54 protein-coding genes and 1 tRNA gene (2 of these 55 running past the window's edge) are annotated in these 55,763 nt (G+C 67.3%); 29 read left to right on the top strand and 26 right to left on the bottom strand.

What is annotated here, in order from left to right:
• The 4 genes in view from fba to JX613_RS05945 are tightly spaced (at most 12 nt apart) and all read right to left on the bottom strand, a layout consistent with a single transcriptional unit that may run on beyond the window.
• Positions 1-972, bottom strand: the 5' portion of a protein-coding gene (fba, locus tag JX613_RS05960; RefSeq protein ID WP_207100549.1) for a class II fructose-bisphosphate aldolase. Its footprint begins 108 nt before the window's first position; only the first 972 of its 1,080 coding nucleotides appear in the window; it begins with the start codon at positions 970-972; its stop codon lies beyond the left edge, outside the window.
• Positions 963-2,966, bottom strand: coding sequence for a transketolase (tkt, locus tag JX613_RS05955; RefSeq protein ID WP_237168385.1), 2,004 nt, complete (start codon positions 2,964-2,966; stop codon positions 963-965). Before tkt ends, fba begins: the two co-directional genes overlap by 10 nt.
• A gap of 12 nt (positions 2,967-2,978) precedes the next feature.
• Entirely contained in the window at positions 2,979-3,851 is an 873-nt protein-coding gene (locus tag JX613_RS05950) for a phosphoribulokinase (RefSeq protein ID WP_207100548.1), read from the bottom strand.
• A 7-nt stretch (positions 3,852-3,858) separates the two neighbouring features.
• Positions 3,859-4,854, bottom strand: a complete 996-nt coding sequence (locus JX613_RS05945; protein ID WP_207100547.1) for a class 1 fructose-bisphosphatase — start codon at positions 4,852-4,854, stop codon at positions 3,859-3,861.
• Between the two features lie 96 nt (positions 4,855-4,950).
• Here JX613_RS05945 and cbbR point away from each other — a divergent pair, with 96 nt between their 5' ends.
• On the top strand, positions 4,951-5,871 hold the full coding sequence (gene cbbR / locus JX613_RS05940; RefSeq protein ID WP_207100587.1) for a LysR family regulator CbbR: 921 nt from the start codon (positions 4,951-4,953) through the stop codon (positions 5,869-5,871).
• Here the strand turns inward: cbbR and JX613_RS05935 are convergent.
• Positions 5,868-6,527 (bottom strand): flagellar hook capping FlgD N-terminal domain-containing protein, encoded by a 660-nt coding sequence (locus JX613_RS05935; protein WP_336512277.1) that lies wholly within the window; start codon positions 6,525-6,527, stop codon positions 5,868-5,870. The genes cbbR and JX613_RS05935 overlap by 4 nt on opposite strands.
• A gap of 12 nt (positions 6,528-6,539) precedes the next feature.
• Positions 6,540-7,454, bottom strand: coding sequence for a flagellar hook-length control protein FliK (fliK, locus tag JX613_RS20260; RefSeq protein WP_207100546.1), 915 nt, complete (start codon positions 7,452-7,454; stop codon positions 6,540-6,542).
• A 149-nt stretch (positions 7,455-7,603) separates the two neighbouring features.
• Between fliK and JX613_RS05925 the strand changes: the two genes are divergently transcribed.
• The 6 genes from JX613_RS05925 (at position 7,604) to JX613_RS05900 (ending at position 10,797) form a co-directional block, all read left to right on the top strand.
• A complete protein-coding gene (locus JX613_RS05925; RefSeq protein ID WP_207100545.1) occupies positions 7,604-7,849 on the top strand; it encodes a rod-binding protein in 246 nt (81 codons plus the stop codon).
• Positions 7,846-8,163 carry a hypothetical protein gene (locus tag JX613_RS05920; protein WP_207100544.1) on the top strand — a complete coding sequence of 106 codons (318 nt, stop codon included), beginning with the start codon at positions 7,846-7,848 and terminating at the stop codon, positions 8,161-8,163. Before JX613_RS05925 ends, JX613_RS05920 begins: the two co-directional genes overlap by 4 nt.
• Before the next feature lie 173 nt (positions 8,164-8,336).
• A complete protein-coding gene (locus JX613_RS05915) occupies positions 8,337-9,179 on the top strand; it encodes a flagellin N-terminal helical domain-containing protein (protein WP_207100543.1) in 843 nt (280 codons plus the stop codon).
• Positions 9,180-9,252: 73 nt separating this feature from the next.
• Complete coding sequence (flaF, locus tag JX613_RS05910; RefSeq protein ID WP_237168384.1) at positions 9,253-9,618, top strand: flagellar biosynthesis regulator FlaF; 366 nt, start codon at positions 9,253-9,255, stop codon at positions 9,616-9,618.
• Positions 9,615-10,019, top strand: a complete 405-nt coding sequence (gene flbT, locus JX613_RS05905; protein ID WP_207100542.1) for a flagellar biosynthesis repressor FlbT — start codon at positions 9,615-9,617, stop codon at positions 10,017-10,019. Before flaF ends, flbT begins: the two co-directional genes overlap by 4 nt.
• A gap of 7 nt (positions 10,020-10,026) precedes the next feature.
• Positions 10,027-10,797 (top strand): DUF1217 domain-containing protein, encoded by a 771-nt coding sequence (locus JX613_RS05900; RefSeq protein ID WP_207100541.1) that lies wholly within the window; start codon positions 10,027-10,029, stop codon positions 10,795-10,797.
• Between the two features lie 232 nt (positions 10,798-11,029).
• Here JX613_RS05900 and carB read toward each other — a convergent pair whose 3' ends face one another.
• Positions 11,030-14,368 carry a carbamoyl-phosphate synthase large subunit gene (gene carB, locus JX613_RS05895; RefSeq protein ID WP_207100540.1) on the bottom strand — a complete coding sequence of 1,113 codons (3,339 nt, stop codon included), beginning with the start codon at positions 14,366-14,368 and terminating at the stop codon, positions 11,030-11,032.
• Positions 14,369-14,542: 174 nt separating this feature from the next.
• On the opposite strand from carB, the gene JX613_RS05890 reads away from it, so the two are divergent.
• Positions 14,543-15,241: a hypothetical protein gene (locus JX613_RS05890; RefSeq protein ID WP_207100539.1), complete on the top strand. Its 699-nt coding sequence runs from the start codon at positions 14,543-14,545 to the stop codon at positions 15,239-15,241.
• On the opposite strand, the gene JX613_RS05885 is transcribed toward JX613_RS05890, so the two are convergent.
• Positions 15,238-15,696 carry a YaiI/YqxD family protein gene (locus JX613_RS05885; protein ID WP_207100538.1) on the bottom strand — a complete coding sequence of 153 codons (459 nt, stop codon included), beginning with the start codon at positions 15,694-15,696 and terminating at the stop codon, positions 15,238-15,240. The genes JX613_RS05890 and JX613_RS05885 overlap by 4 nt on opposite strands.
• The gene (gene dapD, locus JX613_RS05880) at positions 15,693-16,514 is read right to left on the bottom strand and encodes a 2,3,4,5-tetrahydropyridine-2,6-dicarboxylate N-succinyltransferase (protein ID WP_207100537.1); all 822 of its coding nucleotides are present in this window, start codon (positions 16,512-16,514) and stop codon (positions 15,693-15,695) included. Before dapD ends, JX613_RS05885 begins: the two co-directional genes overlap by 4 nt.
• Before the next feature lie 89 nt (positions 16,515-16,603).
• On the opposite strand from dapD, the gene JX613_RS05875 reads away from it, so the two are divergent.
• Positions 16,604-17,437: an LOG family protein gene (locus JX613_RS05875; RefSeq protein ID WP_207100536.1), complete on the top strand. Its 834-nt coding sequence runs from the start codon at positions 16,604-16,606 to the stop codon at positions 17,435-17,437.
• Positions 17,438-17,595: 158 nt separating this feature from the next.
• On the top strand, positions 17,596-18,246 hold the full coding sequence (locus JX613_RS19800; RefSeq protein WP_237168383.1) for a type I restriction endonuclease: 651 nt from the start codon (positions 17,596-17,598) through the stop codon (positions 18,244-18,246).
• A 404-nt stretch (positions 18,247-18,650) separates the two neighbouring features.
• Here JX613_RS19800 and rlmN read toward each other — a convergent pair whose 3' ends face one another.
• Both rlmN and JX613_RS05860 read right to left on the bottom strand, forming a co-directional pair.
• Positions 18,651-19,820 carry a dual-specificity RNA methyltransferase RlmN gene (gene rlmN / locus JX613_RS05865; protein ID WP_207100535.1) on the bottom strand — a complete coding sequence of 390 codons (1,170 nt, stop codon included), beginning with the start codon at positions 19,818-19,820 and terminating at the stop codon, positions 18,651-18,653.
• Between the two features lie 188 nt (positions 19,821-20,008).
• Positions 20,009-20,533, bottom strand: coding sequence for an invasion associated locus B family protein (locus JX613_RS05860; protein ID WP_207100534.1), 525 nt, complete (start codon positions 20,531-20,533; stop codon positions 20,009-20,011).
• Between the two features lie 153 nt (positions 20,534-20,686).
• Between JX613_RS05860 and JX613_RS05855 the strand changes: the two genes are divergently transcribed.
• Positions 20,687-21,673: an asparaginase gene (locus JX613_RS05855; RefSeq protein WP_207100533.1), complete on the top strand. Its 987-nt coding sequence runs from the start codon at positions 20,687-20,689 to the stop codon at positions 21,671-21,673.
• Here JX613_RS05855 and JX613_RS05850 read toward each other — a convergent pair.
• The gene (locus JX613_RS05850; RefSeq protein WP_207100532.1) at positions 21,670-22,428 is read right to left on the bottom strand and encodes a TSUP family transporter; all 759 of its coding nucleotides are present in this window, start codon (positions 22,426-22,428) and stop codon (positions 21,670-21,672) included. The two genes, JX613_RS05855 and JX613_RS05850, sit on opposite strands and share 4 nt — an antisense overlap.
• Positions 22,429-22,590: 162 nt before the next feature.
• On the opposite strand from JX613_RS05850, the gene JX613_RS05845 reads away from it, so the two are divergent.
• Complete coding sequence (locus tag JX613_RS05845; RefSeq protein ID WP_207100531.1) at positions 22,591-23,592, top strand: NAD(P)H-dependent flavin oxidoreductase; 1,002 nt, start codon at positions 22,591-22,593, stop codon at positions 23,590-23,592.
• Here the strand turns inward: JX613_RS05845 and serB are convergent.
• The 4 genes from serB to JX613_RS05825 are packed head-to-tail and all read right to left on the bottom strand — an operon-like array spanning position 23,582 to position 27,125.
• Entirely contained in the window at positions 23,582-24,460 is an 879-nt protein-coding gene (serB, locus tag JX613_RS05840) for a phosphoserine phosphatase SerB (RefSeq protein ID WP_207100530.1), read from the bottom strand. The genes JX613_RS05845 and serB overlap by 11 nt on opposite strands.
• A 26-nt stretch (positions 24,461-24,486) precedes the next feature.
• Entirely contained in the window at positions 24,487-25,329 is an 843-nt protein-coding gene (locus JX613_RS05835; RefSeq protein WP_207100529.1) for a C40 family peptidase, read from the bottom strand.
• Positions 25,326-26,690: a leucyl aminopeptidase family protein gene (locus tag JX613_RS05830; protein ID WP_207100528.1), complete on the bottom strand. Its 1,365-nt coding sequence runs from the start codon at positions 26,688-26,690 to the stop codon at positions 25,326-25,328. The genes JX613_RS05835 and JX613_RS05830 overlap by 4 nt, the downstream gene beginning before the upstream one ends.
• Positions 26,691-26,747: 57 nt before the next feature.
• Positions 26,748-27,125: a hypothetical protein gene (locus tag JX613_RS05825; protein WP_207100527.1), complete on the bottom strand. Its 378-nt coding sequence runs from the start codon at positions 27,123-27,125 to the stop codon at positions 26,748-26,750.
• Between the two features lie 139 nt (positions 27,126-27,264).
• Here JX613_RS05825 and JX613_RS05820 point away from each other — a divergent pair, with 139 nt between their 5' ends.
• Both JX613_RS05820 and JX613_RS05815 read left to right on the top strand, forming a co-directional pair.
• Positions 27,265-27,912, top strand: a complete 648-nt coding sequence (locus JX613_RS05820; protein ID WP_207100526.1) for a carbonic anhydrase — start codon at positions 27,265-27,267, stop codon at positions 27,910-27,912.
• 183 nt (positions 27,913-28,095) lie between these two features.
• Entirely contained in the window at positions 28,096-28,335 is a 240-nt protein-coding gene (locus tag JX613_RS05815) for a hypothetical protein (protein ID WP_207100525.1), read from the top strand.
• A gap of 6 nt (positions 28,336-28,341) precedes the next feature.
• On the opposite strand, the gene JX613_RS05810 is transcribed toward JX613_RS05815, so the two are convergent.
• The 5 genes from JX613_RS05810 to JX613_RS05790 form a co-directional block, all read right to left on the bottom strand.
• Entirely contained in the window at positions 28,342-28,941 is a 600-nt protein-coding gene (locus tag JX613_RS05810) for a VTT domain-containing protein (protein WP_207100524.1), read from the bottom strand.
• A 3-nt stretch (positions 28,942-28,944) separates the two neighbouring features.
• Positions 28,945-29,967 (bottom strand): aspartate-semialdehyde dehydrogenase, encoded by a 1,023-nt coding sequence (locus JX613_RS05805; protein WP_207100523.1) that lies wholly within the window; start codon positions 29,965-29,967, stop codon positions 28,945-28,947.
• Between the two features lie 73 nt (positions 29,968-30,040).
• Entirely contained in the window at positions 30,041-30,655 is a 615-nt protein-coding gene (locus JX613_RS05800) for a glycosyltransferase family 29 protein (RefSeq protein WP_207100522.1), read from the bottom strand.
• The gene (locus JX613_RS05795) at positions 30,652-31,689 is read right to left on the bottom strand and encodes a glycosyltransferase family 4 protein (protein ID WP_207100521.1); all 1,038 of its coding nucleotides are present in this window, start codon (positions 31,687-31,689) and stop codon (positions 30,652-30,654) included. Before JX613_RS05795 ends, JX613_RS05800 begins: the two co-directional genes overlap by 4 nt.
• Positions 31,682-32,875 (bottom strand): MFS transporter, encoded by a 1,194-nt coding sequence (locus tag JX613_RS05790; protein ID WP_207100520.1) that lies wholly within the window; start codon positions 32,873-32,875, stop codon positions 31,682-31,684. Before JX613_RS05790 ends, JX613_RS05795 begins: the two co-directional genes overlap by 8 nt.
• 143 nt (positions 32,876-33,018) lie before the next feature.
• Between JX613_RS05790 and leuB the strand changes: the two genes are divergently transcribed.
• The 6 genes from leuB (at position 33,019) to JX613_RS05760 (ending at position 43,580) form a co-directional block, all read left to right on the top strand.
• Complete coding sequence (gene leuB / locus JX613_RS05785; RefSeq protein ID WP_207100519.1) at positions 33,019-34,143, top strand: 3-isopropylmalate dehydrogenase; 1,125 nt, start codon at positions 33,019-33,021, stop codon at positions 34,141-34,143.
• Positions 34,143-35,099 carry a DMT family transporter gene (locus JX613_RS05780; RefSeq protein WP_207100518.1) on the top strand — a complete coding sequence of 319 codons (957 nt, stop codon included), beginning with the start codon at positions 34,143-34,145 and terminating at the stop codon, positions 35,097-35,099. Before leuB ends, JX613_RS05780 begins: the two co-directional genes overlap by 1 nt.
• 47 nt (positions 35,100-35,146) lie before the next feature.
• Positions 35,147-35,223, top strand: a tRNA-Pro gene (locus tag JX613_RS05775).
• Positions 35,224-35,691: 468 nt separating this feature from the next.
• Positions 35,692-38,280 (top strand): glycosyltransferase family 2 protein, encoded by a 2,589-nt coding sequence (locus JX613_RS05770; RefSeq protein ID WP_207100517.1) that lies wholly within the window; start codon positions 35,692-35,694, stop codon positions 38,278-38,280.
• 106 nt (positions 38,281-38,386) lie between these two features.
• A complete protein-coding gene (locus tag JX613_RS05765) occupies positions 38,387-40,324 on the top strand; it encodes a Coenzyme F420 hydrogenase/dehydrogenase, beta subunit C-terminal domain (protein ID WP_207100516.1) in 1,938 nt (645 codons plus the stop codon).
• A 331-nt stretch (positions 40,325-40,655) separates the two neighbouring features.
• Positions 40,656-43,580, top strand: coding sequence for a calcium-binding protein (locus tag JX613_RS05760; protein WP_207100515.1), 2,925 nt, complete (start codon positions 40,656-40,658; stop codon positions 43,578-43,580).
• A 95-nt stretch (positions 43,581-43,675) separates the two neighbouring features.
• Here JX613_RS05760 and JX613_RS05755 read toward each other — a convergent pair whose 3' ends face one another.
• Both JX613_RS05755 and JX613_RS05750 read right to left on the bottom strand, forming a co-directional pair.
• Positions 43,676-43,897: a hypothetical protein gene (locus JX613_RS05755; protein ID WP_207100514.1), complete on the bottom strand. Its 222-nt coding sequence runs from the start codon at positions 43,895-43,897 to the stop codon at positions 43,676-43,678.
• A 43-nt stretch (positions 43,898-43,940) separates the two neighbouring features.
• Positions 43,941-44,078, bottom strand: coding sequence for a hypothetical protein (locus tag JX613_RS05750; protein WP_207100513.1), 138 nt, complete (start codon positions 44,076-44,078; stop codon positions 43,941-43,943).
• Between the two features lie 162 nt (positions 44,079-44,240).
• On the opposite strand from JX613_RS05750, the gene ggt reads away from it, so the two are divergent.
• From ggt to JX613_RS05730, 4 genes are all read left to right on the top strand, one after another.
• Complete coding sequence (gene ggt, locus JX613_RS05745; protein ID WP_207100512.1) at positions 44,241-46,046, top strand: gamma-glutamyltransferase; 1,806 nt, start codon at positions 44,241-44,243, stop codon at positions 46,044-46,046.
• Between the two features lie 87 nt (positions 46,047-46,133).
• The gene (locus tag JX613_RS05740) at positions 46,134-46,562 is read left to right on the top strand and encodes a MarR family winged helix-turn-helix transcriptional regulator (protein ID WP_207100511.1); all 429 of its coding nucleotides are present in this window, start codon (positions 46,134-46,136) and stop codon (positions 46,560-46,562) included.
• Positions 46,559-48,187, top strand: coding sequence for an efflux MFS transporter permease (locus JX613_RS05735; RefSeq protein WP_207100510.1), 1,629 nt, complete (start codon positions 46,559-46,561; stop codon positions 48,185-48,187). The genes JX613_RS05740 and JX613_RS05735 overlap by 4 nt, the downstream gene beginning before the upstream one ends.
• Positions 48,184-49,227, top strand: a complete 1,044-nt coding sequence (locus JX613_RS05730; RefSeq protein WP_207100509.1) for an HlyD family secretion protein — start codon at positions 48,184-48,186, stop codon at positions 49,225-49,227. Before JX613_RS05735 ends, JX613_RS05730 begins: the two co-directional genes overlap by 4 nt.
• Positions 49,228-49,231: 4 nt before the next feature.
• Here JX613_RS05730 and uvsE read toward each other — a convergent pair whose 3' ends face one another.
• Both uvsE and JX613_RS05720 read right to left on the bottom strand, forming a co-directional pair.
• Complete coding sequence (gene uvsE / locus JX613_RS05725; RefSeq protein WP_207100508.1) at positions 49,232-50,386, bottom strand: UV DNA damage repair endonuclease UvsE; 1,155 nt, start codon at positions 50,384-50,386, stop codon at positions 49,232-49,234.
• On the bottom strand, positions 50,379-51,452 hold the full coding sequence (locus JX613_RS05720; RefSeq protein ID WP_207100507.1) for a DHH family phosphoesterase: 1,074 nt from the start codon (positions 51,450-51,452) through the stop codon (positions 50,379-50,381). Before JX613_RS05720 ends, uvsE begins: the two co-directional genes overlap by 8 nt.
• 107 nt (positions 51,453-51,559) lie before the next feature.
• Here JX613_RS05720 and JX613_RS05715 point away from each other — a divergent pair, with 107 nt between their 5' ends.
• Positions 51,560-52,306 carry an SHOCT domain-containing protein gene (locus JX613_RS05715; RefSeq protein ID WP_207100506.1) on the top strand — a complete coding sequence of 249 codons (747 nt, stop codon included), beginning with the start codon at positions 51,560-51,562 and terminating at the stop codon, positions 52,304-52,306.
• A gap of 225 nt (positions 52,307-52,531) precedes the next feature.
• Here JX613_RS05715 and JX613_RS05710 read toward each other — a convergent pair whose 3' ends face one another.
• Positions 52,532-52,693 carry a hypothetical protein gene (locus JX613_RS05710; protein ID WP_207100505.1) on the bottom strand — a complete coding sequence of 54 codons (162 nt, stop codon included), beginning with the start codon at positions 52,691-52,693 and terminating at the stop codon, positions 52,532-52,534.
• A gap of 136 nt (positions 52,694-52,829) precedes the next feature.
• On the opposite strand from JX613_RS05710, the gene JX613_RS05705 reads away from it, so the two are divergent.
• From JX613_RS05705 to ugpB, 4 genes are all read left to right on the top strand, one after another.
• Positions 52,830-52,988 carry a hypothetical protein gene (locus tag JX613_RS05705; RefSeq protein ID WP_207100504.1) on the top strand — a complete coding sequence of 53 codons (159 nt, stop codon included), beginning with the start codon at positions 52,830-52,832 and terminating at the stop codon, positions 52,986-52,988.
• 149 nt (positions 52,989-53,137) lie between these two features.
• On the top strand, positions 53,138-53,629 hold the full coding sequence (locus JX613_RS05700) for a DUF1003 domain-containing protein (RefSeq protein WP_207100503.1): 492 nt from the start codon (positions 53,138-53,140) through the stop codon (positions 53,627-53,629).
• Between the two features lie 139 nt (positions 53,630-53,768).
• Positions 53,769-54,362 carry a restriction endonuclease gene (locus JX613_RS05695; RefSeq protein ID WP_207100502.1) on the top strand — a complete coding sequence of 198 codons (594 nt, stop codon included), beginning with the start codon at positions 53,769-53,771 and terminating at the stop codon, positions 54,360-54,362.
• A 183-nt stretch (positions 54,363-54,545) separates the two neighbouring features.
• Positions 54,546-55,763, top strand: the 5' portion of a protein-coding gene (gene ugpB, locus JX613_RS05690; protein ID WP_207100501.1) for a sn-glycerol-3-phosphate ABC transporter substrate-binding protein UgpB. Its footprint extends 96 nt past the window's final position; 1,218 of the gene's 1,314 nt are visible here — the first part of the coding sequence; the start codon lies at positions 54,546-54,548; its stop codon lies beyond the right edge, outside the window.

The following is a 55,763-nucleotide window of genomic DNA, read 5'->3' as shown; positions in this document are numbered from 1 at the left end:
GCCGAAGCGTTCGAACCTGTCGCGGCAAAGCGCGGTCAGCTCGGCCATGGCGGGGATCATGAACTTGCGGGGATCGAATTCGTCCGGGCGGTCGCGCGCGACCTTGCGGAAATGCCCGGTCATCGCCATGCGGCAGTCGGTGTCGATATTGACCTTGCGCACGCCCATGCGGATGCCGCGTTCGATTTCTTCCACGGGGACGCCGTATGTCTGCGGCATCTGCCCGCCCGAGGCGTTGATGAGATCCTGCAAGTGTTGCGGGACCGAGGACGATCCGTGCATGACCAGATGCGTGCCGGGCAGGCGGTCGTGGATCGCCTGGATCACGTGCATCGCCAGGATCTCGCCATCGGGCTTGCGCGTGAACTTGTAGGCGCCGTGCGAGGTGCCGCAGGCGATCGCCAAAGCATCGCAGCGGGTGCGCAGCACGAAATCGACGGCCTGGTCCGGGTCGGTCAGAAGCTGGCTGTGGTCCAGCTTGCCCTCGGCGCCCGAGCCATCTTCGGCGGCGGCCTCTCCGGTTTCCAGCGACCCGAGGACACCCAGCTCGCCCTCGACGCTTGCCCCGACCGCGTGGGCGGCTTCCGCGACCTTGGCGGTGACGGCGACGTTGTAGTCGTAATCCGCAGGCGTCTTCATGTCCTCGTGCAGCGATCCGTCCATCATCACGCTGGTAAAGCCGTGGCGGATCGCGGACATGCAGGTCGCCAGGTTGTTGCCGTGGTCCTGATGCAGGCAGATGGGCACGCCCGGGTTCATCTCGGCCAGGGCCTCGACCATGCGCTTCAGCATGATGTCGCCCGCATAGGACCGCGCCCCGCGCGAGGCTTGCAGGATCACCGGGGCATCAACGGCGGCTGCGGCCTTCAGGATCGCCAAGCCCTGTTCCATGTTGTTGATGTTGAAGGCGGGCACGCCGTAGTCGTGGTCGGCTGCGTGGTCCAGAAGCTGTCTCAGCGTGATCAGCGCCATTCGTCCTCTCCCTTGATGAGCTGCCTGGCCAGGGCCGCGACGGCCTGTGGCGTGATGCCGAAATGGCGGTAAAGCGCAGGGGCCGGGGCGGATGCGCCAAAGCCCGTCATGCCGACGAAGCCGTCTTCGGGGCGCAGGACCAGATCCCATCCCTGGCGGATCGCGGCCTCGATCCCGATGCGGGGGGCGTCGCACAACACACCCTGCCGATAGGCGCGGTCCTGGGCTGCGAACAGCTCGAAGCAGGGGGCGGATACCACGGCGGCGTTGATGCGGTCCGCCCGCAGCAGGTCGGCGGCGGCAAGGGCGATTTCCACCTCGGACCCCGTGGCGATCAGCGTCACGTCGCGGGGCAGGGGCGTGGCGCGCAGCACATAGGCGCCCCGGCGGGTGCGGTTGGTGTCCTCGTCCTCGGTCCTGACGGTGGGGAGGGCCTGCCGCGACAGGGCCAGGACCGAGGGGCCGGGGCTGGTCAGCGCGATCTCCCAGGCCTCGGCGGTTTCCACGGCGTCGGCGGGGCGGAAGACCTGGAGGTTCGGGATGGCGCGGAGCGAGGCCAGATGCTCGACCGGCTGGTGGGTCGGGCCGTCCTCTCCCAACCCGATGGAGTCATGGGTCATCACATGGACGACCGGCACCCCCATCAGCGCGCCCAGCCGGATCGCGGGCCGCGAATAGTCGGCAAAGGCCAGGAACGTCCCGCCATAGGGGATGAACCCGCCATGCAGCGCGATGCCGTTCATCACGGCGGCCATCGCATGTTCGCGGATGCCATAATGGACATAGCGGCCCGCGTAGTCGCCGGGGCGGATGGATCCCATCCCCGTGCTGCGGGTCAGGTTCGATCCGGTCAGGTCCGCGCTTCCGCCGATGGTCTGGGGCAGGGCGGCATTGATCACCTCCAGCGCCATCTCGCTGGCCTTGCGGGTTGCGGCCTTCGGGCGATCCCCGGCAAGCCTTTGGCAATGTTCGGCAATCGCCTTGCGCAGCGCGGGCGCGTCGGGCGCCCCGTGCGCGGCCAGAAAGGCGGCACGGTTGGCGGAGGAGTCCAGCCGTGCCGCCCAGGCCGCGCGGGCCGTGCCGCCGCGCGCGGCGATGGCGGCCCATGCGGTTGTCACGTCGTCAGGCAGCACGAAGGGCTCATGCGGCCAGTCCAGCATCCTGCGGGCGGCGGCGATTTCATCCGCCCCCAGCGGCGCGCCATGGACATCGTGCCCGCCCTGCTTGGTCGGCGCGCCAAAGCCGATGATGGTCCGGCAGGCGATCATGGACGGACGGTCGTCCGCCCGCGCGGCTTCAATCGCCGCCGCCACCGCCTCGCGGTCATGGCCGTCCACCGCCTGAACATGCCAGCCTGCCGCCGCAAACCGCGCCTGCTGGTCGGTGCTGGTGGACAGGTCCGTGCCGCCGTCGATGGTGATGCCGTTGTCGTCCCACAGCACGATCAAGCGGCCAAGCCGCAGGTGGCCCGCAAGGTCGATGGCCTCGTGGCTGATCCCCTCCATCAGGCAGCCGTCGCCCGCGATCACATAGGTCCAGTGGTCGGTCAGATCCGGCCAGCGGGCATGGGCCATGCGTTCCGCCAGGGCCATGCCGACAGCCGTGGCGATGCCCTGGCCCAGGGGGCCGGTCGTGACCTCGATCCCCTGGGCATGGCCGTATTCGGGATGGCCCGCCGTGCGCGATCCCATCTGCCGGAAGGCGCTGATCTGGTCCATGCCCATGTCACCGTAACCCAACAGGTGATGGATGGCATAGACCAGCATCGAGCCATGGCCCGCCGACAGGACAAAACGGTCGCGGTCGGGCCAGCGGGGGTCGCTTGGGTCCACCCGCATGAAGCGGTTGAACAGCACCGTCGCCACATCCGCCATGCCCATCGGCGCGCCGGGATGGCCGGATTTCGCCGCCTCGACCGCGTCCATGGTCAGGGCGCGGATGGCATTGGCCATCCTGGTTTCCAGCGCAGGGTCGATGCGGGTCATCTGGTTCATGGCGGGTTCCCCTCAGGCGCGCTTGGCGTCGTCGATCAGGCGCAGGATCATCGGCGTCAGGATCAGCTGCATCGCAAGGTCGGTCTTCGGCCCCGGGATGACGATGGAATTGGCCCGCGTCATCCAGGATCCGGCGATCATCTGGGTCAGGTAGGCAAAGTCGATGCCGCGCGGATTGCGGAAGCGGATCACCACCAGGCTTTCGTCGGGGGTGGGGATCCAGCGCGCGATGAAGGGGTTCGAGGTATCGACCACCGGCACCCTCTGGAAGTTGATGTCGGTCTGGGTGAACTGCGGGCAGATGCAGTGAACATAGGCGTGCATCCGGCGCAGGATCGTGTCGGTCACCGCCTCGGTCGAATAGCCCCGGCTGGCCTTGTCGCGATGGATCTTCTGGATCCATTCGAGGTTGATGACCGGCACCACGCCGATCTTCAGATCCGCCAGCCTGGCCAGGTTCACCCTGTCGTTGGCGACCGCCCCGTGCAGGCCTTCGTAGAACAGAAGGTCGGATCCCTCCTCGAAGGGCGCCCAGGGCGTGAAGGTGCCGGGGGCGGCGCCCCAGCGTTCGGCCTCGCGGTCGTCATGGACGTAATGGCGCGTCTCGCCCCGGCCGGTCTCGCCATAGACGCGGAAGATGTCCTCAAGTTTTTCCAATTCATTGGCGTCGAAGCTGAAATGGCTGAAGGTCTGGTCGCCCGCGGCCTGGCGGCGGGACAATTCGTCCTTCATGGCCTGGCGGTCGAAGCGGTGGAAGGCGTCGCCCTCGATGCTGACGGCGGTGATGCCCTCGCGGCGGAAGATCTGGTCGAAGGTGGTCTTGACCGTGGTCGTGCCCGCGCCGGAACTGCCGGTGACCGAGATGATGGGGTGCTTCTTGCTCATGGTTCCCTCAGACCCGGAACAGGCCGCGATGGCCGAACAGGGCGGACACCTCGGCCGGGGGCAGGTCGTGATAGGCGGCGACGCGGTCCACCTTTTCGGCGGAGCCAAAAACCAGCGGCGTGCGGCCATGCAGGTCGGTGATGGCCCCGTCCAGGATCGGCAGCGCGCCGTCGGTCGCCCGCCCGCCCGCCTGTTCGATGACAAAGGCAATGGGCGCGCATTCGTAAAGCATCCGCAGCCGGCCCTTTTCATAGCCCTGCCGCGCATCGGACGGATACAGGAAGATGCCGCCCCGCATCAGGATCCGGTGCGCCTCGGCCACCAGGGACGCGATCCAGCGCATGTTGAAGTTCCGCGCGCGCGGGCCGTCGATCCCGGCCAGGCAGTCGTCGATATAGGCGCGGATCGGGCGTGGCCAGTGCCGGTAATTGGAGGCGTTGATGGCGAATTCGGAGAAGCAATCCGGCATGGTCGCGCGCGGATCGGTCAGATCGAAGCTGTCGGTGTCGGGGTTCAGCGTGTAGATCTGCGTGCCCTCGCCAAAGCTGACCACCAGGCAGCAGCGCGGGCCATAGATGATGTAGCCCCCGGCGATCAGGTCGCGGGCGGGGCGAAGGAAGCTGGTCTCGGCCTGATCTTCGGCCGGATAGACCGCGAAGATCGTGCCGATCGAGACATTGGTGTCGATGTTGGACGATCCGTCCAGCGGGTCGATGGCCAGGGCGAAGGCGCCGCCGGGCTGCATGGCGACGGGGGCGGCCTGTTCCTCGCTGGCATACCAGCGCAGGCCGGCCTCGCGCAGCGCGTCGCGGAACAGCGCGTCGGCCTGGACATCCAGCCGCTTCTGCCCGTCGCCGTCGCTGTTGGTGCCGACATTCGCCGACAGGCTGGTATCGCCCCGCCGGATCACGCCCGCCAGGGTCGCCGCCCCCCGCGCCAAGGCCAGCATCAAGGTCCGGAAGGGCGGCGGGACATGCGTGGCGTCGATGCTGGGCGCGGTCATCAGCCCCTCCCTTTGGCGTCTGATGGGGGCAGGTTGACAGGGCAGGCTTTTCAAGGAAATTTAATAATCCTGAAGCAGGATTAGATTTCGGTGAACATGAAGCTGGAAGGGATCAGCCTGCGCCAGTTGCGCTGCCTGCGGGCCGTGGCCGACAGCGGCAGCCTGACGGGGGCGGCCTCCCTTCTGGGCCTGACGGTCCCCGCCATCCACAGCCAGCTTCGGGGGCTGGAGGATCTGGCGGGCTGCGCGCTGATGGTCCGGGCAGACCATGGCGCCTTTCGTCCCACAGCCGAAGGCGTCGCCCTGCTGCTGGCCGAATCGCAGATCGCCACCGCCTTGGCCCGCGCTGGACGCGAGATCGGTGCGCTTCAGCAAGGCCATGTCGGCAATGTGGTGCTGGGGGTGGTGTCCACCGGCAAGTATTTCGCCCCCGGCCTGGTCGCCCGGCTTTTGCGACTTTTGCCCCAGATCGAGGTGACGCTGCGCATCGGCAACCGCGACGCGGTGCTGGCGGCGCTGGCGGGCGACGACCTGGATCTGGCGATCATGGGCCGCCCGCCGCGCGAACCGGCGGTGATCGCCGACCCCATCGGCCCGCACCCCCACATCATCATCGCCGCGCCCGATCACCCGCTGGCAAAGGCCGACCCGGTGATGCCCGGCGACCTGCTGGCCCAGACCTTTCTTTCGCGCGAGGAAGGGTCGGGCACGCGCATCCTGATGACCCGCTTCCTGGACCGCATCGGCGAGGGCGCGACCTGGCGCGCGGTGGAAATGGGCACCAACGAGACGATCAAGCAGGCGGTGATCGCAGGCCTGGGCATCGCGCTGATTTCCCAGCACACCGTGACCGAGGAGTTGCGATCCGGCCGCCTGATCGCGCTGCGCGGCATCGGGTTGCCCATCCAGCGCAGCTGGTACCTGCTGCGCCGCGCCGACCGCCAGATGAGCCCCGCGACCGCCCGGATCCGCGACGAGACCCTGGCGATGCGCGGCGCCTTCCTGCCGCAGCTTTAATCCGCGCCGCGCAGGGCGTCGATCTCGCTGGCCAGGGCCGAGCCGCCGCCCTCGAAGATCAGCTCGATCCCGCGGGGCCCGATCTCGGCCTCGGCCACGCGGACATAGGCGCCCACCGCATCCTTGGAAATCACCTCGCCCGCGCGGCTGCTTTCGATCACGAAGGAATAGCGCCCGTCGGGCAGCTTCTCGCCCGCCTTGTCGCGGCCCAGCCAGTCGATCTGCCCTTCGCCCGTGCCGATCTCCTCGCGCGACACCTCGCGGCCCGATTCGTTCAGCACGACCAGCGTGACGCTGTCGGCGGTGCTGTGGGGCGCGATGTCCAGCGTCAGCGGCTCGTCCCCGAACCAGACCGGCGCGGTCGTCCGCACCTCTTTCCCGATCCAGTCGGCCACCTGCCCCAGGCTGCCGCCCTCTTGCATGATCATCAGCTCCAGCAGCTTGTTCGTCTGCGCCTGCTGTTCCACCCCCGAGAAGGTCGCAAGCTGGACCGCGAAGTCCGTCCCCTCCATCGGGTTCAGCGGATCCTGGTTCTGCAGCTGCGTGGTCAGCATCTTCAGGAAGGTGTCGTAATTCGTCGAATCCGCCGCGCTGGCGGCGGTGGCCGTGGTGGTTGCGGCCGTTGCGGCGGTTGAACTGCCCAGTGCGGAAATCACCTGATTCTCCTGTCAAACACGAATGTCGAGCCGCGCCGGAATCGCCATGGGCGTCCAGGCAACGGGGATGGACCTGACGGGCTCTGCCCCCTCGAAGGCCGAGGAAACGGCGGAGGCGGCGGCCGGATGGTCCTTGCGCGACCCCGAGGGCGTGTCGCCCTGGAACTCGAAGGACGCATCCGCCATTCCCGCATCGCCCAGGCATTCCTGCAGGAAGGCCGCGTTGCGGCGCAGCTGGTCCAGAACCTCGGGCCGCTCGACCCAGACCGTGACATGGGGATTGTGGTCAGGCCCCGTCAGGACCATGCGGATCTTGCCCAGCTCCTCGGGCGCCAGCGCGATCTCGATCACGTCGTCGCGCGCCGTCACCACGGCCTCGGCGATCTGGCGGGCCACCGGCAGCGCCGCGGGCTTGGCCAGGCGCATCTCGGCGGGGACCGCGGCCTCGTCACGCGACAGGGCAGGGGCCGGCCCTGCCGCCGGATCGGCCAGCAGGGCTTCGACCTCGGTGGACATGTCGGCGGGGTTCAGGTCGATAACCGCGCCCTCGGCCTGCATGTCCAGGGCGGTGATGTCCGCCATCCCCTGCGGGGACGACCGGCGCGGTTCCTCGGCTGTCATGCCGGTCAGGGCCGGATCGACGGGCGCCCCCTCCACCCGCGCTTCGGCGGGCAGGACGGGGGACGACGCCGCCCCGGCCAGCAGGGATTCGGCGGCGGTCTTGTCCGGCGCGGGCGAGGGGGCCTCGCGCAGCGCGCCGGTGATGCCGGACAGATCCTCGATCAGCATCTGCAGCGGATCGGCCGCCAGGACATCGGCGGCTTCAGGCTCGGCGGCCTCCGTGCCTTCCTCGGGCAACGCCACCTCGACGGTGAAATCCGCCCCGGATCCCTCTGCCTCCGCCTCTGCCGGTTCGGCCGCGGACACGGGCTGCGCGACGCTTGCGACGGGTAAAACAAAACACTCTGCCATCTGCCGATTCCCAATTCACCAGCCCAAGGCATAAGCGCAAGTCCTTACGATTTATTTACCGCGACCGGCTATTGGTGAAAAAACACCGCAAATGGAAAGCGTCCATGCACGTGAATCAAATCCAGACGCCGTTATCGCCGCCCGCCAAATCGCCCCCCCCGACGGCGGAAAAGCTGGAACAGGCGTTTCTTGAGGAAATGTTGAAATACTGCGGCCCCAAGCCCGAAACCGGCGCCTTCGGCGGCGGCATCGGCGAGGATCAGTTCGCCAGCTTCCTGACCCAGGAATATGCCGCCGTCCTGGCCGCGCAGATCGACCTTGGCTTTGGAAAACGGATGGACTTGCAATGAAGACACGGCACAAGACCCTGCTGGACGCCGTCCAGCAGGCGATCATTTCCGGCGATGCCCCCCTGGCCCTGTCGCGGATCGAGGCGCTGGCGAAGCGATTCGAACGCGACCGCCCCGACCCCGAGGCCAGGGCGGATATCGAGCGCACATTGCAGCATCTGCGCCGCCTGGCCGAGGATTCGGCACGCGGCACGCAACGCGCCATCGACCAGATCAAGGACATCCTGCGCAACGCGCGGACGCTGCAAACCTATGACCACCGGGGGCAGCGGCGCGAGACGCCCACCAATGCCGCGATGCCGCAGCGGTTTTGAGTAAAATCCTTCGCGTTCGATGTTTGAGAAAGGGGGGCGAATTCACTATCCGTAAATCACCGGCTGCTAGGACTGCGGTCATGCCAAAAGCGGCACAGGGATAAACGCCCAAGGTCAGAAGGCCAAAACGCCACAACCACGGATGCAAAGCATCCCATATATCCGAGGATAAGATGTCCAGTATTCTGACCAACAACGGCGCCATCGTTGCCCTGCAGACCCTGAAGAACGTGAACTCCAGCCTGAACAAGGCGCAGTCGGAGATTTCGACTGGCAAGTCGATTGCCAAGGCGTCGGACAACGCTGCCATGTGGGCCATTTCCAAGACCATGGAAACCGACCAATCCGCAGCCAAGACCATCCAGAGCAGCCTGAACGTCGCGAACCAGACCGTCACGACTGCCCTGGCCGGGTCCGACAAGGTCGTTGGGCTGCTTGAAGACATGAAGAAACTGGCAGCCAACGCGGGCACCGATGGCTTTGACTTTGCCACCGTGCAAACCCAGATCACCGAGAAGATGGCGGTCATCGCCGCAGCCGTGTCCGGCTCGCAGTTGAACGGGATCAACCTGCTCAGCACCGACGGCATCAATGGCACTGCGACCTTCACCGCGCTGGCCTCGCTGGACCGGACGGCGGGAACGGGGCCCACGACCGCCAACAAGATCGAAATCACCTCGCTGGACTACCAGGCCAATATTGCCGAGGCGACGGTGACGGAAATCGAGGATGCGGCAACCGCGTTGACCGCCCTTGGCGAGATCGAGGCGCTGCTTGACATCGCCATCGCAGGTTCGGCGACCCTTGGTGCGGCGTCCGAGCGGATTACCGACCAGGCCGATTTCGTGGGCAGCCTCGCGGACTCGCTGAAGCTCGGCGTCAGTTCGCTGGTTGACGCCGACATGGAGGAAGCCTCGGCCCGCCTGCAGGCGCTGCAAACGCAGCAGCAGCTGGGTATCCAGGCCCTGTCCATCGCCAACGAGGCCCCCTCGGCGATCCTGTCGCTGTTCCGCTGATCATAAACAGGCAGGGGCGCCGCACCGGCGCCCCACGCCACCCCGCTGAACCCCTCAGATCAGGAAGATCATCTTGAACGCGGTTCCGTCCTTTGCCGGGCATGGCTACGGCAGCAGCATCCTGCGCACGCCGCGCGATGCCGAATACGAAGTCTTCTCTCGCGTCACCCGGATGCTGCGCCAGGCAGCCCAAGGGGACCATGGCCCCGATGTGATCGCGGCGGTCCACAAGAACAACCAGCTGTGGACGATCCTTGCCGCAGACCTTGCCAGCCCGGGCAACGGGCTGCCGGACGAGGTCCGGGCAGGGCTTTTGTCGCTGGCGGGGTTCTCCCTGCGCCACGGCCACCAGGCGCTGTCGGGCAAGGTGGGCATTGCCCCGCTGATCGACATCAACATGGCGATGATGCGCGGCCTGCGCCAGGAGGCTGCGGCATGAGCGGCCTTGTCCTGAAGCTGGCCCCGAACGAACGCGTGCTGATCAACGGCGCCGTCATCGAAAACGGCGATCGCCGGTCCAAGATCGCCATCCGCACGCCCAATGCCAACGTCCTGCGCCTGAAGGATGCGATCCATCCCGACCGCGCCAACACCCCGGTCGGCCGCGCCTGCTATATCGCGCAGTTGATCCTGTCCGGCGATGCCAGGCCCGACGAAGGCAAGCGCCAGTTGCTGCTGGCCATCGCGCAGCTGTCGCAGGTCTTTGACGACGCAACGGGCCAGGCGGCCCTGCAAGACGCCCGGGCCAGCGTCGAGGACGGCGCGATCTATCCGGCCCTGCGCCGCCTGCGAGAGCTTCTGCCGCAGGAAGACCAGCTTATCCACGCCCGCCGCCAGTGAGGGTGCCGTGACCTCTGCCATCAGCATCGGAATCACCGGCATCGCGGGCTGGCGCGTCCTGCAGCGGATCGAAACGCGGCAGGTCGAGGCCACGGCAAAGGATCCCGTGATCCAGCGCGCCACGACCTATTTCCGCGAAAACCTGACCGAGGACACCACGGCCGAGGATCTAGTCGGCGACTACAAGTTGCTGCAGGTGGCCTTGGGCGCCTTTGGCCTGGAAGACGACATCGCCAACAAGGCCTTCATCCGCAAGGTGCTGGAATCCGATATCGGCGACAGCGCATCCCTGGTCAACCGGCTCAGCGACAAGCGTTACCTGAAGCTTGCGACCGAGTTCCAGAACCGCACCGATCCCGAGGCCATGGCCGACACTGTGACCAAGGCCTATGTCGGGCAGCAGTTCCAGCAGCGCGTGGGCGAGGGAGACGAAACCTATCGCCTGGCCCTGAACGCCCGGGACGAATTGAAGGCCTTCGCCAGCCGGAGTTCCAGCGACAAGACCATGTGGTACGAGGTGCTGGGGAACGAGGCCCTGCGCGAGGTCTTCCAGACCGCCTTCGGCTTTGGCAGCGCGATGGCGAACCTGTCCGTGGACCGGCAGTTGGAGGACTTCATGTCGGCGTCCGAACGCATCCTGGGCAGCAGCAGCTTTGCCCAGATCGGCATGGACGAGGGGATCGACAAGCTGGTCACGCGCTATCTGGCGCTGTCCCAGATCCAATCCACAGCCAGCAGCAACCGCTATAGCGCGGCCCTGACGCTGCTGTCGGGTTGAGCCGAGGCATCCGGCACGGGGGCAGGCCCGGCCGGTTCCAGGGGCCATGCCGCGCCTTTCGGGCACACCGCCTCGAACGGATGTCCGGTGTTCCCTTTGGTCAGCCGCGGACCTCACAGCCTTGGGGCGGCGGGCTGCCTGAGAGCCGGAAGTGACGCGCCCGCCCGGGTTCCATCAGGTGCCGAAGCCACCGCCCCCGTTGCGGCGGCGGTTACCAACGTCAGGCCCGGCTTCAGCCCTGCAGCGACCGCACGCCCACCTCGCCCTCACCCCGCGACTTGATCGCCGCCACGGCCGCGATGCTTCCCGCCGCCGTGGTGAAATAGGGGATCTTGTCATAAAGCGCGACGGCGCGGATCTCGCGCGAATCCGCAATGGCCTGGGCGCCTTCGGTGGTGTTCAGGACCATTGCGATATCGCCGTTCTTCAGGCGATCCACGATGTTGGGGCGGCCTTCATAGACCTTGTTCACGCGGGCCGTTTCGACGCCTGCCGCGGACAGGAAGTCGGCGGTGCCGCTGGTGGCGACCAGCTGGAAGCCCATGGCGGTCAGGTCGCGGGCGGCATCGGCCAGGGCTTCGGTCTTGTCGGCCTCCTTCACGGAAATGAAGACGCGGCCTTCGCTGGGCAGGTGGGTGCCCGCGCCCATCTGCGCCTTCAGGAAGGCGCGGGCGAAGTTGCGGTCCCATCCCATCACCTCGCCGGTGGATCGCATTTCCGGGCCAAGCAGCGTATCGACGCCGGGGAAGCGGGCAAAGGGCAGCACGGCTTCCTTGACCGAGAACCAGGGCGTCAGGGGGTCGGCCAGGGTCAGCGGATCGGCGAAGGGCAGGTCGGTTTCCGGGCCGACGCCTGCGGGATAGGGATCGCGCAGGGGGAAATTCGCCATGGGCTCGCCCGCCATCAGCCGTGCGGCAATACTGGCGATGGCGCTGTCGGTGGCCTTGGCGACGAAGGGCACGGTGCGGGATGCGCGCGGGTTCACTTCCAGCACATAGATCGCGCCGTCCTTGATCGCGAACTGCACGTTCATCAGGCCCTTGACCTTCAGCGCGCGGGCCATGGCGACGGTCTGGCGCTTCAGCTCGTCAATGGTGGCGGCGTCCAGCGTATGCGGGGGCAGGCAGCAGGCCGAATCGCCCGAATGGACGCCGGCTTCCTCGATATGTTCCATGATGCCCGCGACATGGACGGTTTCGCCGTCCGACAGCGCGTCCACATCGACCTCGATCGCGCCGGACAGATAGCTGTCCAGCAGCACCGGGTTCTTGCCCGAGACGCTGACGGCCTCGGTGATGTAGCGCTTCAGATGGTCCATGTCGCGCACGATCTCCATCCCCCGGCCGCCCAGGACGTAGGAGGGGCGGATGACCAGCGGGAAGCCGACCTGCCCGGCGATGTCCAGCGCCTGTTCGGCGCTGCTGGCGATGCCGTTGACGGGCTGTTTCAGACCAAGGTCGTTCAGCAGCTTCTGGAACCGTTCGCGGTCTTCGGCCAGGTCGATGGCGTCGGGGGTGGTGCCCAGGATCGGGATGCCCTCGGCCTCCAGCGCATTGGCCAGCTTCAGGGGCGTCTGGCCGCCGAACTGGACGATGACGCCGTGCAGCGTGCCGTTTTCCTGCTCGACCCGCAGGATTTCCATGACATGTTCCAGGGTCAGGGGTTCGAAATACAGCCGGTCGCTGGTGTCATAGTCGGTGGACACCGTTTCCGGGTTGCAGTTGACCATGATCGTCTCATAGCCCGCATCGGTCAGCGCAAAGCAGGCATGGCAGCAGCAGTAATCGAACTCGATCCCTTGGCCGATCCGGTTCGGGCCGCCGCCCAGGATCACCACCTTTTTCGCGTCAGACGGGCGCGATTCGCATTCCACGTCGCCCATCGCCGGGGCCTCATAGGTGGAATACATGTAGGGGGTCTGGGCCTCGAACTCGGCGGCGCAGGTGTCGATGCGCTTGAAGACGGGCAAAACGCCCGCGCCACGCCGGACGCGGCGGATGTCAGCCTCGTTCCGGCCGGTCAGATGGGCCAGGCGGGCGTCGGTGAAGCCCATCATCTTGACGGCGCGCAGGCCTTCGGCGTCCGTGGGCAGGCCCTCGTGGCGCAGCTTGTGTTCGGCATCGACGATCTCGCGGATGCGGGCCAGGAACCAGGGATCAAAACTGGTGATGCGGCCGATCTCGTCATCGGTCAGGCCAAAGCGCATTGCCTCGGCGATGACGCGGATGCGGTCGGGGGTGGCCTTGGACAAGGCGGCGATCACGGCGGGCTTGCCCTGCTCGGCGGCGCCCTCGATGGCGATCTCGTCAAGGCCGGTCAGGCCGTTTTCCATGGACGCCAGCGCCTTTTGCAGCGATTCGTGGAAGCTGCGGCCGATGGCCATGACCTCGCCCACGGATTTCATCGCCGTGGTCAGTTCGGGCTTGGATCCGGGGAATTTCTCGAAGGCGAAGCGCGGGATCTTGGTCACGACATAGTCGATGGAGGGCTCGAACGACGCGGGCGTGACCTTGGTGATGTCGTTGTCGAGTTCATCCAGCGTATAGCCCACGGCCAGTTTCGCGGCGATCTTTGCAATGGGGAAACCCGTGGCCTTGGACGCCAGCGCCGAGGAGCGCGACACGCGCGGGTTCATCTCGATCACGACCATGCGGCCGTCGGCGGGGTTGATCGCCCATTGCACGTTCGACCCGCCGGTTTCCACGCCGATCTCGCGCAGCACGGCGATGCTTCCGTTGCGCATGATCTGGTATTCGCGGTCGGTCAGGGTCAGCGCCGGGGCCACGGTGATGGAATCGCCGGTATGGACGCCCATCGGATCGACGTTCTCGATCGAGCAGACGATGATGGCGTTGTCGTTGCGATCCCGCACGACCTCCATCTCGTATTCCTTCCAGCCGAGCAGGCTTTCATCGACCAGCACCTGCGCCACCGGGGACGCGTCGAGCCCCGACCGCACGATGCGTTCGTAGTCGTCGCGGTTATAGGCCACGCCGCCGCCGGTGCCGCCCAGGGTGAAGGCGGGGCGGATGATCGCGGGCAGGCCGATCTCCTCCAGCACGTCCATGGCCTGGGCCACGCCCGCGCCGATGTCGTATTTGCCCGAGGCCAGCTTGGGCGCGGCGACGATGGTGGCCTTGGGATTTTCCAGGCCGATCCGGTTCATCGCCTCGCGGAACAGCTTGCGGTCCTCGGCCATCTCGATGGCGGCGCGCTGCGCGCCGATCAGTTCCACGCCGTAGCGGTTCAGGACGCCCATGTCCGCCAGCGCCAGGGCGGTGTTCAGCCCGGTCTGCCCGCCCATCGTGGGCAGCAGCGCGTCGGGGCGTTCCTTGGCGATGATCTTTTCGACGATCTCGGGGGTGATCGGCTCGATATAGGTGGCGTCGGCCATTTCCGGGTCGGTCATGATCGTCGCGGGGTTGGAATTCACCAGGATCACCCGGTAGCCTTCCTCGCGCAGGGCCTTGCAGGCCTGGGCGCCGGAATAGTCGAACTCGCAGGCCTGGCCGATCACGATGGGGCCTGCGCCGATGATCAGGATCGACTTGATATCGGTTCTTTTCGGCATGGGCTTGATCCTTGGGCTTCGGGCGGCGGGCGGCGGCTAAATCGTCCGGGGTTATAGCCATGCGCGGTCGGGGTGCAAGGTGGGAAGGGCGCGATACGTGCTTTTGATGGGCCGGTGGACAACGCCCTCGGTCTGGCGCATGGAGGGCGCCATGATCCGCAACGAGGCCGGCCCATGATCCGCGCGCATCTTGCCACCTTTCCCGCGCGCCGGGCCATTCTGGCAGACACGATCCGCAGCATTGCGCCGCAGGTCGATCGCTTGTTCCTGTGCCTGAACGATTACGACGCGATCCCGGCCTGGCTGGACGGGTTTGCCAACCTGCATCCCATGATCCCGGAAAGCGACCTGAAGGACATCGGCAAGTTCGCCTTCGTTCCGCAGGATGACGACCTGATCTTCACGATCGACGACGACATTCTTTATCCGCCCGACTATGTCGAACGGACGTTGCGGCAGGCCGAGGCCTTTGACCTGTCGCGCAGCGTCGTGGGATACCAGGCAAACCGCTGGACCTTCAAGAAGGCGCAGGGCCGTCACGGCTGGAAGACCTTCATGTTCTTCAAGCCCTGCAGCAGGGCCGAACGGGTCGATATCCTGGGGACCGGCACCGCCTGCATGATGGGCCGCGCCATGCCGCGCTTGGGCGATCTTGCGGGCGCCGAGGGCTTTGTCGATATCCGCTTCGCCAACTGGCAGATGGACCAGGGGCGCGCGTTCTGGGTGCTTCCGCGCGGCGCGGATGACCTGCGCCGCAACCTGCCCGAGGATCTGAAGGCGACATCCCTGTTCCACACCGTCGCGACAAGCGGGCGGGCCGACCTGAGGGCCGAAACCCGCGCGCTGCTGGACCGCATCGGGTCCAGGGACTAGCGCGCCTGGCGCAGGGCCATCGTCAGCGCCCGGTCCAGCGACTGCAGGAACCGCGCCCGGTCGGCACGCCCGAACATCGCGCCGCCCCCCTGGTGAAAGGGATCGGCCGCGCGGATGTCGGCCATCAGGTCGCGCGTGGCCAGGCGCGGGCCGATATTGGCGGGCGTCAGCGCCTCGCCGTCATGGCGCAGCACAAGGGCGCCGGCTTTCAGGCAACGGTCCGCCAGCGGCAGGTCGCCCGTCACCACCACGTCGCCCGGCCCGCAGGTGTCGGCGATCCACTTGTCGGCCTCGTCCGGGCCCTCGGCCACGATCTTCAGCGTGACAAGCGGGTTGGCGGGCATCCGCAGCCCGCCATTGCAGACCAGCACCATCGGCACCCGCAGGCGGGTGGCCACCCGTTCCGCCTCGGCCTTGACGGGGCAGGCGTCGGCGTCGATGAAAAGCGTCGTCAATCGCGCAGCAGTTCGTTGATCGAGGTCTTGGCGCGCGTCTTCGCATCCACCCGCTTGACGATCACCGCGCAATACAGGTTCACGCCGTTCTTCGACGGCATGGACCCCGCGACCACGACCGATCCGGCGGGAACCTCGCCATACATGACCTGGCCCGTCTCGCGGTCCAGGATCTTGGTGGACTGGCCGATGAAGACGCCCATGCCCAGCACGGACCCTTCGCGGACGATGCAGCCCTCGACCACTTCCGACCGGGCGCCGATGAAGCAGTCGTCCTCGATGATCGTCGGCCCGGCCTGCAGCGGTTCCAGCACGCCGCCGATGCCCACGCCGCCCGACAGGTGGACGTTGCGGCCGATCTGCGCGCAGGATCCGACCGTGGCCCAGGTATCGACCATGGTTCCTTCGCCCACATGCGCGCCCAGGTTCACGAAAGACGGCATCAGCACCGCGCCCTTGCCGATGAAGGCCGACCGCCGCACGATGGCGCCGGGCACCGCGCGGAAACCCGCGGCGCGCCATTGGCTGTCACCCCAGCCTTCGAACTTGGTCGGCACCTTGTCCCACCAGGCCGATCCCTGCGGGCCGCCCGACATCTGTTCCATGTCGTTCAGGCGGAACGACAGCAGCACGGCCTTTTTCGCCCACTGGTTCACGTGCCAGTCGTTGCCGCGCCTTTCCGCCACGCGCAGGGCGCCGCTGTCCAGCTGGGCCAAGACCTCGTCCACCGCCTCGCGCACGAAGCCGGTCGTGCTTGCGTCGATATCGGCGCGGGCTTCCCACGCGGCCTCGATGGCGGTCTCAAGTGCTTGGGTCATGGGCCTCTCCCTGGGATCTGCGGCATGGGTGGAAACTGGTTCACCGGGGCTATAAGCCTGGGACAAGGCCCGTGCAATCCGAGGATCCGATGAACGACGCGACCAAGACCACCGATGACCGCGCCCATCCCTTTCCCCACAGCGACGAGGACGCGGCCCGCGCGCAGCAGATCCCCGACACGCCGCAGACGCGCTCGCCCGCCTATCAGCTGGCCTTCACCGACCGCGACTTCCTGCTGAGGGAAGAGCTGCGCCCCGTCCGCCTGCAACTGGAACTGCTGAAGCCGCAGATGCTGCTGGACGAGGCGGGGGTGGAATCCACCGTGGTGATGTTCGGCGGCGCGCGGATCCCCTCGCCCGAACGGGCGGCGGGCGCACGCACCCCGGCGCTGGCCCGGTTGTCGTCCTATTACGAGGAAGCGCGGCTTTTCGCGCAGGAAATGACCCGCCGCAGCCTGGCCTCGGGCGGGCGCGACTTTGTCATCGCCACCGGCGGCGGCCCGGGCGTAATGGAGGCGGGCAACCTGGGCGCGCACGAGGTCGGGGGCAAGTCCATCGGCCTGGGCATCGTGCTGCCGCATGAACAGGCGCCCAACATCTATGTGACGCCGGAACTGTGCTTCAACTTCCATTACTTCGCGATCCGCAAGATGCATTTCCTGATGCGCGCCCGCGCGATCGCCATCTTTCCCGGCGGCTTCGGCACCCTGGACGAAACCTTCGAGGCCCTGACCCTGATCCAGACCCGCCGCATGGCCCGCGTGCCCGTGCTGATGTTCGGCCGCGCGTTCTGGGAGGGGATCATCAACTGGAAGGCCTTGGCCGAGGCCGGGACGATTTCAGAGGAGGATCTGGAGTTGTTCCACTATGTGGAGACGGCCGAGGAGGCGGTGGGGGTGATTGATGGGTGGGGGAAGGCTTAGTGCTGGGAACGGGGGCGTGGCCTTTGTACAAGCCTCCCATCCAAAACACATTTTACTCCATATCCTTACTATACAAGTCGGCGGAAAAGCGCCTAACACTTGGTAAGACGTTTGGGTAACTGCGCTGTTCAGTCGGCGTGCAGCGAGGGACATCAGGAATGACCAATTTTTCAGAAGTTGTTGAGGCGTTATCAGCTCGATCAAAAATGGCAGAGCGTCAGGCTCTAACCGAAGAGGCGACCAAGACGGCTGTAGTGATGCCGTTCCTTCAAGCACTTGGCTTTGATGTTTTCAATCTAGAGGAGGTGGTGCCCGAGTTCATTGCAGATGTGGGAGTCAAGAAAGGGGAGAAAGTCGACTTTGCTCTAAAAATAGACGGAAAAATCGCTATGCTGGTCGAGGTCAAGCCGATCTCCTGCAAGCTTGGGGATACCCAATACAGCCAGCTTTTCCGCTACTTTCATGTAACAGAGGCAAGACTGGCAATCCTGACTAATGGACGAGAAGCGTGGTTCTTTTCGGACACCGACGAACCGAACAAAATGGATAAGAAGCCGTTCTTCACGTTCGACTTCCAAAAGCATGATGCGGCACAGGTCGAAGAGCTTGCAAGGTTTCAAAAGGGTCGCTTCGCTATCGACGCGATCATAGAGGCTGCATCCAACTTGAAGTACACCAGTGCCGCTGCCGCTTACCTGAAGCGTCAGATGGATGAGCCTGATGATGATTTCGTGCGCCTCATCGGTCGCCAAATCCATGAGGGGTCAATAACCAAAGCTGTGGCAGAGCAGCTAAAGCCTGCGATCTAAGCCGCACTAGATGAGTTGGTCCGGGATCGCATACAGGATAGACTAAGCATTACCTTTCGACCCGAAAGTACAACACCTGCTAACTCTCCGGCTGATGAGCCGGCAAACGACAATGAACTTGTCACAACAGAGGAGGAGCGGGAGGGGTTTATGATTGTCCGGGCAATCGGCGCCAAGATTGTGCCAGTTGAAAGAATTACAATACGGGATTCGAAAAGCTACTGCGCCATTCTCATGGATGACAACAACCGCAGGCCAATCTGTCGCCTCTACTTCAACTCTGCGACAACCAAAAATCTTGGTCTTTTTGATGCAGAAAAGAAAGAAACTCGCATCAAAATATCCTCTCCCTCAGATATATATCAGAACGTCGAGGCTATCGAAGCAGCTATCCGTTTGTATGCTTAACCCACCTCCGCCGCGATCTCCGCCCGCGACTTCCTCCCCCGTTCCGTCGCCGACTTCAACTGCCCGCAGGCCGCCATGATGTCCTCGCCCCGGGGCGTGCGGATCGGGCTGGCATAGCCGGCCTTGTAGATGATGTCGGCGAAGGCGTGGATGCGGTTGTTGCTGGACCGTTTATACGGCGCGCCGGGCCATTCGTTGAAGGGGATCAGGTTGATCTTGGCCGGGATGCCCCGGATCAGCTCGACCAGGCGATGCGCGTCGGCGTCGCTGTCGTTCACTCCGGCCAGCATCACGTATTCAAAGGTGATCCGCTCGCTGTTCGACAGCCGCGGATAATCGCGCAGGGCGTCAAGCAGGGTGGCGATGTTCCAGCGCTTGTTGATCGGCACCAGGACGTTGCGCACCTCGTCGGTGGTGGCGTGAAAGCTGACGGCCAGCTGGCAGCCGATCTCCTCGGCCGTGCGGGCGATCTCGGGCACCACGCCGCTGGTGGACAGCGTGATGCGGCGGCGCGACAGCGACAGCCCCTCGCCATCCATGCAGACCTTCATCGCGTCGCGCACCGCGTCGAAGTTATAAAGGGGCTCGCCCATGCCCATCAGCACGATGTTGCTGACCAGGCGCGTCTCGTCCTTGGGCGCGCCGGGCACCGGCCATTCGCCCAGGTCGTCGCGCGCCAGCATCAGCTGCCCGACGATTTCCCCGGCGGTCAGGTTGCGCACCAGCTTCTGCGTGCCGGTGTGGCAGAAGGAACAGGTCAGCGTGCAGCCGACCTGGCTGGAGACGCAGAGCGTGCCGCGCCCTTCCTCGGGGATATAGACCGTCTCGACCTCGTGGCCCCCGGCGATGCGGACCAGGTATTTGCGGGTGCCGTCGGCGCTGATCTGGCGGGTGACGATCTCGGGCAGCACGATCTCGAACCGCTCGGCCAGTAGGGCGCGATAGTCCTTGGCCAGGTTCGACATCTGCGCGAAATCGCGCACGCCCCAATGGTAAATCCATTGCCAGACCTGGCCCACGCGCATCTTGCCCTGCTTTTCCGGCGTGCCCGCGGCAACCAGCGCCTCGCGCAGCTGGTCGCGCGTCAGCCCTATGATGTTCACCCGGGCGCTGTCCGGCAGCTTGCGGGGAAGGGTCAGGACATCCTGCGTGATAGGCGCGTTCATGGGTCTACCGATGTTGTGCGAAGACCCGCAGATAAGCGAAACGAGGCCGAAAATCAACCGGCCTCGTCCTTTCACCTTGGCTTAAATATCCTGGGGGGTGAGGAGCGCCAGGAAAAAGGTCCGGTGGACCTTTTTCAGCGACGAACGGGCGAAGCCTAGCGAAGGGACGGGGGCAAAGCCCCCAACCCTTACTCGCAGCGCGACTTGGCCGTGTTCGTGGCCGCCGTGATCCCCGCCAGGCTGAACGTGTCCTTTGTCACCGTCCCGCGCGCCGATCGTCCGGTGATGACCGCGTTCGACCCGCCGCGCAGAGCGGTGATCAGCTTCTGATCCTCGGACGCGCTGCCGGTCCAGGCGCTTTCGCCCTCGGTGAACAGGTTGAACTTGGCGCCGCCGATATCGACCTCGACCGTGCTGTCGGGGGCGAAGGGATAGCCGCCGCTGAAGCTGACCTCGCCGCCCTGGCCCGGGCGATAGGCCACATACAGGCGGATGTCGCCGCGCGTCACCTCGCGCGGGTTGCCGTTCGCGTCGGTGTTCTGCGTGGCCTTGGGCGGGGAAACGGCCCAGCATTCCTTGGGGTTTTCCGCCGCGAAGACGGTCCAGTCGCCTTCGGTCGCGACGACATTGGTGGATTCCTGCGCCGCCGCCGCGCCCAGGCCCAGCATAAGGGCAAGGGCGGCGGTCATGCCGCGCAGCGTGGTGTTGGTCATGCTCTGGCCTCCTGCCATAGGTTTCGCCACTTCAGGGGGCGTTCTTCCCGATTGCTGTGGTCTTTTCAACCATCCGCCGTCAGGATAGCCAAGATCATTGTGCGAAAAAGAGCGCAAGACAGGAAATCGCGCAATTGTCAGGGGGGACAGGCAATGCGGTCGGCCGAATTGATCGAGTTGTGGCGCGGCGGGCAGCGCGAAAGCCTGCATTGCGGCGATGCCGTGATCTGCGACACCAAGGGCGTCGTCGAGGCCTGGGGCCGGCCTTCGCAGATCGTCTTCCCCCGGTCCTCCTGCAAGATGATCCAGGCGCTGCCCCTTGTGGAAAGCGGCGCGGCGGATGCGGCGGGGCTGACCGAACGGCAGCTGGCGCTGGCCTGCGCCAGCCACAGCGGCGCGCGGATGCATGTGGATGCGGTGGGCCAATGGCTGCACGCCCTGGGCCTGGCCGAGCATGACCTGCGCTGCGGCTGCCACATGCCGCAGGACCGCGATGAAAACCGCCGCCTGACCTGCGGCGACGAAAGCCCCACCCAGCTTCACAACAACTGTTCGGGCAAGCACGCGGGCTTCCTGACCCTGAACCGCCACCTGGGCGGCGGGGCCGAGTATGTGGACCCCGGCCACCCCGTCCAGCAGGCCGTGAAGGCCGCCTTCGAGGAGGTGACCGGAGAGGTCAGCCCCGGCTACGGCATCGACGGCTGCTCGGCCCCGAACTGGTCCTGCTCGCTGGCGGGTCTGGGGCGGGCGATGGCGGCGTTTGCCGATCCGCCCAATGATGCGCGCGGCCGGGCCATGCGGCGGCTGGTGGATGCGATGCGGACCCATCCCGAACTGGTCGCGGGCGAGGGGCGGGCCTGCACGATCCTGATGCGCGCCATGAACGGCCATGTCGCCGCCAAGACCGGGGCCGAGGCGGTCTTCGTGGCCATCCTGCCCGACCAGGGCCTGGGCGTCGCGCTGAAGATCACGGACGGCGCGACCCGCGCGGCCGAGGCGGCGATCACCGCCCTTCTGGTCCATCTGGGCGCGCTGCCTGACAACGACCCGGCGGTGGGGCGCTTCCTGACCGATCCGATCCGCAACTGGCGCGGCCTTGTCACCGGAGAGATGCGGACCGCCCCCGGCTTTCCCGCCTAGATCATCTGCCAGACCAGCCGCAGCGCCAGCGCGGTCGAGGTCACCACCAGCAGCGGCTTGATCAGCCGCGCGCCGATGCGCGTGGCAAGCCGCGACCCCAGGCTGGCGCCCGCGATCTGCGCCGCGCCCATCACGATCCCCAGCAGCCACAAGGGCTGGCCCACCAGCGCAAAGGCCGCAAGCCCGCCCAGGTTCGACGCGAAGTTCAGCATCTTGGTATGCGCGGTGGCCTTCAGCACGCCGTATCCGGCCAGGGTGACAAAGGCGATCATGTAGAACGACCCCGCCCCCGGCCCCAGCAGCCCGTCATAAAACCCCACCAGCGGCACCGCCGTCAGCGCAAAGACCCCCGGCGCGACCCGCTGCACCCGGTCCAGGTCGTTCAGCCCGGGTTTCAGCGCGAAAAAGGCGGCAATGGCGATCAGGATCACCGGCAGGATCAGCCGCAGCCCGTCGGTCGGCAGATAGCTGACCAGCGCCGCCCCCAGGGCCCCCATCGCCCCCGCGATCAGCGCCGATCGTCCTTGGCTGCGCAGATCGACCAATCCGCGGGACGCATAGCTGATGGCGGCGGTGGCTGCCCCGAACACCCCCTGCACCTTGTTCGTAGCCAGGGCCTGCGCGGGCGGGATCCCCGCCAGCATCAGCGCGGGCAGGGTGATCAACCCGCCGCCCCCGGCGATCGAATCGATGAAGCCCGCCGCGAAACCGGCGGCGGCAAGGATCAGGAAAAGCTCGAGGGAAAGATCCAGCATGATCCGCGCCATGCGCTTTTGTCGGGGCATTGTAAAGGCTGGGGGTTTCACACCCCCATTCGGGCCTGCCGGCCCCTTCTCCGCTGAAAAAGGTCCACCGGACCTTTTCCCGGGCGCTTCGAAGCTCCATGGGATATTGAAGCCAAAGTGAAAGGGACGATGATGTTCGATGATCTGACGCATCGGGTGGTGCAGGCGCCGATGGCGGGCACCTCGACGCCGGAACTGGCGGTGGCCGTCTGCAAGGCAGGGGGCTTGGGCTTCGTGGCGCTTGGCGCGCTGGATGCGGCGGGCGCAGGCAAGGCGATCCGGGCGGTGCGGCAGGGGACGGACCGGGCCTTTGGCGTGAACCTGTTCTGCCATGCGCCCGCGCGGCGCGACCCCGTCCGGGAAGCCGGGTGGATCGAGACATTGCGCCCGGCCTTCAGGCGGTTCGGATCCGAGCCTCCGGCCCGTTTGTCCGAGATCTATCCCAGCTTTCGCGGAAACGGCGACATGCTCTCGATGCTGCTGGCCGAGAAACCCGCCGTTGTCGGCTGCCATTTCGGCCTGCCCGGGCCGGACCAGATCGCGGCCTTGAAAGGGGCGGGGTGCAAGCTGTGGGCCACGGCGACCTCGGCCGCCGAGGGAGCGGCGATTCGCGAGGCGGGCTTCGACGTGATCGTGGCGCAGGGGCATGAGGCGGGGGGCCATCGCGGCATCTTCGACCCCGATGGGCCGGACCGGCGGCTGGATCACATGGCCTTGGTCCGGGCGCTGCTGCCGCTGGGCCTGCCCGTCGTGGCGGCGGGCGCGATCATGGACCGGGCGGCAGCGCGGGCGGCGATGGATGCGGGCGCGGTTGCCGTGCAGTGCGGCACGGCCTTCCTGCGCGCGCCCGAGTCTGCTGCGCCGCCTGCGCATCGCGCGGCGCTGTCGGGCGGGCGGACGGCGATGACGCGCGCGATCTCGGGGCGGCCGGCACGGTGCCTGGTCAACGATTTTACCGCCATCGACGATGCGGGGGCGGCGGATTATCCGGTGGCCTATGACCTCGGCAAGGCGCTGAACGCCGCCGCCTCGGCCCGGGGGAACACCGGATATGGCGCCTTCTGGGCAGGCACCGGGGCTGCGGCCAGTGTCGCGCGGCCTGCGGCGGAAACCGTGCGGGCCATCAGCCCGTGACGAAGTCGCGGGCGGAGTAGCCTTGCAGATACAGAAGCGCCGTCAGGTCGCCGTGGTTGATGCGGATGGGCGCCTGCGCCGCGACAGCCGGCTTGGCGTGCAGCGCCACCCCGGTTCCGGCCAGCTGGATCATGCCCAGGTCGTTCGCGCCGTCGCCCACCGCGATCACATCGGCAGGGGTCAGGCCGCGCGCGGCGGCGATCTCCTCCAGCGCCTCGACCTTGGCCTCGCGGCCCAGGATCGGCAGGCCCACATGTCCGGTCAGCAGTCCCCCCTCGGCCAGCAGGGTGTTGGCGCGGTGTTCGTCAAAGCCCAGGCGGTCGGCGATCGCCTCGGTAAAGGCGGTGAAGCCGCCCGAGACCAGCGCTGCATAGCCGCCGTTGGCGCGCATCGTCGCCACCAGTTCCGCCCCGCCCGAGGCCAGCGTGATGCGCGAGGCCAGCACATCCGCGATCACGCTGTCCTTGAGACCCGCCAGCAGCGAGACGCGTTCGGTCAGCGCGCCGTGGAAATCCAGTTCCCCGTTCATGGCGCGGGCGGTGATGTCGGCCACCCGGGGGCCGACGCCCGCGACATGGGCCAGTTCGTCGATGCATTCCTGCCCGATCATGGTGGAATCCATGTCGGCCAGCAGGATCGCCTTGCACCGCCCCTGGGTCGGCTGGATCGCCAGGTCCAGCGTCTGTTGCTGCAAGTCGGCCCAGACAGTGTCGAAGTCGGCGGGATGGGCCTCCACGTCGAATTCCGCCGCGATGGCGGGGTTCAGCCAGCGCAGCGGCCCACCCTTCCAGCGGTCGGCCAGGGCCTGCGCCACATCCCTGGTCAGGTTGGCGCGCCGGGGCGAGGCGATCAGCGAAACGGTGAACATGGGCCGCAACTCCTTTTGGCGGCGGTCTAGGCCAAGGCGGCGGGCTGCGCCAGAGGCGGGCGGCGGATGCCCAGGAACGGGCCGTCGCCTGCCGCGTCGATCCGGGCCATGGCCTCCGCGATGGGCTCGGCGATCACCGCCATGGCGAAGGCCGTGGCGTGGATCATCCGGTCGGGCCCGGTCGCCAGCGCGACATGGCCCGGCCAGAACAGCAGGTCGCCGCGCTGGATGCTGTCCGCCGCCGGGAAGGCCGCGCGCTGCAGGTCGCTGTCGCCGGGGCAGGGGATGCCGCAGGCCGTCAGCGCCGCCTGAACGAGGCCCGAACAGTCGATCCCCCACCGGCTGTTGCCGCCCCACAGATAGGGCGTGCCCCCCAGGCTTTCCGCCACCGGCACCGGATCCGTGGCAGGCCCGTCGCCGATATGCTGGACCGGCACAAAGCCTCCGGTCGCCAGCCGGGCAAAGCGCCCCTCGATCCCCGAAACCGACAGGCGCGCGCCCAGCGACAGGCTGGTCCGTTCCGGCTGCTTCATGTCGGGCGCGGGATAGACATGGGTGGCGGGCGCGGTCACGCGATGGGTGATCGGCGGCAGGTCCTGGCCCAGCGAGGCCCCGCGCAGCCAGCCGCAATAGCCGTCAAGCGCCGCCTGCACGAAGCACCAGTCGCCTCGCGTCTCGATCACCGTCAGGTCCGCGCCGAAATTGACCTGCCGGTCGCGGCGGCCATCGGGCGCGGTCATCAGGTCGGCCAGGGGCACGGCCAGCCGGGCGGGATGGCCGGGGGTATAGGCCGGACGCTCGATCACGCCCGCCAGGCTTTCCAGGGCCACGCGGTCGGTCGCGGGCGTCAGGCGGCGGTCCAGCGTCATGGCAGGATCTGCGGCAGGGCGGCCAGGATCGCCCGCGCCCCCTGGCCCGCGCCGCCCTTGGGACGGCCCGGCGCGGCGGCCGGCTGCCAGCCATAGATGTCCATGTGGACGTAACGCCCGGCGCCTTCGGCAAAGCGGCGCAGGAACAGCGCGGCGGTGATCGACCCGGCCATGCCGCCCGAGGGGGCGTTGTCCAGATCGGCAATCGCGGGCTCGATCTGCGCCTCATAGCCGTCCCAGAAGGGCATCCGCCACAAGGGATCGCGCACCGCTATCGCCGCCCGGGACAGCGCATCCGCCGTGGCGTCGTCGTCGCAATAAAAGGGCGGCAGGTCGGGGCCAAGCGCCACCCGCGCCGCCCCTGTCAGCGTCGCCAGCGAGATCATCAGCTCGGGCGCTTCCTCGGCCCCCAAGGCCAGCGCATCGGCCAGGATCAGCCGGCCTTCGGCATCGGTGTTGTTCACCTCGACCGTCAGGCCCTTGCGGCTGGTCAGCACGTCGCCGGGCCGGAAAGACGCGGCCGAGACGCTGTTCTCCACCACCGGCAGCAGCACCCGGATCCGCATCCGGTCCGCCGCGCCCGTCAGTGCCAGCATCCGCAGCAGCCCAAGCGCGGTGGCCGCCCCGCCCATGTCCTTTTTCATCAGCAGCATGGACGCGGACGGCTTGATGTCCAGCCCGCCGGTATCGAAGCAGACGCCCTTGCCGACCAGCGTCAGGCGCGGCCCGGAATCACCCAGGCGGATGTCGATCAGGCGCGGGGCCTGTTCCGCCGCGCGGCCCACCGCGTGGATCATCGGCAGGTTCGCGGCCAGCAGGTCCGGGCCGGTGGTGACGGTGATCGCGGCCCCGATCTCGCCCGCCAGGGCGCGGGCGGCGGCTTCCAGGTCGATGGGGCCCATGTCGTTGGCGGGGGTGTTGATCAGGTCGCGGGCCAGGAACTCTCCCGCCGCAAGCGCGCGGACATGGGCGGCGTCAATGCCTTCCGGGCAGGTGAACTGCGGGCCGGAATAAGGGCTGCCCTTGTAGCGGATGAAGCGGTACTGGCCCAGCAGCAGCGCCAGCGCGGCCTCGTCCCGGTCAAGGCCCTCGGGCAGGATGGGGCGCCAGGTGCCCGGCGGCAGGGCGGCCGCATGGGCCAGCATGAATCGCTGGCGGCCCGCCTGTGCGCGGTCGCCAAGCCCCAGGAAGGCCCCCGCCAGCCCGCCCGAGGCATTGGGCAAAAGGCAAATCTCGCCCGCCTTGGCGGAAAAGCCGCTGGCAGCGGGCCAGGGGCCTGCCTGGTCGGCCAGGGGGTCGCCCTTCCACACGGCCCAGAGCGGCAGGGCATCGGCGGACGGGGGGGCGAAGTCGGGGATCATGGGGCTGTCCTTGTCTGTCCGGGCGCCAGACTACAGCCTGCGCTTGCGCCCGCAACCCTAGCCAAGCCCGGCGCGGTCCCAGATCGCCGTCAGCGAGCGGTTGCCGACCCGCATCAGGCGCGCATGGATGGCGCCAAGGGCGACCGGGTCGCGCTTTTCCGCGCAGCCGCCCAGATCCATGGCTACGCCCGCCAGCGACAGAAGCCCGATCTGCCAGGCCAGCCGCGCCAGAAGGTCGCATTGGCGCACGGCCTCGGCCAGATCAGAGTCGCGGATGGCCTTGTCGGTGGATGTCAGCGCGCCCGCCAGCTGTTCCAGGGCCAGCCCGATGACGTTCTGCGCCGCCGTCTCGCCCAGTTCGGTCACGATATCGCCCACCCGGCGGGAATCGACCCGCACGGGTTCGGAAACGGCCAATGCCGTGATCTGTGCCATCTGCCTTACCTTCGCCTTGCACGTCCAGTTCCGACACCATGCCCTGCCGCGGTGAAGAAAGGCTTGCCGCGGCCGCAAGAAATCGCTCGAATTTGTCTCAATCACCGCCTATCAACCGGCGGGACAAGAGAGGTGAGACATGCAGAACATCCGCCCCCTGCCGCAATACCTGGTCGGCCGCTTCCATGGCTGGCGGGCCACGTCCTATTCCGAAAACAGCGCCTGGTATCGCCGCCTGGCCACCGACGGGCAGCGCCCGCGCGCCATGGTGATTTCCTGCTGCGATTCGCGCGTCCACGTCACCAGCATCTTCGGCGCGGATTCGGGCGAGTTCTTCATCCACCGCAACATCGCCAACCTGGTGCCGCCCTATGCGCCCGACGGGTTGCAGCACGGCACCTCGGCCGCGGTCGAATACGCGGTGCAGGCGCTGAAGGTCGCGCATCTGATCGTGGTGGGCCATACCAGCTGCGGCGGCGTCGCGGGCTGCCATGCCATGTGTTCCGGCCATGCCCCCGAGCTTGAGGAAAAGACCAGCTTCGTCGGCCGCTGGATGGATGTCCTGCGCCCCGGCTATGACCGCGTGAAGGATCTGCCCGAGGACCGGCAGATCGCCGCGCTGGAGCGCGAGGCCGTGCTGGTGTCCATCGAGAACCTGATGACCTTCCCCTTTGTCCGCGCGGCGGTCGAATCAGGGCAGATGTCGATCCACGGCCTGGTCCATGACATCAGCGAGGGCACGCTGGTCCAGGCCATCGACGGCGGCAAGGCCTGGGTCGAGGTCTGACCGGGACGCGCGGGGTCCGGGATCCCGCGCCTGTCCGCCGGGGTGGGACATGGATCCGGATGTCGTCCGGTCCATGGGACAACCGTCCTGCCCTTCGTTCGCGACCGCGTTCCCATTGCCAAGGGACAGGATTCAAATTTCATCGAATGTAGCGGCAGGTTTGCGCCTGCCGTCACACAGGCCTTGCTGAAACGCGACTTCGCCGTCACCGGCACGCCGGTGGAACGCGGGGAGGACGAGTCGGTCAAGCTGAGCGCCTTCGATCTGACGCACAAGACCCATGGCCGCCTGCTGTCGGCCGATGGCGACGGCAATGTTGCCCTGTTCGACCGGGCCGGCAATGCGATGGATGCCGCCCATGTGGATGCGCTGTTCGGCGCGGCGGGCACCGTGCGGTCCGCCGTGGTGGACCGCATGATGTGACGCCGGTCAGGCGTCGGGCTTCCAGCGGATCACGCGCCACAGATACAGCGCGACGATGCCGACCACGACCGCCGTGGACACCGGGTTGACCCAGTGTTCGACCCGTTCGTACTGGTCTTCCAGCAGGTATCCCGCCAGCGCCAGCCCGCCCGACCAGATGAAGCTGCCAAGCGCGGTGTAAAGCAGGAACTGCCCCTGCGGCATTCGCTCGATCCCGGCGGGGATCGAGATCAGCGTGCGCACCGTGGGAACGAAGCGCCCGAAGAAGACCACGGCGCGGCCGTGGCGGTGGAACCAGGCCTCGGCCTGCTCGAACTCGGACGGGGTGGTGGTCAGCCAGCGGCCGTGCCGCGCGATCAGGCGGCGCATCCGGTGCGCCCCCACGGCACGGCCTGCCAGATACCACAGGTAGGCGCCCGCCAGCGACCCAAGGCCTCCGGCCAGGATCGCCAGCCACAGGGGCGTGCCGCCGCGCGCGGCGTTGAAGCCCGCCAGCGGCATGATCAGTTCGGACGGGATCGGCGGAAAGACGTTTTCCAGCAGCATCAGGGCGGCGATGGCCCATGCCCCGCCGCCTTCCAGAAAGCCGGTGATCCAGTCGAACACCGATCAGCCCTTCTTCAGGACGCGGTTGCCCAGCAGTTCGGCGATCTGCACCGCGTTCAGCGCCGCGCCCTTGCGCAGGTTGTCGCTGACGCACCACAGGTTCAGGCCGTTTTCCACCGTCACGTCCTGGCGGATGCGGCTGACGAAGGTCGCGAAATCGCCCACGCATTCGACCGGGGTCGTGTATCCGCCCGGCTCGCGCTTGTCGACGACCAGGATGCCCGGCGCCTCGCGCAGGATGTCGCGGGCCTCGTCCTCGTCCAGGAAATCCTCGAACTCGATGTTGATGGATTCGGAATGACCCACGAAGACCGGCACCCGCACGCAGGTCGCCGTAACCTTGATGGCGGGGTCGAGGATCTTCTTCGTCTCGGCCACCATTTTCCATTCCTCCTTGGTGTCGCCGCTGTCGAGGAACACGTCGATCTGCGGGATCACGTTGAAGGCGATCTGCTTCTGGAACTTCTTGGCCGCGACCTCCTGGCCCGGGACATACATGCCCTTGGTCTGGTCCCACAGCTCGTCCATGCCTTCCTTGCCCGCGCCGGACACGGACTGGTAGGTGGAGACGACGACCCGCTTGATGCGCGCGCGGTCATGCAGCGGCTTCAGCGCCACCACCATCTGCGCGGTCGAGCAGTTGGGGTTCGCGATGATCATCTTGTTCTTGTAGTCGTGGACCGCGTCCGGGTTCACCTCGGGCACGATCAGCGGGATCTCGGGGTCGTAGCGATACAGGGAACTGTTGTCGATCACCACGCAGCCCGCGGCAGCCGCGCGGGGGGCGTGGACCTTGGTCGCGTCCGATCCGATGGCGAACAGCGCGATGTCCCAGCCGGTGAAGTCGAACTGCTCGATGTCCTTCACCTTGATGGTCTTGTCGCCAAAGCTGACCTCGGTGCCCTGCGACCGGCGCGAGGCCAGCGCGGCAATCTCGTCCACGGGGAACATGCGTTCATCGAGGATGTTCAGCATTTCGCGGCCCACGTTGCCGGTGGCGCCTGCGACGACGACTTTGTAACCCATCTCCTTGGGACTCCCTTTTCTGGCGGTCAGGGGCGTTTAGCGCAAGCATGGGCGCAGGGGAAGGGAAAAGGGGTCAGGCCAGCACCAGCCTTTCGTCGCTGCGCCCCAGATCCGCGACCCAGGCGGCCTCGGCGCCGAAGTCATGGGGCACCTGATCGGCGGTGCGGCGGCCCGACAGGCTGGCGCTGGCGAAGAAGTCGAAGCCGTGAAGAGTCAGGCCGGTCAGCCGCGACCGCAGCAGCAGCGCGATCATCATCGCCCCCGTGGTGGGCGGCGCGGCAAGCCGGTCCTTCAGCGCGCGATAGTCCCCCAGCGGGTGCAGGTAGAAGCCGGGGCTGGTGGCCGTCCGCCAGTCCAGCCGCTTACGCTTGGGCGACATCCACAGGATGCGGCCGGGCTGCAACCGCGCGCGGTCCGCGTCGGGCAGGCGCACCGCCAGGGCCAGCCAGTCGGTGCGCGTGCCGTGGCTTTCGGGCGCGGGCATGGGCGCGCGGTTGATGCGGATCACCAGGTCGGCGGCGTCAATGGCCGCGCCCTGGCGACCTTCGGCCAGCGAGCGGGCATTGCCGATCAGGGCGACCCTTTTGCCCCCGAGATCCGCCAGCAGGTCGCCTTGCGGGACCGACAGGGATTGCAGCGCCGCCTCATCGCGCAGCAGGCGGGCGGCATGGAAGGACAGCCTGTTCATGGACGGGCCAGCAGGTCGTTGTAGAGGGCGACCAGGGCGCGGGCCTCGCCCTCGATGGCGTGGTTCGCGGCGACATGGGCGCGGGCGGCCTGGCCTGCGGCGATGCGCGCGGCATCATTGTCCAGCCAATGCCGCAGCGCCCCGGTCAGCGCATCAAGGTCATCGGGCGCAACCAGGCTGCCGGTCACGCCGTCGCGGATCAGCGTCTCGTAGGCGCCGACGCGGGCGGCCACGGTGGGCACGCCGCAGGCCATCGCCTCCAGGGGCGTCAGGCCGAAGCCCTCCCACCGGGCGGGGGCGGCGAACAGGTCAAGCGCCTGGTAATGGCGCACCACCTGGTCCCAGGGCAGCTCGCCCAGGAAGCGGATGCGGTCCTGCAATCCGGCTGCAGCGATCTCGGCCAGAAGCCCGTCGGCGAAGGCGCGGTTGTCGGGGGTGATGCGGCCGGTGAAGACGATCTGCGCGCGCGGGCGGTCCGGCAGCAGCCGCAGCCCGGCCCGGACCAGCAGGTCGACGCCCTTCTGCGCCCGCACCCGGCCAAAGCAGCCGATCAGCACCGCGTCGGTGTCAAGCCCCAGGTCGCGCCGCAGCGCGGCCCGGTCGGCGGGCGGCTGGAAGACCGCCGTATCCACCCCGTGCATCACCACCGTCGCGGGGCGGTCCAGATAGCTGGCGGCCTTGTCGGACGTTGCCACCAAGGCGTCCTGCTGCCGGATCAGCCATTTGGTGAACCCTGTGTGGCGGCGCTGCGCGGCGGATGTGAACAGCAGCCGGTATCTGCGCCGCAGCACCCGCCGCAGGATCAGGCCAAGCGCCATTTCCGTGTTGCGCCGGGCGTGCCAGACGCGCCAGCGGTCGCGCGGCATCAGGGCCGCGCGCCACAAGGGGATATGGGGCACCTCCGGCGGCAGGCCGGGGCCGGTCGCGCGGATCGCGATCATCCGGGCCTGCACCGGGATCAGCCGCACCACCGTGGCGGTGACGCCCGACAAGCGGCGCTTGAGGTTCGGGGCGACGACCAGGGGGTCAGGCATGGCGGTTCTCGGCGCTGAACAGATAGAAGGCCAGCCCTATCGCCAAAGGCACCAGGAAGAACAGGAAGATGTAGCTGTAGGCCTGGGCCGGGGGATGGCTGGCGGAAGCCGTCAGATAGACCGGCCGCGACAGGAACTGCATGATCCCCACCCCCAGGATCGAGACCATGTTCATGAAGGTGATCCCCCGCCCGACCAGGTGGTGCGGCAGGAAGGCCCGGCCATGCGACATGATCAGCGAATAGGAACTGTCGGAAATGCAGACCATCACCAGCAGCACCGAGGACAGCACCAGGCTGGTCCCCGACCCCAGCCACAGCCCCGCCAGCACGAGGCACAGCAGCAGCGTGTTGGCGACCGAGGTGCGCTTGTCCGAGCCCATGGCCCGCACGATCCAGCCCACCGACAGGTTCGCCGCGACCATCGCCAGCCCCATGCCCAGCGTCACCCAGCCGATCAGGCCGTCGCCCGCGCCGTAAACCTCGGACAGGAAGGGGCCCGCCCACAGCCCGCGGATGCAGGCGGATGCGGCATAGGTCACGCCCAGCAGCGGCAGGATCAGGCGCAGTTCCCGCACGGCCCACAGGTCGCGCAGCCGGGCGCGGGGCTGCTGGCCCGCGGTCTTGCCGGGGTTGCGCACCAGGGCCAGGATCGCCAGCGCCACCATCAGCGTCACCACCGCCAGTCCGCCAAGCGCCGCGCGCCAGCCGATGGCGTCGATCACCCAGACCAGCGGCGCGGCCCCCAGCATGTTGCCCAGCGATCCGATGCCCACCACCGCGCCGCCCGCAGCACTCATGGATGCGGCAGGCAGGGTGCGGGCGAAGATGAAGAAGCTGCCCATCATCACCGGCGCGCAGCCCACGCCCAGCAGCGCCATGGCCAGGTGGATGTGCCAGGGCGCCTGCGCCAGCGCAAAGACCAGCGCCCCGCCGCAGCCGCCCACGCCCAGCAGCGCCGCCACCGTCTCGCGCGGGCCGTAACGGTCCAGCGCCCAGCCGACCGGGATCTGCACCGCGGCAAAGGCGATGTACCACAGCCCCGAGGACAGGGCGAGATCGGCCGGTCCCGCCCCCAGTTCCGCCCCCAGCGTCGGCGACAGCACCGCCAGGAAGGCGCGGTAGAACTGGCTCAGCGTATAGCCCAGGACAAGGGACATCAGTCCCGGCGACAGGATCCAGCGCATTCCACCCCCTCGGTTGCGCCGGAAAGCTGCGCCAAGCCCGCGCCGGGTGCAAGACGTCGTGGAAATACGGCCCAACTTGACCAGCCCAGGGCGGGCGGCTAGCACCGGACCCGCTGCCGCGACCCAAGAAACCCGGAGGAACCATGTCCGACCCCTATTCCCTGCTTATCCTGCCCGGCGACGGGATCGGCCCCGAGGTCATGGCCGAGGTGGTCAAGGTCATCGACTGGTTCGGGGCCAATCGCGGCATGTCCTTCGACATCAGGCACGGGCTGGTCGGCGGCGCGTCCTACGACGCCCACGGCGTGCCCCTGACGGACGAGACGATGGCCCTGGCGCAATCGGTCGATGCCGTGCTGCTGGGCGCGGTCGGCGGGCCGAAATACGACGTTCTGGATTTCAGCGTGAAGCCCGAGCGGGGCCTTTTGCGCCTGCGCAAGGAGATGGACCTGTACGCCAACCTGCGCCCGGCGCAATGCTTCGACGCGCTGGCCGATTTTTCCAGCCTCAAGCGCGAAGTGGTGGCGGGCCTCGACATCCTGATCGTGCGCGAGCTGACCTCGGGCATCTATTTCGGCGAGCCGCGCGGCATCCATTCCGACGACAACAACCCCGGCAACGAGGGCGGCCGCGTCGGCATCAACACGCAGCGCTACACCAGCGGAGAGATCCGGCGCGTGGCCCGTTCCGCCTTTGACCTGGCGCGCAAGCGGTCGAACCGGGTCTGTTCCATGGAAAAGGCCAATGTGATGGAATCCGGCATCCTTTGGCGCGAGGAGGTGCAGTGGGTCCACGACAACGAATATCCCGATGTCGAGCTGTCGCACATGTATGCCGACAACGGCGCGATGCAGCTGGTCCGCCGTCCACAACAGTTCGACGTGATCGTGACCGACAACCTGTTCGGCGACATCCTGTCGGACGCGGCGGCGATGCTGACCGGCAGCTTGGGGATGCTGCCTTCGGCATCCTTGGGCGCGCCGATGGCGAACGGGCGGCCCAAGGCGCTGTATGAACCCGTGCATGGCAGCGCGCCGGATATCGCGGGCCAAGGCAAGGCCAACCCGATCGCCTGCATCCTGTCCTTCGCCATGGCGCTGCGCTATTCCTTCGACCAGGGCGAGGCGGCGGCGGATCTGGAACGCGCGGTGGAAACCGTGCTGGCCGACGGAGCGCGCACCGCCGACCTGATGGGACCGGAAGGGGGCACCCCTGTCACCACGTCCCAGATGGGCGACCGCATCATCGCCGCGCTGTCCCGGGGCTGATGGAGGGCGCGTCCAACGTCCGCGGCGCGGCCCTCGCCCTGCTGGCCATGGGCATCTATGCGACGCATGACGTGGTCATCAAGGTGCTGGGCGCGCAGTATCCCGCGTTGCAGGTGCTGTTCTTTTCCTCGCTCTTGTCCTTTCCGCTGGTCACGCTGATCGTCATGCGCGACCCCACCCCCGGCACGCTGCGCCCGGTCCATCCCGGCTGGGTGGCGCTGCGCACGGTGGTGGGCGTGGTGTCGGGGATGGGCAGCTTCCTCGCGTTCTCGCACCTGCCGCTGGCGCAGGTTTATGCGATCCTGTTCTCGGCCCCGCTGCTGGTGACGATCCTGTCGATCCCGATCCTGGGCGAACGGGTCGGGCCGCACCGCTGGGCCGCCGTGGTGACGGGCCTTCTGGGCGTGCTGATCGTGCTGCGCCCCGGCGCGCAGGCGCTGCAATGGGGGCACCTGGCGGCCCTGGCATCGGCCGTCGCCTCGGCCAGCACGGCCGTGATCCTGCGCAAGCTGGGCCGGGCCGAACGCCCCTTGGTGCTGCTGATGTGGCCGATGCTGGGCAACTTCGTGGCCACCGGCGCCTCGCTGGCCCTGGATTACCGCCCGATGGAGCTGCCGCATCTGGCGCTGGCCGGGGTGATCGCCTGCCTGGGCCTGGTCGCGGGCTTCCTGCTGATCCTGGCCTATCGCGCGGGCGAGGCCGCGATCGTCGCCCCCATGCAGTATTCGCAGATCCTCTGGGCCACCGCCTATGGCTGGATCTTCTTCGGCGAGATGCTGGACCTGCCCACCGTCGGGGGCGCCGCCGTGATCATCGGATCGGGCATCTACATCGTCTGGCGCGAAGGGCGGGGCAATTCCGCCAACCGCCCCGTGATCGCCTCGCGCATCCGGGCAGAAACGGTGACGGCGCCCCGCGCCTCGCTGTTGCAAAGAATATGGCCGCCGCGCCCCTGACGGGGCTTGCAATCGCCGCCGCCCCGCGCTACCTGCCCCGTCACGGTCGGAGCGTAGCGCAGCCTGGTAGCGCACCTGCTTCGGGAGCAGGGGGTCGGAGGTTCGAATCCTCTCGCTCCGACCAGTTGGCCTTTGACAGGCGGCGGATCGGTCTGCCTTCGGGACCGGATGATCTGCCCCTGGGATGCGCTGAACAGCCGCCCAGGCACCGCATGGAACCCCTGATCTGGCGAATGCGGCGGCGGGGCTTTCCGGCATCTCGGCCCCAGCCTTGCAGTCCGAAGGCGCATCGCCGAAGGGGCGGGGCCACCGGCCCGCCGTCGTGATCCAGGCCGAAGACCCCAGCTTCAAACGATTGGAAACCGGCAGGCAGGGCATCGCTCGGATCAACGCCTTGGACGAATCCGGCCGGCCGCGGACGCAGCCTTGCCTTGCACCAGGGGTTGAGCAGATGTAGGTTGCACTCGCTTGTTCCCGTAGATGTTGCAAAGATTCCAACCGTTGGCTCATTTCAACCGCCCCATCTCTGATGTGTTGGCACAGACGGCCTAGTCAGCGACTTTTGCCGCAAACCCCAGGAGCGCAGACTTCCATGCCGATATCGACCGTTGTCACCTCCATGAAGGACGAGGCCCCCTATGTCATCGAGTGGGTCGCCTATCATCGGGCGCTCGGTTTCGACCGCATCGTGGTTCTGGCCAACGACTGCACCGACGGCACGCACGAGATGCTGACGCGCCTGCACGAGATGGAGGCGATATCTTACTACGAGAACGTGGTGCCGGTCGGCGCCAAGCCGCATTCGCGCGCGCTCAAGATCGCCAATCTCGCGCCCGAGGTGAAGACCGCCGATTTCGTGATGGTCCTTGACGCGGATGAATTCCTGGTCGTCAAGTCCCCGCCCCACATCCTGGATGTCCTGCTGGACATGATGGAGGACAAGGCGGCGGGCATGATGGTCATTCCGTGGCGGCTGTTCGGATCGTCCCACAACATGGAATTCGAGGATCGCCCGGTCATCGAGCGGTTCACGCAGTCGATGGATGCGGCGACCCTGCCCAAGGTCGGCGTCAAGACCTTGTTCCGCCAGGCCGACAACGTTCGCCTTGCCATCCATTTCCCCAAGTTCATCAAGAAGGCCGGCGAGCCGGTCACCCGGTCGGACGCGGCATGGATCGACGCCGGAGGCCAGCCCCTGACGCAGCCGGGCCTGACCTGGAACGGCGGGCGTCAGAAAATCCACCGCGACCATGCTGAGGTCGCGCATTTCATGATCAAGAGCCTTGACGAATATCTGCTGAAGATCTTCCGGGGCGACGGGCTGATGAACTCGAACCGGCACGGGATCGATTACTGGCGCAACGGCGACCACAACCAGGTGTCGGATCTGGTCGTGGCGGACAACGTGTCGGGTTTTGCCGAGGAACGCGACAGGCTGTTCGCCGATCCGGTGCTGTCAGGGCTGCATCGCAAGGCGGTGGCGGCGCGGTTCGAGAAACTGGCCGGAATCCTGGCGAACCCCGACGTGCAGACCTTGCGCACGATCCTCAAGAAAAGCACCAAGGGCGGCCTGCAACCCGAGGATATCCAGACCTCGCGCGATCTTGTGAGGCAGATGTCCCCGGCTGTTCCCACCGAAAAGCTGATCGACGGCGACATCCCCCATTCCACCCTGGTCAGCATCACCGACGCGGGGCTTGCTGATGCCAGCGCCATCTCATGGCGGATGTTCAAGAAGGCGCGCCATCACAGCACGATGTTCTGGCCGGAAAAGAAATTCGGTGCGCGCCCCATCACGAACCTTGCGGATGGTCTCAAGCGCGCGCAGAAACGGGGCGCCGCCTTCGGCCTTGGCGTACGCTGGTTCCACAATTACGCCCGGGTGAAGCCACAGAAGGACTGGCTGCTGGACGACGAGATCCTTGTGGTCCTGACCCGCGACGATGAGAACATCATAGCGGGCTTTCCTGCACATGTCGCGGCAACCAAGGCGAAATACGCGGAAAAGCCCCAAGGCAAGGGCCGACCTCCGCTGCGCCAGATCCTGGACGGAAGCGAATCGCCTGCAGAGGTTGAGGAACTGATCGCAAGGGGCGATCTTGTCGACCCGAGGCAGCGCCTGAAAAGCTATCTCGGCGCGCATCCCGAGGCGATCGTCCTCAATCTCGACCATTTGGATGCGGTCAGAGAGGAATTGAACACGCTTGAGCAGACCGGGCCGTCCGGTGCTGCGGCAGCAAATCTCTTGCGCGATGTCCTGGAAGTCGAAAGCAAGAACGACGCCGAGGTTCGCACCAAGCCGAAAGAACGCCCCGCAAGGAAATCACCCGCCAGCAAGAGGGAGGAGGTTTCAGAGGCTTCGGCATCTGTCGAGCCTTGGTCATCCATGGCAAGCACTTGCTCCAAGACGCCGATAAAACTTTACTGGTTTCGGCGGAATGCAGGTGCCGGAATCAATTTCGGGGACGATCTTGGTCCCCTCGTTGTAAAGCAACTCACCGGGCGAGAGATCGAATGGGCGGCCGCCGCCGATTGCGACCTTGCCTCTGTGGGAAGCATTCTTTCGCAGGTTTCCCGCGATGCGGCACGCAATGCCCGCAAATCCAGCATTCTTGTCTGGGGCAGTGGTCTTATCACGAATGACCCGTCGCCCTTGCACAGGTCGCTGGACCTGCTGGCCATCAGGGGTGAACTGACAAGGGATACGCTGGGGCTTCCTGATCTTCCCTTGGGAGATCCGGGGATCTTCGCGGCAGACGTGGTTCCAGCGGGTGCGCGAGAGTATGCGTGGGGCATCGTGCCGCACTATTCGCAAAGGCGTTCAAAGGAAATCCGGGATTTGGCAAAGGCTCACGACTGCCTTTTGATCGACCCAACGAACGACCCTGTCAAAGTATTGCGCGACATATCCAGCTGCGAGGCCATCCTCTCCTCCAGTCTTCACGGCCTTATCGTCGCGGACAGCTATGGTATCCCGTGCTGCTGGCTAAATGTTCCGAGTCACAAGTCGCATGAGTTCAAGTTCGCTGATTATTGCAGCGGGGTGAGACGCTGGAACTTTGATGAAGTCAGTCTTGAAAGGGCTTCGGAGATGCTGGCGGGTAACCGGCTTCCAGAGGCCTTTTCCATCTCGGATGCCATAAAGGACAAGTTGTCAAAATCCCTGACAGGCGCGCTTTGAAACGCTCCCCACCCCCGACAAGCTGGATGTCATCGACCGGAGCTCCTCGGCGCTGTCCGTCGAGCCGCGCACGACCAGCGGGCTGCCCTTCACGGCCACCAACCCCTTGCGGTCGAAAGGCGGGGACAAGTCCGTCGAGGGATGGCTGGCGGCCTTCCGCAATGCCGATTACGTCGTCACGGATTCCTTCCATGGCGTCGCGTTTTTCCTCATCTTCAACCGCCTGTTCGTGGCCTATGGCAATGCCGAACGCGGCCTAGCCCGGTTCCGGTCGCTTTTGCGGGCCGTCGGGCTGGAGGATCGGCTGATCGTCATCTCGGAAGGGGCCGATGCCGAGGCACTGATGCAACCGATCGACTGGCCTGCGGTCAACCGGCGGCTGGACGCGCTTCGGTCCCGTTCGCTGCAATTTCTTGTCGATGCCCTGTCGAGCGGGCAGGATGGCGGGGGCAAGGGCGGGGACATGCCGGAAGGGCGCCAGGTTCGACAGCCCGAGCCGGCTCCCATCGCCGCAGGGGAGGCGATCCCCGTCTCGGAAACTGACCATCATCCCCTGGACCTGCATTGCACGGGCTGCGGCGCCTGCGTGTCGGAATCCGGCGGCGCGCTGAGGATGGCCTGGACCCCGGACGGCTTTCTCGAACCGCGCGCCACGGGCACCCTGGTCCCCAAGGGTGTCGCGCGGGTCTGCCCCTTCAACCCGGCCCCCGAGGCTGCGGTCCGGGACGAGGACGCGATCGCCCGCGACTGCCTGCCGGATGCCGGTCGCCACGATCCCCGGATCGGGCGGTTCGTGAACACCTATGTCGGCTTCAGCAAGGCGTTCCGGCCCAGTTCGTCGTCTGGCGGGATCGCGACCTTCGTCTTTGAAAAGCTGCTGGAGCAGGGCGAGGTCGATCATCTTTTCGTCGTGCGCCGGACGCTGGACGGGCAATACGCCTATCGCATGTTCGACCGGAACGACGATATCCTGACCACATCCAGGACCCGGTATTACCCGGTCACGATGGAGCAGCTTTTCCTGACGATGGACCCGGTCAAGGGGCGCGTCGCGGTGTCCGGGGTGGCGTGCTTCGTCAAGGCCATCCGCCTGAAGCAGCATTACGATCCCGCGCTGAGGGAGAAGATCCCGCTTCTGGCCGGCATCATCTGCGGCGGGCTGAAAAGCCGCTTCTATACCGACTTCCTCGCGCAAAGCGCGGGCGTCCGGGGGCCCTATCGCGATGCGGAATACCGCGTGAAGTCGCCCGCAAGCCTGTCCAGCGACTATTCCTTCGCGGCCACGGATGCGGACGGCCATGCGGGGCAGGTCAGGATGCAGAAGCTGGGGGACATGTGGGGCACCGGCCTGTTCAAGTCGCGGGCCTGCGATTTCTGCACCGATGTCATGACCGAGCTTGCTGACATCTCGCTGGGCGATGCCTGGCTGCCCGAATACAAGCAGGACGGCATGGGCAACAGCGTCGTCGTGACCCGAAGCCTGCTTGCGGACCGGATCATCCGGCAAGGCATGGCGGATGGAGAGCTTGAGCTCAAGGAGGTGTCTCCCGACATCGCGGCCCGCACGCAAAGCGGCGGCTTCAATCACAAGCAAAAGGCCGTGAAGTTCCGCCTGCTGTCCGAGGAACTGTCCGGCGACCGCAAGACGCCCTTCGTGCGCCCCCGTGTGCTGACCGACAGCTCGGTCGCCGAGATGGTCGTGCAGGTGCTGCGCAACCGCACGCGCGCCAGAAGCCTGCGCGTCTGGCGGCAAACCCGCGACAACCGCGCCTTCATGCGCCATATGCGGGCCTGCCTCCGTTCGCTGTCCGCGGCGACCGGCGCCCGCAAGCAATCGGCGCAGGTCGATGGCGATGCCTTCGGCGTCCTGGACCGACCGGGCCAAGGCGCCGCGCGGCGCGGCGAGGTTGCCGCGGTCCGGGCGGCCTTGGTCCTGCTGGACAGGCGCGTGACCGACGGCACGGTCACGCCCGACATCCTGGGCCGCGCGCTTGGGCGATATGCCCAAGGCGAACCGGAGGCGCACCAGCCGCGCGCCGACTGACCGGCAGCCCCATTGCCGGGGCCTGGCCGCGCGACCGGCCGCAAGGGTGTGCCGGCCCCGACCGAACACCCAAAGACCGCACGCAAGGGATGCGCCGCCAACGCCTGCGCCGATCCGCTGCGCGGCGGCGGGCAGGCATGGCCTTTATGTCATAAAGCAACTTTTGCGTGTATGATATTCTGGATGCCATTTGATGATAATAGATAATTTTATCAAATTTTCAAATAAGCCTTCATTGATTTAACCACAGGTTGAACCATATCATGCGTTGGTAGGTTCGATTTGTGCCAGTGTTGCAGGAAGGAGGGACGAACCAGGAAAGGAGAGGCGCATGTCCGCCACGACCGACATCCGCATGATCAACCTTCAGGTGATGGCCGAAACGGCCATGAAGGCCGACAAGGCGGCTGGAACCTATGACGCCAACGTTGCGTCGGACAGCAAGTATTACCTCTGGCAATCGCAGTTCCAGACCCGCCCCATGGGGATGGAGGACAAGCCCGAAGCTTATGCCCAGCTGCTTCGACAAAGCCTGCCCGAGGTCACCACCCTCCGCATTCCCTTCAACGCCTATTCCTTCAACGCCGACGGCTCGCTCGACCCCATGTTCGAGCGTTTCCTGACCGCCGCGGCCGCGCAGGGCTTCGACTTCCTGTTCGTCTATGCCGACGGGGACATGCAGCGCCTTGGCGAGAACGACGGCCTTGGCCTTGACGCCATCCGCGCAGGGCTGGCCGGGCAGGCCCATGACCGCATGATCGACGGCTGGGGCAAGATGCTGGACTGGCTGGACGGGCATGCCGACGTGCGCAATGCCGTTTATGCCTTCGAGGCGGTCAACGAACCCGCAGCCTATGCCCGGGCCGAGACGCTGGGCGGCGAGACCGGCGAATTCGTGCGCCTTTACGGCGACCACATGGCCGCGCTGGCGCAATTCCTGGACGCCCGGTCGGACGTGCCGCTGATGGTCGGTGGCTGGGCCTATTCGGCGCTGTTCGACGTGCTGGCGCAAACCACCTCCAGCGACGGGCAGACCAGCGTGCTGGACCAGATCCGCGCCGCCGTGGGCGAGGATCTGATCTGGTCGGCCCATCTTTATCCCGACTGGGCGGCCGGGGCGGGCCAGGACATCCAGGGCATGGTCGATTTCATCGCCGACCGCTTCGGGGTGCTTGGGGATGACGACATCGTCGTGACCGAGACCAACCTCGACCCCGGTTCCGGCATGTCCTTCTGGATGGCGCGCGCCTATGAGGCGTTTGCCGATGCGGGCATCGGCATCGGCTGGTTCGCGGGCGCCGATTACGGAAGATCGACCTTCGTGAACATCCTGAACGGGCGGCATGTCAACTTCATGCATCCCGACATCCTCGCCCAGGGCATGAACGCCTTCCTTCTGGGCGAACCCGATCCCGCCCATGCGGCGTCCGAGGCGGTCACGGCCGCCCTGCTGGCCGGGAATGTCTATGACGACAACGGCGTCCGCCTGGCGCTGAACGGCATGGGCTTTGCCGCCGGCCATGACGGCAACGACACGCTGACGGGGATCGAACAGACCATCAACATGCTTTACGGCGGCCGGGGCGATGACGTTCTGAACGGCACCTCGGGGCGCGACCACCTGTTCGGGCAGGCCGACAACGACACGCTGCTGGGCGGGGCGGGCAGCGATGTCCTGATGGGCGGCGATGGCGACGACCTGCTGAGCGGCGGCGGCGGCAACGACGTGCTGACCGGCGGACGCGGCAGCGACCACTTCGTGCTGGAGGCCGAGACCGGGAACACCGTCACCGACCTGCGCCTCGACCAGGGCGACAGCCTGACGATGGCCGGGCGCCTGTGGACCGCGGCCGAGCTTCTGGCGGCGGGCACGCTGGTCGATCACGACGGCGACGGGCTTGCCGACGACCTGGTCGTCGGGGATGGCGCCAGCCGTTCGATCTTCCTGAACATGCGCCGCCCCGACGGGATCGTCCAGGCCACCGACCTGAACGATCACGTCACCGTCGGCTATGCCGATATCGAGGGCGACAAGTTCACCTGGGAGGGCGCGTGGGTCGCCGGGCTTGGCGGCAACGACACCCTGACCGGAAGCATCGCCGCCGACACGCTGGACGGCGGGGCGGGCGACGACGTGATTGCCGGGCGCACGGGCGATGACGTGCTGATCGGCGGCGAGGGCAACGACGCCCTGACGGGCGAGGGCGGCCATGACGTGATCGCCGGCGGCAACGGCAGCGACACCATCACCGGCAATGCGGACAACGATTCCCTGCGCGGCGGCCTTGGCAACGACATCATCGACGGGGGCGACGGCAACGATTTCCTGGCGGGCGAGGCCGACAATGACAGCCTGACCGGCGGGGGCGGCAACGATACCATCCTGGGCGGCATCGGGGCCGACACCATCCGGGGCGGATACGGCGACGAAACCATATCCGGCGAGGAAGGCGACGACTATATCGACGGCAATGGCGATGACGACGCGATCAACGGCGGCGTGGGCAACGACACGCTGATCGGGTCGGGCGGCAACGACACGCTGGACGGGGGCGGGGGCGGGGATGCCATGGCGGGCGGCTCGGGCGACGACATCTACCTTGTCGAAAGCGCGGGCGACCGGGTGTCCGAAAGCGGAAATGGCGGGACCGACACCGTGATCTCGGCGATCGGCCATGTGCTGGGCGCGAACGTGGAAAACCTGACGCTGGCCGCCGACAGCGGAAGCATCGCGGGAACGGGCAACTCGCTTGCCAACAGCATCACGGGCAATGGCGGCTACAACGTGATCGACGGCGCCTCGGGCAACGACACCATCGACGGCGGGGACGGCAACGACACGCTGACCGGCGGGGTCGGAAACGACTTCCTGCTGGGCGACGGGGGCAAGGACCGCCTGACCGGGGGCGCAGGCACCGATTCGCTGAGCGGCGGCGCCGGCGCGGACGTGTTCGTCTTTCTGGCGCTGTCGGATTCAACCGCCGGAGAGGGCCGCGACCGGATCACCTGGTTCAAGCACACGCAGGGCGACAGGATCGACCTGGGCGCGATCGACGCCAGGACCGATCTTGCGGGAAACGACGCGTTCGCCTTTATCGGCTCGTCCGCCTTTTCGGGCACGGCGGGCCAGCTTTCGGTGCGCGCTGTCCAGGGCGGCACGCTGATCGCGGCGGATGTCGATGGCAACCGGGTCAGCGATTTCGAGATCCTGATCGAGGACGCTGCGGCGATCAACGCGGATTCGTTCCTGTTCTAGGAACCTTGGGCAGCCCGGCGGCGCAACCGCAGCACCGCCGGGTTGCTTGACCGTGATGCCCCTTGCCGAAGGTGACGGGCAGCGGGGCCAGGCGCCTATCGCCCGGGCCTGCCCTTCAAGGGCGCGCAACCGTGGCCCGGATCCCGATCGGCACCCACCAGCCTTACCCGCAGCTTGCCCCAGGACAGCAGCGTATCCTGTCCTTGCCGGGCAACGCCAAGGTCGCAGCGGAACCCCGGATCCAGCAGGGACCAGTCGATCCTGTCCTCGGCCGGGGAAAAGTCGGTGATCGTCACCTCGCCCCTGGGCGGGGGCATGAACAGGTCCGGCCCGGCGCCTCCGGTCAGGGTCGTGGCGGCGTCATTCGCGGCGATCAGGCGGTCGGCGCCCGTCCAGCAGGCCGCTGCCTTCCAGGTGATCGTCGCCAGGCCCCCCGGCCATCCGGTTGCGCCCCTCGGGGTCGATCAGGACATCGTCGCCTTTGTCCCCTTCGATCACAGGAACGCGGCAACAGGGGACGGGTTGCAACCGCAAGGCGACAGAAGCCATGGCCCGCGGCCCCGCCTTTCTGCCACGGACGAAATCCCCCGCCGCCGCCCAAGTTTCTTGCGCCATCGTCCCCGCGCGCGCAGACTGCAAGGACGAACGGTGGAGGGAAGGATGGCACGAGCAAGCCTGGCACTTGTGCTGCTTCTGGGCAGCGCCCCCGCAGGATGGGCCCAGCAGGCGACGGATGCCGTCGCCCCCGAGACGGCGACGACCATCGAAACGCAAGCCGGCGACCTGGGTCCGCTGACGGATGCCGCCCGCGCGGCGCTGGCCACCAAGGCCAAGGGGCGCCCCGTCACCGGCCAGGACTGGATGATCAGCGCGGCCCACCCCCTAGCGGTCGAGGCGGGCGCCCGCGTGCTGGCCGCAGGCGGCAGCGCCGCCGATGCCATGGTGGCCGTCCAGACGGTCCTGGGCCTGGTGGAACCCCAAAGCTCGGGCCTTGGCGGCGGGGCCTTCCTGGTCTGGCATGACGGGGAAACGGGCGCGCTGACCACGCTGGATGCGCGCGAAACTGCGCCGATGGCGGCCACGCCCCGGCTGTTCCTGACCCCCGACGGCCAGCCGATGGAGTTCATGGAGGCCGTGGTGGGCGGCCGCTCTGTGGGCACGCCCGGCACCCCCGCGCTGCTGGAGGCCGCGCATCGCCGCTGGGGCAAGGCCAATTGGTCGGGCCTGTTCGACGACGCCATCCGGCTGGCGGAAGGGGGGTTCACCGTCTCGCCCCGGCTGGCAAGCCAGGTGGCCGAGGAGGGTGAGGCCTTGCAGGCCGATCCGGCGACCACCGCCTATTTCTTCCCGGGCGGGCAGCCGGTCGCGGCGGGCACGCTGCTGAAGAACCCGGCTTATGCCGCGACCCTGCGCAGGCTGGCCGCCGAAGGCGCGGACGGCTTCTATCAGGGCGCGGTGGCCGAGGGCATCGTTGCCGCCGTGCGCGGCGCCAGCAATCCCGGCGTGCTGGCGATGGCGGATCTGGCGGCCTATCGCGTGGTGGAACGGCCCGCCGTCTGCGTGGAATACCGCGCCCATGATGTGTGCGGCATGGGGCCGCCGTCCTCGGGCGGGCTGACGGTGGGGCAGATCCTGGGGATGCTGGGCGGGTATGACCTGGCGGCGCTCGGGGCGGAAAACCCGGAAAGCTGGCGGCTGATCGGGGATGCCTCGCGCCTGGCCTTCGCCGACCGGGGCCGCTTCATGGCCGACAGCGACCATGTGCCGATGCCCACCGAAGGGCTGATCGACCCCGCCTATCTGGCGGAACGGGCCAAGCTGCTGGCGGGCGACGACAGCCTGCCCGAGGTCAGCGCCGGTGCGCCCGGCTGGTCCCATGCGGCGTTGTGGGGGCAGGACGCGTCGCTGGAACTGCCGTCCACCACGCATATCTCGATCGTGGACGGGGACGGCAATGCCCTGTCGATGACCACCACCATCGAGAACGGATTTGGTTCGCGCCTGATGACCGGCGGCTTCCTTCTGAACAACGAACTGACCGATTTCAGCTTCGAGACGCATGACGAAAACGGCTGGCCCATCGCCAATGCCGTGGCGCCGGGCAAGCGGCCCCGGTCCTCCATGGCGCCGACGGTCGTGCTGAAGGACGGCAAGCCCGTGATGGTGATCGGGTCGCCCGGCGGCAGCCGCATCATCGGCTATGTCGCGCGCGCGATCATCGCGCATCTGGACTGGGGCATGGACATCCAGAAGGCGGTGGCCGCCCCCAACATCGTCAACCGCTTCGGCCCCATGGACATCGAGGCGGGCCTTCCCGCCGCCCTGACCCAAGGCCTGACCGACATGGGCTATGAACTGAACGAGACCGACCTGACCTCGGGCCTGCAAGGCATCGTGATCGGCCCGGACGGGGCGCTGTCGGGCGGCGCCGATCCCCGGCGCGAAGGGATCGCCCTGGGCGGCTGAGGTTTTTTTGCAGATCGTGCAATTCATGGGGTTGAAGGCGAGGGCCTGATTAGTTAGCTTGCTAACGAACTGGAAGAAACCGCCCCCATGCCGCAATCCTCGCACCTTTTCGACACGCTCCTGCACCTCATGCGCCTCTTGCGCCGCAGCTATGACGCGCGGGCTCAGGCGATGGGCCTGACGCTCTCTCGCGCCCGCGCCCTGGCCATGTTGTCGCGGATGGACGGGGCCACGCAGGCGGGGCTTGCCGCCGCGCTGGAGATCGAGGCGCCCACGCTCAAGCGCCAGGTCGACGCGCTGGAACAGGCCGGTTTCGTCGAACGCCGCCCCGCCGAATCGGACGGGCGCAAGAACGCGCTGTTCCTGACCGCCAAGGGCCAGGACAGCGGCATCGTGGATTTCACCCGCCGGATGCGGGCCGAGCTGGTGGCGGGCATCCCCGACGCCGACCTGGCGGTGGCGCAATCGGTGCTGGACCGCATCGCCGCCAATATCGCAAGGCTCGACCGGGAATGAGCGAGACACCCGCCCCGGCCCCCGCCGCCCCCGCGCCCGTGGCCCATCCGCCGCTGCCCTTGCCGCAGGCCCTGGCCTATATGGGCGCGTCCCTTGTGCTGGCCCTGTCCCAGGGGTTGGGCCAGGGCTTCGTGTCCGCCAACATCCCGCAGATCGCGGGCGACCTGGGCATCACCGCCACCCAGGCAAGCTGGCTGATGGCGGCCTATATGATCCCGCGCGCATCCCTGCCGCTGCTGCTGATCAAGATCCGCACGCAATACGGGCTGCGCCGCTTTGCCGAACTGGGCATCATCGCCTATGTCGTGGTGGCCTTCGCATCCGTCTGGATCAACGACTTCCGGTCGGCGGTGGTGGTGCAGGCGCTGTCGGGGGCGGCCGCCGCGCCCTTGTCCACCCTGGCCTTCATGTACATGCTGGAACCGCTGTCCCCCGAATGGAAGATGCGCCTTGGCCTGCCGGTCGCGATGGGGGTCATCATGGCGGGGCCGACGCTGGCGCGCGTGGTGTCGCCCGCGCTGATCGGGGACGGGGGGCTGGCGGGGATCCACCTGACCGCGCTTGGCATGGCGATGGTGTCGCTGATGCTGGTCTTTCGGCTGCCCCTGCGCCCCGTGCCGCACATGAAGGTGATCCATCCGCTGGACTTCGCAAGCTTCCTGCTGATCGGCTTCGGCTTCGGCGGGCTGACCATCGGCTTTGTCATGGGGCCGATCCACTTCTGGACCGACGCGCCCTGGATCGGGGCGCTGCTGGCGGCATCCGTGGCCGCGCTGGCCCTGGCGGTCGCGGTGGAACTGAACCGGGCCGCGCCGCTTCTGGACATCCGCTGGCTGGCAAGCCCCGCCATGCTGCACCTGACGGCGGCCCTGTTCCTGTTCCGGCTGATCCTGTCCGAGCAAAGCACGGGCGCGCCGCGCATGTTCCAGTCGCTGGGCGTCGCGCCCGCGCAGATGACCGGGCTGTTCGCGGTGATCGTCGCGGCAAGCCTGCTGGGGGGCCTGGCCTGCGTGGCCTGGATGCGCCCGAACCGCGTGCCCGCGCTGCACCTGGCGGCGCTGCTGCTGATCGCCGCGGGCGCCTTCTTGGACGCCCGGTCGACCATCGACACCAGGCCCGAACAGATGATCGCCAGCCAGGCGCTGATCGGGTTCGCGGGGATGCTGTTCCTGCCGCCCGCGATGGTGGCGGGCCTGGTCCAGGCGCTGGCGCGCGGGCCGCAATACCTGCTGTCCTTCATGATCGTCTTCATCTCGACCCAGTCCCTGGGCGGCGTTCTGGGATCGGGGCTGTTCACCACCCTGATCAACCACCGCCAGGCCGTCCATTACGCGGTCCTGACCGAACAGCTTGCGGCGGGCGACGCGCCCACGGCCCAGGCCATCGCGGCCCGCATGGCGGCGCTGGCCGCGCAGATCCCCGATGCCGCCGCGCGCCGCGCCCAGGCCGCCGCGCAGATCGCGCAGGACGCATCCGCCCAGGCCACCGTGATGGCCTATAACGACGCCTATCGTCTGACCGCCCTGATCGCCCTTGCCGCCGCCGTGGCGCTGGTCCTGCACCTGTTGCGCGACCGGCTGGCCCTGCGCATGGCGCCCCCGACCGAACCGGACACGACCCCATGAAGAAAGAAAACCTGATCCCCACCGTCATCGCCCTGGTCATCGGGCTCGCGGGCGTGCTGCTGCTGCTTTACGCCTGGCACCTGCCGCCCTTTCGCCACGCCGAGCCCACGACCGAGAACGCCTATATCCGTGGCAAGGTCACCACGGTCGCGCCCCAGGCCACGGGCTATGTCGCGTCGGTCGAGGTCACGGATTTCCAGGCCGTCAAGGCGGGCGACGTGATCGCGCGGATCGACGACCGGACCGCGCGGCAGAAGCTGGCCCAGGCCGACGCGCAACTGGCCGCAGCCCATGCCGCGATGGAGGTCGCGACCCAAAGCGTCGCCTCGGCCGAGGCGGTGGCGCGCGCCGACCAGGCGGGGGTGGAATCGGCACGTTCGGCCCTGACCACGGCGCAGGCCAACTGGAACCGCGCGCAGGAACTGCGGACGCGGGGCGTGGCCTCGCAGACGACGGCGGAACAGTCGGACCTGGCGCTGCAACAGGCCCAGGCCGCCGTGACCCAGGCCGAGGCGCAGCTGGACGTGCAGCGCGAGGCGGTGAAATCCGCCCGCGTCGCCCTGCAATCGCGCGGGGCCGACATCGCGGGCGCCGAGGCCGCCGTGGAACTGGCCCGGATCGAGCTGGACAACACCGTGATCCGCGCGCCCTCGGACGGGCATCTGGGCCAGGTCGGGGTCCGCGTCGGGCAATATGTGACGCCGGGGACGGCGCTGGTGTCGCATGTGGGCCGCGATGTCTGGGTGATCGCGAATTTCCGGGAAACCAGCCTGACCGGATTGCGCCCGGGCGAGGCCGTGCGCTTTACCGTCGATGCGATGGAACACCGCGCCTTCACGGGCCGGGTCGAATCCTTCTCTCCGGCGACGGCGTCGGAATACAGCCTGCTGGCGGGCACCAACGCCACCGGCAACTTCACCAAGATCGCGCAGCGCCTGCCGGTGCGCATCGCCATCGACCCGGGGCAGCAGATGGCGGAATTCCTGCGCCCCGGCATGTCGGTGGTGGTCCATGTGGACACGGCCACGGCGCCGGAATGACAGGTCACGCTGCGCCGGATGCCATCTGGTCGCCTTCGTCCACGTCCGGGGTGTCGTCGTCCTCGACCCCCTCATCCAGCATCTCATCGGCTTCAGCCAGGTCGGCATCGCCGGGCTCGACGCCGAACCGCGCCGCCACATCGGGGGCATAGCGCAGCAGATCGCCCCGCAGCTTCAAGAGCGACAGATCCTTGGTCTTGGCCTCCAGCATCACGTCGAAGTCGAGGCCTTGGGCCTCGCGCATGAAGGTGGCGAATTCGAAGGGGTTGGTGAAATCCGCGTGGCCCGTCCAGATGGGCGGCAGCAGCACCGTCTTGAAGCGAGAGGTGGCCTTCACCACCCCCTTGGTCAGCGGCCCCTTGGCCGTGCCCTCCGCCTTCAAGGCCGCGCGTTCCTTGTCGGTCACCTTGCGCTTGATCTCGCGCAGCTCGGTCCGGGGCGAGGAGAAGTGGATCTTCGGCCGCACCCCGTCCGGCCAGGACCGCACGAACCGTTCCAAGGTCGGGCGCAGCGCCAGCCCTTCGGGGTTCAGGCACCAGAAATGCTGGTAATCGAAGATCAGCGGCACCCCGCAGCGGTCGTGGATCCACAGAACGTCGGCGGCGGAAAAGCGGATGTCGTCGTTTTCCAGCACCAGCCGGCGGCGCACATGGTCGGGGCACTGGTTGTAGCCCTCGATCCAGCGGGCGCGGCTGGCCTCGCGGTCGTCATAAACGCCGCCGACATGGGTGACCAGGACGCCTTCGGGGCCCATGCCCATCCGGTCCAGCATCTCGGCCTGGGACGCCAGATCCCAGATGCTTTTCGCGGTCAGCGCCGGGTCGGGGCTGTTCAGCAGCACGAATTGCGACGGATGGAAGGACAGCCGCATGTCCAGCCCGCGCGCTTTTCGCCCAAGCGCCGCCAGGTCCGCGTCGCTTTCCGCCACCATCGCGTGGAACTGCGGCATGTCGGGATGCGTGGCATAGGGCGCCAGATCCGAGGACATGCGGTACATGTCGATGCCGACCTGGACCATGTAGTCGAGGATTGCGTCCAGATATTCCAGCGATGTCTTCAGGTGCGGGTTCTGCTGCCAGCGCCGGGTGTCGTTGCTTTTCAGGCCGGGCCGTCCCATCACCTTGACGGGAAAGCCAAGCCGCAGCGGTCGGTCAGTCATGCGCAGTCTCCTCGGCGAAGCCGATGCGGGCGGCGAAATCGGCCCAGTCGGCGGGGCGCAGCGCGCCGCCGGTGGCCTGGGCATGGCCGCTGCCATATTCCGGGCCCGCGCCCGGGGGGCGGCGGTCGGCCAGAAAGCGGATCAGGTCGGCGCCGGTGGCGCTGCGGGCGGCGAAATGGATCCAGCCGGGGCGATAGCCGGTGTTGACGGCCAGCACGATCTTGTCGCGCAGCCGCCCGCGCCAGGCCTGCGCCACCAGCGGATGGATCTGGCAGGGCGAGGAAAAGCGGATCAGCGCGACATCGCCGCGGATTTTCGGGGCCACGCGCCGGGCCGCGTCCAGTTCCGCCGCGACCTCGGCCTTGGCGGCCTGCAACAGGGCGGTCTCGGGGTGGCCGCCCCGCAGCAGTTCCTTGGGCGAATCGCATCGCATCAGCAGCGCCAGCGCCGGGCTGGCATCGGCCCGGGCCGTGCGGCGGGGCGCATTGACCAGCGACACGGCGTCGCGCAGCGCGGTCTTGCCGTAGCGGGCCTGCGCCTCGGTCAGTTCCGGGAAACCTTCGTCCGCCATGTCGCCGACCAGCCCCAGGGCCGCCAGCCACAGCAGGTCGTCATTGCCGCCCAAGGCCTGCGCGCACCAGAAGGCCAGCAGCGACGAGGTGGGTTCGGGCACCCAGCCATTGCCGGAAATCACCGCCGCCGCGCCCGGCGTGCCGGTGGGCACGTGGTGATCGACCAGCACCGTGGGAACGCCCGGCAGGATGTCGCCGTCGCGGATGCCCAGGTCGGTCACGATCAGCCCGCCGGGCTGCCGCCCCTCCAGTTCCGCGCGCAGGTCGGGCGACCAGGGGTTCTCGCCCTTGCCGGTGATGCGGATGGCGGCGGGACGGCCCGCGCGGTCCAGGGCGCGCGCCAGGATCGCCACGGCGGACAGGCCGTCGGCGTCGAAATGGCCCAGGACCAGCGGGGGCCGAGCCGGGTCGAAGCGGTCCAGCGCCGCCCGGAAGGCAGGGGCCACGTCGGCGGGGTGGCGGGGGGCAGGGGTCTGGGGGCGGGGGTCGGACATGGTTCCCAACGTCGCAAGCGCCGCCCGGTTTCACGGGACAGGGGAACAGACTGGTCCCCGCCGCGCGTTCCATGGCGAAGGCGGCGCAGCACAGCGGAGGTTCCGACATGCAATTGACCCAGGAAGGGCGCGACCGGGTGGCCCGGATCGCGCGGCAGCACGGCTTCAGCCCCGACGCGGCCGAGGCGATGCTGGCCGCCCTGGTCCGGGGCCATGGCCGCCAGGCGCAGTTCGACCATCCCGAATTCGGCGGCATGGGCCAATGGTCCGGCGGGATGCTGATGGTCGGGGACATGTTCAACACCGGCCTCAAGGCGCGTGTCGCGGACCTGATCCAGGATCTGTCGGCCATGGCCGGATCGGTGCCGCAGGTCCGGCAGGACAGCGGCGAAGCTGGTTCGGACTGGCCGCCGGAGCTGGGGACGCCCTCCTCCAGCGGGGCGCAGAACGACATGCGCTATGCGGTCTTTCCCGCAGCCAGGCGGCTGGCCGTGAGGCGCGGCGGGCGGACGGTTCTTTACGACACGGGCGACCACCAGATCAGCGGCGTGTCCCAGCAGCAGGGCGGCGGCGATGCGCTGTCCTTCACCAGCCAGCACGGGCCGGTCCCGCTGGACAGCCTGACTCCGGTTGGCGTGCGGGACGCCGGACCTGCGCGGGCCGAGATGCCCGAGCCGTCCGATGCCGCCCCGCCTGCGCCGCAGGACCGCGCGGCGGGCGAGGCGCCCCGGCCCCCGGTTCCGGACGACTCGATCCCCGCCCTGATCGAGCAGCTTCACGCGCTGCTGTCCCGCGGCATCCTGACCCAGGCCGAGTTCGACGCCAAGAAGGCCGAATTGCTGGGGCGGCTGTAGGGCCAGCTGCACCCCTGATCCGGCGAAGGCCATCGCCTTGGCCACGTCGTGACGTATCCTTCCCGAACCGCCGAGCCTTTCGTGGGCGCGGGATGGCGCGTCGCGGGCGGGGAAACGCGGTGCGTTTCCTGATCCCGCCCGTGCAGGTGTTGCCCGGGCAGGCGGCCAAAGGTGCGTGCAAGCACGCACCCTACGCAGCGTGTTCACACGCACCATAAGCCCCACTCAGCCCGGATATGTCCCCAACCAGGCCAGGGTGCGTTCATGGCTCTTGCCGTGTTCCTTCAGCGCGGCCTCAAGGGCGGGCCCGCCTTTGTTGACGTTCTTGTCGGTCTCGGCGAAGTGCAGCAGCAGCGGCCAGTTCGGGAAAGGCCATCGCCGCCGCATTCGACATGCCGCCGCCCGGCATCACAGTTCCGAAAGCAGGCGCGTTTCCGGCGCGGCCCTGATTCCGTCGCCTCCGGGCGGAACAGGGGCAGGCGCTTTGTGTTGACTGGAACAGAGCCATGCAGAGGAGGCCGCGATGAGCGAGAAGGAAAATCCCGATGCCGTGCCGTCCGGCACGCCCGGATCGGGCGAGAACATCTGCCGAAAATGCGAGGGCAGCGGGCGGGCCGATGGCAAGGAATGTCCCGAATGCGGCGGCACGGGCAAGGTGACGACAGGCATCGGCGGCGGCTGACCCCCGGGCACGACAAAAAGCCCCGCCGCCCGCGCCCCGTGCTGCAACCGATCCCCGCGCAGATCGTTGTCAGACCCTGGAAGAACAGCAGCGGAGGGAACGGCATGGCGGATGGCGGGGGCGAGCCTTCCCTTAGGGAAGCCGCCGGCATGAACACGGCGCTGGAGCGCAACATCCGCGCCATCGGCCAGCGCGAGGCCGAAAGCGAACGCAACGCCTCGCTCCAGGACCGCATCGCGGACCGGATCACCGGCTTTACCGGCAGCATGATCTTTGTCTATCTGCACCTGACGGGCTTCGGCTTCTGGATCGCGGCCAACCTGGGCTGGATCCCCGGCGTGCCGCAATGGGATCCGACCTTCGTGGTCCTGGCGATGTTCGCCTCGGTCGAGGCGATCTTTCTGTCCACCTTTGTCCTGATCAGCCAGAACCGCATGGCCGCCGCCGCCGACCGGCGCGCGAACCTGAACCTGCAGATCACCCTGCTGATCGAACACGAGCTGACCAAGATGGGCGCCCTGCTGTTGCGCATGGCGGACCGGCTGGACGTGCCCGCAGCCCAGGATCCCGAAACGCGCGAGGTCGAGAACGAGGTCGCCCCCGAGGTCGTCTATGACGCGCTGAAGGACAGCGAAGACTAGCGCCCTTGTCCCGGAAGGCCTTGAAATGCCAGGGCCGGGACGCGATTCAAGAATTGTTGTCGGTTCGTTCTTCCCCTAGGATGGGCTTCCTGGGTTCACGCTCGCTCGGGGCATGTTCTCCTCCCGGCATCGAACGGAAATGCGCCATCTGATCTCGACCCTCTTTTATTTCTTCAGATATGCCGTTCTGTCCGCCGCCCTGGTGGTGGCCTGCGGCTTCCTGATGGCGACCTTTGCCGGGGATTCGGTGCAAACCCGGCGCAATCCGGTGCCCGTCATGGCGGGCATGGTGCTGGCCGCGCTGCTGCTGCCCGCGCTTCTGCTGCGCCGCACCACGACGCGGCGCGCCCGGGGGCGGCGTCCGAAGAAACCCGCGCCCCGCCGCCCGGCCCTTTGCCCCAAGGACGGCCACGCCTTCGAGCAATGGGTCGCGGGCAAGCTGGAGATGCACGGCTGGCGCGCCGATGTCACGGCGGGGTCGGGCGACCAGGGCATCGACATCATCGCCCGGCGCGACGGCCGCAAGGTCGGCATCCAGTGCAAGCGCTATGACGGCCCCGTCGGCAACAAGGCGGTGCAAGAGGCCTTTTCCGGCCGCGCCTATCACCGCGTCGATATCGCGGTGGTGATCACCACGGGCCATTACACGCAAAGCGCCCAAGCCCTGTCCCGGCGGACCGGCGTGCATCTGCTGCATGTCAAGGACATCCCCCGCCTGCGCAAGCTGACCTGACGGTCGCGGCCCGGCGGGCTTCCTTACGCAACGGCAGGACAGAAGGCCAATCCCGCCAGCGGCTTGGCGTTGTTGACCGATTGGTCAAAGGGTGTCACCCTTCCGTCATGCGAGTGTCGCGTTCGCGTCACCGGGCCGCGCTAGCCCGGTCCGCGAACCGGAACTCCACAAGGGGAGGATATCATGAACCGACTTTTCACGGCGTCCGCGCTGGCGCTTTTGGCGTCGCTGTCGGCGGCCCATGCGCAGACCGAAATCCAGTGGTGGCACGCCATGGGCGGCGAACTGGGCGCCAAGCTGGAAGAAATCACCAAGGGCTTCAACGATGCCCAGACCGAATACCGGGTCGTCCCGTCCTACAAGGGCACCTATCCCGAGACGATGACCGCCGCCATCGCCGCCTTCCGCGCGCAGCAGCAGCCCGCCATCGTCCAGGTCTTCGAGGTCGGCACCGGCACCATGATGGCCGCCAAGGGCGCCATCGTGCCCGTCCACCAGCTGATGGCCGACAACGAGGTGGCCTTCGATCCCAACGCCTACCTGCCCGCCGTGGTGGGCTATTACACCGACACGGACGGCAACATGCTGTCGCTGCCCTTCAACAGTTCCACCCCGATCGTCTATTACAACAAGACCATGTTCGAGAAGGCGGGACTGGACCCGGACACGCCCCCCAAGACCTGGGCCGAGCTTGAGGAGTTTTCCAAGAAGATCAAGGACTCGGGCGCGGGCACCTGCGGCTTCACGACCCAGTGGATCAGCTGGATCCAGACGGAAAACCTGTCGGCCTGGCACAACCAGCCCATCGGGACCGAGGGGAACGGCTTTGGCGGCACCGCGGCGCGGCTGACGCTGAACGGGCCGGTGCAGGTCAAGCATTGGGAAAACCTCAAGCGCCTGTCCGACGCGGGGATCTTCAAATACGGCGGCCCGGTCGGCGGCGACAATGCGGCGCCGATGTTCTATTCCCAGGACTGCGCGATGTACATGGCCAGTTCCGCCAGCCGGGCGGGCGTGATCGCCAATGCCAAGGATTTCGAGGTGGGCTACGGGATGCTGCCTTACTACGACGATGTCGAGGGGGCGCCGCAGAATTCCATCATCGGCGGCGCATCCCTGTGGGTGCTGTCGGGACGGCCTGACGCGGAATATGCGGGCGTGGCGAAGTTCTTCGAATACCTCTCCACCCCCGAGGTTCAGGCGGACTGGGCCTCGTTCTCGGGCTATTTGCCGATCACGCAGGCGGCGATGGACCGGATGGGCACCTTCTATTCCGAAAACCCCGGTGCGGACACGGGCATCAGGCAGATCACGCTGAACGCGCCGACTGAAAATTCCAAGGGCCTGCGCTTCGGCAACTATGTCCAGATCCGCGGCATCATCGACGAGGAGTTCGAGCAG

It is taken from the genome of Paracoccus shandongensis (genome assembly GCF_017315735.1).
Lineage (GTDB): Bacteria > Pseudomonadota > Alphaproteobacteria > Rhodobacterales > Rhodobacteraceae > Paracoccus > Paracoccus shandongensis.
The sequence above is the reverse complement of the archived record's forward strand: the minus strand, read 5'-3'. Positions and strand labels throughout refer to the sequence as shown.

Coding starts and splice junctions, on each gene's coding strand:
- JX613_RS05720 (WP_207100507.1), bottom strand. CDS start 51,452: ATGTCCGACCCCCGCCCCCAGACCCCTGCCCCCCGCCACCCCGCCGAC.
- JX613_RS05770 (WP_207100517.1), top strand. CDS start 35,692: ATGCCGATATCGACCGTTGTCACCTCCATGAAGGACGAGGCCCCCTAT.
- JX613_RS05800 (WP_207100522.1), bottom strand. CDS start 30,655: ATGAACAGGCTGTCCTTCCATGCCGCCCGCCTGCTGCGCGATGAGGCG.
- JX613_RS05945 (WP_207100547.1), bottom strand. CDS start 4,854: ATGACCGCGCCCAGCATCGACGCCACGCATGTCCCGCCGCCCTTCCGG.
- JX613_RS05860 (WP_207100534.1), bottom strand. CDS start 20,533: ATGACCAACACCACGCTGCGCGGCATGACCGCCGCCCTTGCCCTTATG.
- JX613_RS05915 (WP_207100543.1), top strand. CDS start 8,337: ATGTCCAGTATTCTGACCAACAACGGCGCCATCGTTGCCCTGCAGACC.
- JX613_RS05700 (WP_207100503.1), top strand. CDS start 53,138: ATGAACACGGCGCTGGAGCGCAACATCCGCGCCATCGGCCAGCGCGAG.
- JX613_RS05755 (WP_207100514.1), bottom strand. CDS start 43,897: ATGCCCCCGCCCAGGGGCGAGGTGACGATCACCGACTTTTCCCCGGCC.
- JX613_RS05950 (WP_207100548.1), bottom strand. CDS start 3,851: ATGAGCAAGAAGCACCCCATCATCTCGGTCACCGGCAGTTCCGGCGCG.
- JX613_RS05820 (WP_207100526.1), top strand. CDS start 27,265: ATGCAGAACATCCGCCCCCTGCCGCAATACCTGGTCGGCCGCTTCCAT.
- JX613_RS05890 (WP_207100539.1), top strand. CDS start 14,543: ATGATCCGCGCGCATCTTGCCACCTTTCCCGCGCGCCGGGCCATTCTG.
- leuB (WP_207100519.1), top strand. CDS start 33,019: ATGTCCGACCCCTATTCCCTGCTTATCCTGCCCGGCGACGGGATCGGC.
- serB (WP_207100530.1), bottom strand. CDS start 24,460: ATGTTCACCGTTTCGCTGATCGCCTCGCCCCGGCGCGCCAACCTGACC.
- JX613_RS05730 (WP_207100509.1), top strand. CDS start 48,184: ATGAAGAAAGAAAACCTGATCCCCACCGTCATCGCCCTGGTCATCGGG.
- JX613_RS05715 (WP_207100506.1), top strand. CDS start 51,560: ATGCAATTGACCCAGGAAGGGCGCGACCGGGTGGCCCGGATCGCGCGG.
- JX613_RS05790 (WP_207100520.1), bottom strand. CDS start 32,875: ATGCGCTGGATCCTGTCGCCGGGACTGATGTCCCTTGTCCTGGGCTAT.
- JX613_RS05705 (WP_207100504.1), top strand. CDS start 52,830: ATGAGCGAGAAGGAAAATCCCGATGCCGTGCCGTCCGGCACGCCCGGA.
- JX613_RS05695 (WP_207100502.1), top strand. CDS start 53,769: ATGCGCCATCTGATCTCGACCCTCTTTTATTTCTTCAGATATGCCGTT.
- tkt (WP_237168385.1), bottom strand. CDS start 2,966: ATGAACCAGATGACCCGCATCGACCCTGCGCTGGAAACCAGGATGGCC.
- rlmN (WP_207100535.1), bottom strand. CDS start 19,820: ATGAACGCGCCTATCACGCAGGATGTCCTGACCCTTCCCCGCAAGCTG.
- JX613_RS05920 (WP_207100544.1), top strand. CDS start 7,846: ATGAAGACACGGCACAAGACCCTGCTGGACGCCGTCCAGCAGGCGATC.
- ggt (WP_207100512.1), top strand. CDS start 44,241: ATGGCACGAGCAAGCCTGGCACTTGTGCTGCTTCTGGGCAGCGCCCCC.
- JX613_RS05850 (WP_207100532.1), bottom strand. CDS start 22,428: ATGCTGGATCTTTCCCTCGAGCTTTTCCTGATCCTTGCCGCCGCCGGT.
- JX613_RS05855 (WP_207100533.1), top strand. CDS start 20,687: ATGCGGTCGGCCGAATTGATCGAGTTGTGGCGCGGCGGGCAGCGCGAA.
- JX613_RS05795 (WP_207100521.1), bottom strand. CDS start 31,689: ATGCCTGACCCCCTGGTCGTCGCCCCGAACCTCAAGCGCCGCTTGTCG.
- JX613_RS05740 (WP_207100511.1), top strand. CDS start 46,134: ATGCCGCAATCCTCGCACCTTTTCGACACGCTCCTGCACCTCATGCGC.
- JX613_RS05710 (WP_207100505.1), bottom strand. CDS start 52,693: ATGCGGCGGCGATGGCCTTTCCCGAACTGGCCGCTGCTGCTGCACTTC.
- JX613_RS05760 (WP_207100515.1), top strand. CDS start 40,656: ATGTCCGCCACGACCGACATCCGCATGATCAACCTTCAGGTGATGGCC.
- JX613_RS05925 (WP_207100545.1), top strand. CDS start 7,604: ATGCACGTGAATCAAATCCAGACGCCGTTATCGCCGCCCGCCAAATCG.
- uvsE (WP_207100508.1), bottom strand. CDS start 50,386: ATGACTGACCGACCGCTGCGGCTTGGCTTTCCCGTCAAGGTGATGGGA.
- JX613_RS05830 (WP_207100528.1), bottom strand. CDS start 26,690: ATGATCCCCGACTTCGCCCCCCCGTCCGCCGATGCCCTGCCGCTCTGG.
- carB (WP_207100540.1), bottom strand. CDS start 14,368: ATGCCGAAAAGAACCGATATCAAGTCGATCCTGATCATCGGCGCAGGC.
- flbT (WP_207100542.1), top strand. CDS start 9,615: ATGAGCGGCCTTGTCCTGAAGCTGGCCCCGAACGAACGCGTGCTGATC.
- JX613_RS05780 (WP_207100518.1), top strand. CDS start 34,143: ATGGAGGGCGCGTCCAACGTCCGCGGCGCGGCCCTCGCCCTGCTGGCC.
- JX613_RS05875 (WP_207100536.1), top strand. CDS start 16,604: ATGAACGACGCGACCAAGACCACCGATGACCGCGCCCATCCCTTTCCC.
- JX613_RS05805 (WP_207100523.1), bottom strand. CDS start 29,967: ATGGGTTACAAAGTCGTCGTCGCAGGCGCCACCGGCAACGTGGGCCGC.
- JX613_RS05735 (WP_207100510.1), top strand. CDS start 46,559: ATGAGCGAGACACCCGCCCCGGCCCCCGCCGCCCCCGCGCCCGTGGCC.
- JX613_RS05845 (WP_207100531.1), top strand. CDS start 22,591: ATGTTCGATGATCTGACGCATCGGGTGGTGCAGGCGCCGATGGCGGGC.
- cbbR (WP_207100587.1), top strand. CDS start 4,951: ATGAAGCTGGAAGGGATCAGCCTGCGCCAGTTGCGCTGCCTGCGGGCC.
- dapD (WP_207100537.1), bottom strand. CDS start 16,514: ATGACCCAAGCACTTGAGACCGCCATCGAGGCCGCGTGGGAAGCCCGC.
- JX613_RS05825 (WP_207100527.1), bottom strand. CDS start 27,125: ATGGCACAGATCACGGCATTGGCCGTTTCCGAACCCGTGCGGGTCGAT.
- JX613_RS19800 (WP_237168383.1), top strand. CDS start 17,596: ATGACCAATTTTTCAGAAGTTGTTGAGGCGTTATCAGCTCGATCAAAA.
- JX613_RS05835 (WP_207100529.1), bottom strand. CDS start 25,329: ATGACGCTGGACCGCCGCCTGACGCCCGCGACCGACCGCGTGGCCCTG.